Genomic DNA, 57671 nt, shown 5'->3' with positions numbered 1-57671 from the left:
ACTTTCCGAATAAACCTCCAGATGGTCCAGAACCATCACCGAAGATTGTTTCCATTTCGATGTAATCTTCCATCATCATCATTGCGCCAGCTTCTGCAATAACGCTTTCTTCTGGGTCTAACTCAATTTCAACAAACTGCATATCATCGCCGTATAATTTATACTCGATTTCATGTGCTCTCATTTTTTTCACCTCGTATGTAATAGATATTTATATTGTACAGAATTTAATAGGATTAGAATACTTTAGTTTTGTTAATTTTCAAATAAAGTGGGAGTACCCAAAATTGGTTGTCAGCTCTCACCAATCGAGCAGTCCGCAAATAGCGAGATAAAATATGAATATGGAAGTTCAACATTATATTAAAATTATAAAAAAATAATGGAATGAAAGTGTTCTCATTTGACGTTTTGGATATAGCGTGATATAGTGAAGTCACTATTGAGCTACATAATGTGGTACGGAAATAAAGCACGTTGAATTAAAGGCTGTAAGCTTGTTATACATTCATGTCCTTTATATCCACCTTTTCATGTGGATTCATAGTTTCATTTTTATTTAGGAGGTACATGACATGCAAACAGGTAAAGTTAAATGGTTCAACAGCGAAAAAGGTTTCGGTTTCATCGAAGTTGAAGGTGGAGACGATGTATTCGTTCACTTCTCAGCTATCCAAGGTGACGGATTCAAAACTTTAGAAGAAGGTCAAGAAGTTTCTTTCGAAATCGTTGAAGGTAACCGTGGACCACAAGCTGCTAACGTTACAAAAAACTAATTAGCTAGCGATAAAAAGCATTCCGATTTTCGGAATGCTTTTTTTTTATTCTTTGGAACTCGACTCATTTGAAGATAATTCGCCCTTAAAGGTACGCTCTTCAAAGTCATCAAGCATTTGCTCATATTCTTCATGTTCTTCCGTAGCGAAAACTTGCGGATTTTTTCCATACATATCTGTACCGATAAAGTTTTCAAAATCCTCTACGTAGCCTACGTTTTCTTCACTATTTACGTACATGCCGTTATAGTTTTTCGAATCTTGTCTTTCTAAATCAGATGGTGTTTCAGATGTTCCGTAATTGGCAACATCTTGCCATGCATCTTCTGCATCATATTCAACAGAACGATCTTCATCATGTTTGTGAAAAGAAGGAGACAGCACTTCTTCTTCGACTGGTCGTGTATTCATATTTAACTTATTTGTCGCGTGCTGGATGCATGTTGTAGCAGTCGGCATTGCTTCTAATCTTTCAAATGGAATTTCTTCGCCAGACACTTCGCAAATGCCGTACGTACCCGCTTCTATTTTTTGTAAGGCGTGTTTCGTGTCCTCAAGCTGTTTATGCCAAAGTTCAATAAGCCCGAAGTCTTTTTCACGTTCATATAGCTCTGTTGCCATATCAGCCGGATGGTTATCGTAGCTAGATAATTCTCCAACAGATTCACGTTCAGATGCACGATCTTCATTTTCGTGTGTTTGTATCGTTTGCTCTAGTTCTTGTTTTTGTTTTTCTAAAACGGATTTAAATTGATTTATTTGTTGTGGAGTTAACATAGTCGTCCACCTTCCTACAATTCAGTTTCTTTACATAGTATGAGCGTTGCGAGTAGGAATTATGAGCTGAAATTGGTATATGAAAAAGGAGCCGCATTAGCAGCTCCTTTTAAAGGAAATATCCAAGTAATAATCCGATTCCCATGAGGAGACCGAAGATTGTATTTGTTTTTGCTGTTGCTATCATCGCAGGTACCATTTCCATTGGAATGCTTTTGCCGATAAAGCCTTTCGTCGCTTTAAATGCTTTCGGTGCACTTAAAAATACGATAAGCATCCATGGTGATACAATGCCCACGATAATTAAAGCAATTGTCCAAATGTAGGAAACGATGAACATAGAAGCAAGTACACCGACCGCTCGCTCGCGTCCAACGAGAATGGCTAACGTTTTACGACCGTTTTCTTTATCGCCATCTAAGTCACGGATGTTATTAGCTAGTAAAATGGCACCAATTAAAATGGAGCTTGGAATAGATAGTAAAACGACTTCTGATGTTACAGTTCCAGTTTGAATAAAGAATGAAATCCCGATAATAATGACACCCATAAATAATCCGGCTGTTAACTCTCCAAATGGTGTATAGGCAATTGGAAGTGGACCGCCTGTATAAAGGTAAGCAACGGCCATACAAACAAGACCGATTGCAGCAAGCCACCAGCTAGAATTCATACAAATATAAACACCTAATAGTATTGCGATGCCGAAAAATCCAAATGCTAAGTTAAGCACTGTTTTTGGCTGAATGCCATCGCGAACGATAGCGCCGCCGATACCAACTGAACCTTCGTGATCAAGTCCTCTTTTATAATCAAAGTATTCATTAAACATGTTTGTTGCTGCCTGAATGAGAAGACAAGCAAGAAGCATTATAAGGAAAAGAGGGAGATGTATTTGATTTATACCTCCGACCTGCATTGCATAGGCTGTTCCGATGAAAACAGGAACGAAAGCTGCTGTTAATGTATGGGGACGTAGTAAACTCCACCAAATGCGCCAGCCTGTTTGCTTGCTTGGCTTTGGCGCCGTAGGAGAGGAATTCGTTTCGACGTTCATTTCCATGTTGAATCCTCCTTTGGTCACATATTGTACACAACTAAGTGTAGAAAAAGCATCATTTAGTGTCAACGTTTATTTTCTAGGAAGAGAAGGTGAATTTCTCAGAAATGCTAAACGTTGACAGGCCTTTCGTTTGAGGTGTATCTTAAAATCAAGCGTAATTATGACTATTTTTCGCCCATAGGGGGGAGACAATTGTGATTCAAACGAAACAAAAAGGCTTGCAGGAAGTTCTAAGTGCAGCCATTAAGCATGCAACTGATGAAAAAATATTGGTTAGTTTTGTAAAAAAAATAGACTGGATGGATCCACTTCTGTTTTATGCAGCAGGAAAAAGGATCTCATTCGAAAATAGATGTTATTTTGCAGACCCAGCTCAGCATGTAATATTTGCTGGAATTGGTTCTGTTTTCACTATAGCAACTGCTTCTCACAAACGCTTTCAAACTGCTCGTGACGAGTGGGATAAAGTAAAAGAGAAAGCATTTGTACAAAGAGAAAGATACGAATTTGGAACAGGTCCTCTTTTATTTGGTGGATTTTCATTTGACCAAGAAAAAGAGAAAACAGATTTATGGAAAGAATTTGATGATACGACATTTTCACTACCGGCATTTTTATTAACTGTAAAAAATGAAAAAGCATGGTTAACAATGAATACATTCGTTTCAGCAACAGATTGTGCAGAAACTCTTTATAACGAAATTGTTTCTTTAGAAGAGAAAATTTTTGAGGAGAGTAAATGTGCACTAGAAGGATCGAAATTAACAGTTACTTCTAAAGTAGAAGTGGATCCGAAAGGCTGGATGAAGTCCATTGAGAAAGTGCAAGATGAGATGAAGCAGGGGAACGTGCAGAAGGTTGTATTAGCGAGGGAGCTAAAAGTAGAGATGGATCATCATATTGATTCTGCGCTTGTTTTAGAAGCACTTCGCATTGGGCAACCAGATTGTTACGTATTTTCTTTTGATTATAAAGGAGCATGCTTCTTAGGAGCGACGCCAGAGAGATTAATTCGCAAAGAAGATGAGAAGTTTACTTCAATGTGTCTTGCTGGTTCAACTGGTCATGGTCAATCTATAGAAGAAAGTAAGCGAAATAGTGATGCGCTTCTTCATGATGAAAAGAATTTAGCTGAACACGGTTATGTTGTGAACATGATTCGAGGAGTATTAAATGAGCACTGCGAATCCGTTAATATTCCGGAAAGTCCAGGTCTATTAACAACGAAAAACTTAATTCATTTATATACGCCTGTAGAGGCAAAAGGCGACGCGAGTCTTTTAACGATGGTAGAAGAATTACATCCAACACCAGCTCTTGGCGGGACACCTCGTTTAGAAGCGATGAAACTAATTCGTGATGTTGAATTGTTAGACAGAGGATTATATGGTGCACCGATTGGCTGGATAGATGATGAAGGAAATGGTGAATTTGCGGTTGCACTTCGCTGCGGATTATTAAATGGAGAGAAAGCATCCTTATTTGCCGGTTGCGGGATTGTAATTGATTCAGTACCACAACTTGAATATGAAGAAACAAGTTTGAAGTTTAGACCGATGCTTGGTGCTTTGGAGGAATTAATGAAATGAACAATCATATAGAAGCATTATCATATTATTTAGGCGCGTTCGTGGATGAACTGACGCGTCTAAATGTATGTGATGTTGTCATTAGTCCAGGCTCACGGTCAACGCCGATTGCTCTACTAATGGAACAACATGAAGGAATGAACACATATTTACATGTAGATGAAAGATCTGCAGGATTTTTTGCGCTCGGTATTGCAAAAGCGAAAAAACGTCCTGTTGCATTATTATGTACGTCAGGAACGGCTGCAGCGAACTACTATCCAGCTGTATGTGAAGCTTTTCATTCGCGAGTGCCGCTTATCGTCTTAACGGCAGATAGACCGCATGAATTAAGAGATGTCGGTGCACCACAAGCGATGAATCAAATTAATTTATACGGCACGTTTGTGAAGCAATTTACAGAGATGGCACTTCCAGAAGCGAATGAGGCGATGTATCATTACGCTCGCATGACAACGCAGCGCACGATAGCAAGCGCGCTTTTAGCACCGCAAGGACCTGTTCATCTTAATTTTCCGGTTCGCGAACCGCTTATCCCGGACTTCTCATTAGAAAGTTTATGGGATAAAGGACGCGGAGAATATACAGGAGTAGTTCAGCAAGGGAACGCGGTGATGCCGAGTGAATATGTAGATTCTCTTGTAGGGCGCCTTTCACATATGGAAAAGGGGCTTATTATTTGTGGAGATGATAGTCATTCAGAAATCGCAACGTTTGCAACGCAACTAGCTGAAAAAACGGGATATCCAATATTAGCGGATCCACTTTCTAACATTCGTAGCGGGCACCACGACAAAACGATGGTAATTGACTGTTACGATACATTTTTACGAAATGAATTGTTAAAAGAAACGTGGAAGCCGGACGTTTTAATTCGCTTCGGTGGTATGCCTGTTTCGAAAGCATTAACGCAATTCATTAAAAAACAGACGAAAGCCGTTCATATCGTTGTTGACGAATCTGGCCAATGGAGAGATCCGGCTCTCGTTGCAACAGAAGTTGTCCAAGCGAGTGATATTGCATTTTGCAGTGCACTAATAGAAAAAATGCCAGTTATGAAAAAGAATGATTGGTCCCAAATGTGGCAACATATAAACGAAAAAACGAAGGAAACGCTTCGTGAAATGGAAACATATGATACGGCATTTGAAGGAAGAGTCATTACAGATATTGTCCGCGTATTACCAGAAGGGGCAACGTTATTTGCAAGTAATAGTATGCCAATTCGTGATACAGATTCTTTCTTCTTCACATCGGATAAAGACATTCAAGTAATGGCAAATCGCGGTGTAAATGGGATTGATGGGATCATTTCGACAGCTTTAGGAGCGAGCATGATTTGCGATCCGCTCGTATTAGTGATTGGTGATTTATCATTCTATCACGATTTAAATGGACTACTAGCCGCAAAATTACATGAATTAAACATAACGATTGTCGTTGTAAATAATGACGGTGGTGGTATTTTCTCATTCTTACCACAATATGAGAAAAAGGAACATTTCGAATCATTATTTGGAACTCCAATTGGGCTTGATTATGAGCATGTTGTTACAATGTACGGTGGTTCATTTAGCCGTGTAAATGGCTGGGAGCAGTTCCGAGAAGAAGTACAAAAGGGTGCAACGAAAGAAGGTTTACACGTTGTAGAAATTTGTACGAACCGTGATGAAAACTTAACATTGCACCGTACGTTATGGGCAAAAACACAGGACGTAATTACTACATCGTTGCAAGGTGAATCAAAATGAACGTAACACTGCAAGGTGTATCGTATGAATATGAAGTAGTCGGAAGCGGGGAACCACTTCTACTTCTTCATGGTTTTACGGGAAGCATGGAGACGTGGCGTTCTTTCGTTCCTTCTTGGAGTGAGCAATTTCAAGTCATTTTAGTAGATATTGTTGGGCACGGAAAAACGGAAAGCCCTGAAGATGTGACGCATTATGATATTCGAAATGCGGCATTGCAAATGAAAGAACTATTAGATTATCTTCATATTGAAAAGGCGCATATACTTGGCTATTCAATGGGCGGTAGACTGGCGATTACAATGGCGTGTCTATATCCAGAATATGTACGCTCTCTTTTATTAGAAAATTGTACAGCTGGGCTTGAAAGTGAAGATGAGCGAAAAGAACGCTGTGAAAAAGATGAGCGACTTGCTCAAAAAATTGAGCGAGAAGGCATCGAAAGTTTTGTATCGATGTGGGAAAATATTCCGTTATTTGAAACGCAAAAACGTTTAGCACAAAACGTACAAGAAGCAGTGCGAAAAGAACGACTTGCTAACAATTCAAAAGGGCTCGCAAATAGCTTGCGCGGCATGGGAACAGGGGCTCAGCCTTCATGGTGGAATGAGCTGAAAAACTTAAAAATGCCTGTTCTTTTAATGAACGGTGAGCATGATGAAAAGTTCTTTCGTATATTAAAAAATATCGAAAAATGCGTCTCTGACGCGAAATTTGTCAAAATTGATGGTGCTGGCCATGCAATTCATGTGGAACAACCGGAAAAGTTTGATACAATAGTAAAGGGATTTCTAAAAACTATGCAGTGATGCTTTTTTCAGTTAAGAATGAAGTTACACTTATAGAGGAGATCAGAAATATACAAGGAGGTAGTTGTAATGGCTATTGAATGGGTAAAAGAAGGCAATTACGAAGATATTATTTATTCAACATACAATGGTATCGCAAAGATTTCGATTAACCGCCCTGAAGTACATAACGCATTCCGTCCTAAAACGGTAATGGAGTTAATCGACGCTTTTGCACATGCTCGTGATGATGCAAATGTTGGCGTTATCATTTTAACAGGTGAAGGTGGACGTGCATTCTGTTCTGGCGGCGACCAAAAAGTTCGCGGTCATGGTGGATATGTAGGTGACGACCAAATCCCTCGTTTAAATGTATTAGACTTACAACGTCTAATTCGCGCAATTCCTAAACCAGTTATCGCAATGGTAGCAGGTTATGCAATCGGTGGTGGGCACGTACTTCATATCGTATGTGACTTAACAATCGCTGCAGACAACGCTGTATTCGGACAAACAGGTCCTAAAGTAGGAAGCTTTGACGGTGGATACGGAGCTGGTTACTTAGCTCGTATGGTAGGCCACAAGAAAGCTCGCGAAATTTGGTACCTATGCCGTCAATACAACGCGCAAGAAGCGCTTGATATGGGCTTAGTAAATACAGTAGTACCATTAGAACAACTTGAAGCAGAAACAGTACAATGGGCAGAAGAAATTTTAGCAAACAGCCCAATGGCACTTCGTTTCCTAAAAGCTGCATTCAACGCAGACACAGACGGTCTAGCTGGTATTCAACAACTAGCTGGAGATGCAACGTTATTGTACTACACAACTGACGAAGCAAAAGAAGGTCGCGACGCGTTCAAAGAAAAACGCCGTCCAGACTTCGGTCAATTCCCTCGTTTCCCGTGATCAAACCAAAAGCGGAAGCAGCTCGTTCAGAATGTGAGGGGAATGGAGCTTCTGACGTAGAGGCGCTTTTTGCCTCGTAGGAAGAAGTGAAGCCACCGAACATTCTAGCTGCTGTAGCTGGATGAGATCAAAAGCGAAAGCGGCTCACTTAGAACACGAGGGCGTTGGAACTCCTGACGTAGAGGCGCTTTTTGCCTCGTAGGAAGGCGTGAAACGACCGACTGTTCTAGCCGCTGTAGCTGGATGTTTTAAAAGCGGAGCCGACTGTTTAGCCCCGTTGGCTAAGGTTCTTTCGCACAGAAAGTGTTTTTTACTTTCTTGTGCGGAAGGTTCTTAGACGGAAGGGGCTAGGAGGCGCAGCTGGATAAGGTCAAACCGGAAACAAAACAACTAAGAGACTTGATGTCATATCAAGTCTCTTTCTTTCATGAAAGGAGAATGAATGATGGAGACGATGCCAAATTGGTTAATGCAACGTGCATTTTTAACACCAGATCGCACTGCAATTGAAATAGAGGAAGAGAAAGTTACTTTTATGCAGCTGCATGAAAAAGTAGTATCTGTTTGTGAACACCTCACACATATAAGAGTGAAGCGTGGGCAAAAGGTGGCTGTTCTGATGAAAAATGGTATGGAGATGATTACAGTTATTCACGCCCTATCGTACGTAGGTGCAGTAGCTGTGCTTTTAAATACGCGTCTTTCAAGAGAAGAGCTACTTTGGCAAATGGATGATGCTGAAGTTATTTGTTTAGTGACGGATCAAGATTTTGAGGCTAAAGATGTTCCTGTGTATTCATTCACCGACATAATGAATGGACCAAAAGAGGAAGCCCCTATACAAGAAGAATTCTCTTTAAAAGAAGCGATGACAATTATTTATACGTCAGGGACGACAGGCAAACCGAAAGGCGTTATTTTAACGTACGGCAATCATTGGGCAAGCGCGGTTGGTTCTTCGCTTAATTTAGGACTTCGTGATGATGATTGCTGGTTAGCTTGTATGCCGATGTTCCACGTTGGCGGGCTATCTCTTTTAATGAAAAATATTATGTACGGCATGCGCATTTTACTCGTTCCGAAATATGATGCTGATTTTATTCATAAAGCACTTCAAACGAGAGGTGTAACGATTATTTCTGTCGTTTCTAAAATGTTAACTGATTTATTAGAGCGACTTGGGGCAGAGACATATCCATCTTCTTTACGATGTATGTTACTTGGCGGAGGACCAGCGCCGAAACCGTTATTAGAAACGTGTGTTGATAAAGGGATTCCTGTATATCAAACGTACGGTATGACAGAAACGTCTTCGCAAATTTGTACGTTATCCGCAGATTATATGTTAACGAAAGTAGGGTCAGCTGGAAAACCACTATTTCAGTGCCAACTGCGTATTGAAAAAGATGGCGTAGTAGTGCCGGCGTTTACAGAAGGCGAAATCGTAGTAAAAGGACCGAACGTAACAGGTGGTTACTTTAACCGTGAAGATGCGACGCGTGAGACAATTCAAAACGGATGGCTTCATACTGGCGACCTCGGTTATTTAGACGAAGAAGGATTTTTATACGTATTAGATCGCCGCAGTGATTTAATTATTTCTGGCGGAGAGAATATATATCCAGCTCAAATTGAAGAAGTGTTACTTTCTCATCCGGCGGTAGCGGAAGCTGGTGTTGTCGGTATGACTGATGATAAATGGGGACAAGTACCCGCTGCTTTTGTTGTAAAAAGTGGAGAGGTAACAGAAGAAGAAATTCTTCACTTTTGCGAGGAGAAATTAGCGAAATATAAAGTGCCGAAAAAAGCGTGGTTCTTAGAGGAATTACCACGAAATGCTTCGAAAAAATTGTTAAGACGAGAGTTAAGACAATTAGTGGAGGAGATGTAAGTGGAGATAAAAAAAGCGACACTTCATATAACGGAAATGCCACTCGTCATCCCGTTTGCTGCAAGCTACGGAACGTATGAAAAGCGTGAGAGTATCGTCATTGAATTAGAAGATACGGACGGGTACATTGGATTTGGGGAAGTCGTTGCTTTTTCTGAACCGTGGTATACGGAAGAAACAGTGAAGACGGCGCTGCATGTACTGCAAGACTTTTTATTACCGGATTTATTAAAGGCTGAAATTTCTCATCCGAATGAAGTGCCAAGTTTGTTCCAGCATATAAAAAGAAACCGAATGGCAAAGGCCGGAATTGAAGGGGCTGTTTGGGATTTATATGCGAAGCGTCAAAAGAAATCATTAGCGACATTGCTTGGCGGAACGAAAGCTGAAATTGAAGTTGGTGTTGTAATTGGGCTTAATACGATTCCGGTTATGTTAAAACAAATCGAGAAGTACGCGGAAGAAGGATACGAGCGTTTTAAAGTGAAAATAAAGCCAGAGCATGATTATGAGTTATTGAAAGAAATTCGTAAAGAGTTTCCGCATATCCCGTTAATGGCTGATGCGAATTCAGCGTATACATTAGCGGATACGGAGAGTCTGAAACGACTAGATGAATTCCAATTGATGATGATTGAGCAACCGCTAGCGGATTACGATTTTCTTGATCATGCACAGTTGCAAAAGAAAATAGAAACGCCAATTTGTTTGGACGAAAGTATCCATAGTTTAGAAGATGCGCGTGTTGCGATTACACTTGGCAGTTGTCAAATCGTTAACATTAAACCAGGGCGAGTGGGCGGATTAACAGAATCAATCCAAATCCATAATTATTGTATGGAGCATAACATACCAGTTTGGTGCGGCGGTATGGTAGAGATGGGGATTTCAAGAGCACAAAATGTTGCCCTTGCCTCACTGCCTAACTTTACGATTCCAGGCGATATATCCGCTTCTAGTAGACATTGGGAGAAGGATATTATTTCACCGCAAGTGATGCTTGAGGGAGGGAAAGTGATGGTGCCGCAAAGCGTTGATACTGAGTATGAAGTAGATCGCGGAAGGCTGGCGGAAATCACGAAGCAGCGGATTGTGTTTGAGCGGTAGGTTGAGTCTTTAAAATAGTGGGCGAATTTCGTCGTTAATTGTCGGTAAGTCGATATTCCTTGTCGAAACGTCGATATATTAAAAAAATCGTCGATATAATTCAAGTTGTGTTCGATATATTTGGAAAATCGTCGATATAATTTCATTTACTAAGGTTACTCCCGCGAGTAGCCTTTTCTTATTGTACAAATTGGATAGACTAGTTTACAATCGAGCGTATAAAGGGGGAGTAAAATGAAGCGCATTTCCATTTTAATAGCGGATGATGAGGCAGAAATTGCTGATTTAATTGAGATACATTTAGAAAAAGAAGGGTACCACGTCGTGAAAGCAGCTGATGGAGAAGAGGCAATTCATATTATTGAAACGCAGCCAATCGATTTAGTGGTTTTAGATATTATGATGCCGAAAATGGATGGGTATGAAGTGACGCGCCAAATTCGTGCGAAGCATCATATGCCAATCATTTTCTTAAGTGCGAAAACGTCTGATTTTGATAAGGTGACAGGTCTTGTATTAGGTGCAGATGATTATATGACGAAACCTTTTACACCGATTGAATTAGTTGCACGTGTAAATGCACAATTACGTAGGTTTCTTACGTTAAATCAGCCGAAAGTAGCGGAGAATAAATCTGCTTTAGAGGTAGGCGGGGTCGTGATTGATCCTGAGCGAAGAACAGTAAATGTGTACGGAGAACAAGTTGAATTAACACCGAAAGAGTTTGATATTTTATATTTATTAGCGAGTCACCCGAAGAAAGTATACAATGTGGAAAATATTTTTCAGCAAGTATGGGCAGATGATTATTATGAAGGCGGAAATACAGTTATGGTACATATTCGTACGTTGCGGAAAAAACTTGGGGAAGATAAAAGAAAAGATAAGCTAATAAAAACAGTGTGGGGAGTAGGGTATACTTTCAATGGATAACATGATGAAAAGCTTTCGATTTAAAATGATTGCCTTATTTGCGTTAAGTATGGTGCTCGCTGCAACTGTAACTTATATAATTTATAAAGGATTGCAGTTGTATTATAAAACGATGGTTCGCTATGAAGAGCCTTTAGCACAATTTAGGTCAATCGTAAGGGAATTTGGAGACATTAACTTCTTTTTAATTTTCTTTATCCCGTTGTCTATTATCTTTTTCTTCTTTTTGACAAAACCGTATTTAAAGTATTTTAGTGAGATTTCTAACGGGATTCATCATCTTGCGAACGGTAACTTTACGAATAGAGTTCAAGTTTCATCAAATGATGAATTTGGAGACATCGCGCGTGAAATAAATGTTGCGAGTGAAAAGTTAAAAGAAGCGGTGGAAAGAGGAGACTTTGCTGAAAGTAGTAAAGACCAGCTCGTTGTGAACTTAGCTCATGATTTAAGGACACCATTAACATCCGTGTTAGGTTATTTAGATTTAATTCTTAAAGATGAAAATTTAACAAAAGAACAAATTAAACATTTTTCCACGATTGCATATACGAAATCGCAAAGGCTCGAAAGTTTAATTGATGAGTTATTTGAAATTACACGTATGAATTATGGCATGCTAAAGCTGGATAAAAAGCCGATTGATATAAGTGAGCTGCTTATACAGCTAGATGAGGAATTGTATCCGTTATTAGAAAAACATCATTTAGAAGCTAGATTGAATGTTGATCCTCATTTGCCGATTAACGGTGATGGGAAATTGTTAGCTAGAGTATTTGAAAACTTGTTAACAAATGCTGTTCGTTACGGATATGATGGGCAATTTGTTGATTTGAATGGGTATATCGATAATGAAGAAGTTGTCGTACAAGTTATGAATTACGGAGATAGCATTCCAGAAGAGGACCTACCGTATCTTTTTGATATGTTTTATACAGGTGATAAATCGAGGTCAGAAAACCGTGGCGGGACAGGCCTTGGGCTATTTATTGCGAAAAATATTGTTGAACAGCATAACGGGACGATTTCTGCTGAAAGTAATGTAGTTAGAACAATGTTTGAAGTGCGATTGCCAAAAGACGAGCACGTAACAATTTAATAAAAATTTAAACTTTACCCCACTTTTTATTTTAATAGTTTTTTCTATTCTATACGTAAGCTACGTTAAGGAGGAACTAGAAATGAAAAAGTGGGTATTTATTTCTCTTTTTATCGCATGCACAATCTGTGTAGGCTTATATATATCACCGTTATTTCAAAAAGAAATTGATGTGAAAATCGGCGACGAAAATAGCGCAATAAAGAATGCAAATATGGAAAAGGTAGAGATTACAAAAGAAGAAATTTATAAAGGGAATCTATTATTAGTTAACAAAGATTATCCACTAAAAAAAGATAGCATTAGGTCTGATATTATAAATGTAAATCATAATAGTGAATTAGTGAGAGGCTACGTAATATTTGATAGAAATCTTCGTTTATCAAAGGATGTTGTAAAAAAGTTTTTGAACGTTGTCGATGCGGCTGGAAAAGATGGCGTACAACATTTCTTAATGAATAGCGGCTATCGAGATTTCCAAGAGCAAAGACAGCTATATGAAAAAATGGGATCTGATTATGCACTCCCAGCAGGATATAGTGAACATAATTTAGGGTTATCACTGGACGTTGGTTCAACGCAAAAGAAAATGGAAAAAGCGCCTGAAGGAAAATGGATTGAAGAGAACGTATGGAAGCACGGATTTGTTTTACGCTATCCGAAAAATAAAAGTAACATTACAGGCATTCAATATGAGCCATGGCACATCCGTTATGTCGGCCTACCTCATAGTGCAATTATGCAAAAAAAGAAAATTACATTAGAGGAATACTTAGACTTCTTAAAAGAGCAAAAAGAAATCACAACCGATGTGGAAGGTAAGCAATATACGGTTTCTTATTATAAAGTTTCCGGAAACATGAAAGTGAATGTTCCGGTGAATAAGCAGTATGAAATTTCGGGAAACAATATGGACGGGGTTATTGTGACGGTTCAGGAATAGAAAAAGAGGTTGTTCCGTTTTGGAGCAGCATCTTTTTATTTAAATTTAAACATTATAACGTTATATTTACTTCTCCCTTTTTTTGTGTTACGCTAAACGTGTGAAAGAGATATATAAAATGAAATTTTAATGTAAGCGTATTCTTATGGCTTCTTATAGAAAAGGGTGAAGTACAATGACAGAACGATTCGTACTACGTAATGTGAAACGTGTGAACGGGGAAGAGATTGACATTGTAATTGAAAATAATAAAATCGCACAGGTGACGAAAGCAGGTGCTGGCGAGGGTGGAAAGGTTCGTGATTACTCGGGTACTTACGTATCGAGTGGCTGGATTGATTTGCACGTTCATGCTTTTCCAGAGTTTGATCCGTATGGCGATGAGGTGGATGAAATTGGCGTTAAACAAGGGGTAACGACAATTGTTGATGCGGGTAGCTGCGGAGCTGATCGTATTGCAGATTTAGTAAAAAGTAGAGAGCAGGCGAAAACGAATTTATTTGCCTTTTTAAATATTTCTCGCATCGGTTTGAAACGAATTGATGAATTATCCAATATGGAATGGATCGATAAAGAGAAAGTAATAGAAGCAGTAGAAAAGTATAAAGATGTAATCGTTGGGTTAAAGGCGAGAATGAGTAAAAGCGTCGTTTGTGATAGTGGAATTGAACCGCTGCATGTAGCGCGCTCTTTATCACGTGAAACATCATTACCGATTATGGTACATATCGGTTCAGCGCCTCCTCGCATTGAGGAAGTTGTACCTCTTTTAGAAAAAGATGATGTTATTACACATTACTTAAACGGGAAAGAAAATAATTTGTTTGATGAAGAAGGTAAACCGCTACCTGTGTTACTAGAAGCAGTGAATCGCGGCGTTCATTTAGATGTTGGGCATGGTAATGCTAGTTTTTCTTTTAAAGTAGCAGAGGCAGCAAAGCGTCACGATATTGCCTTTAATACAATTAGTACAGATATTTACCGGAAGAATCGCGTGCACGGTCCAGTGTATAGTATGGCTCATGTTCTTTCAAAATTCCTTTACTTAGGTTATCCGCTAGAAGAAGTGATTGATGCGGTGACGAAACATGCGGCAGAATGGCTTAAGAAACCTGAGCTTGGCCGTATTCAAGAAGGAGATATTGCAAATTTAACTTTATTTACGGTGAAAGATGAGAAGATTACGTTAATAGATTCAGAAGGGGATCAGCGCATTGCTGAAAGAAGAATTGATACGAAAGGGGTTGTAGTCAATGGGTTATTCATTGAATGCTAAGTACGGATTAAAAAGAGTAATAAATGCGAGCGGTAGAATGAGTATTTTAGGTGTATCCGCTCCGACAGATACAGTTATGGATGCAATGAAACATGGGGGACAAAATTATGTGGAAATTGCTGATTTAGTAGATAAAGCAGGAGATCATATTGCGAGAATTCTAGATGCAGAGGCAGCGGTTGTTGTGAATTCAGCATCGAGCGGAATTGCGCTTTCTATCGCAGCAATTGTGACAGAAGGAAATCGCCGTAAAAGTGAAAGACTTCATCAAGAGGTCATCGCGAAAAACGAAGTGATTATGTTAAAAGGTCATAACGTTCAATACGGTGCTCCTGTTGAAACGATGATTTACTTAGGCGGAGGAAAACTTGTAGAAGTTGGCTACGCAAATGAAGGGAAAGCAGAGCATATTGAAGATGCAATTGGTGAAAATACAGCAGCAATTCTTTATGTAAAATCACATCATGCCGTGCAAAAAAATATGATTTCTGTTGAAGAAGCATGGGAAGTTGCGCAGCGAAATAATGTACCACTTATCGTCGATGCGGCAGCTGAAGAAGATATTCAAAAATATGTGAAGTATTCAGACCTTGCCATTTATAGCGGTTCAAAAGCAATTGAAGGGCCTACTTCTGGTATTGTTGGCGGGAAACGAAAATATATTGAGTGGCTGAAAGTGCAATTACATTGCATCGGAAGAAGTATGAAAGTTGGGAAAGAAACAACATTTGGCTTACTTCAAGCGCTTGATGAGTACGGAGTAAAAGAAGATAAGAGTGAGCAAGAAAAAGAGTTGTTACAAGTACTTATGCCGCTAAAAGAATTAAACGGTGTAAATGTAACGATCGTTCAAGATGAAGCGGGAAGAGCAATCTTTAGAGCCCGTATTCATATTAACGAAAAAGAGTTAAATAAATCGGCAAAAGACGTTGTGACAGCATTACGCGAAGGGGAAATCGCGATTTATACACGTGATTACGGAGTAAGACAAGGATTCTTTGATATTGATCCACGTCCACTTCAAGGTGATGACATACATGTGATTGAAGAAAAATTGAGAGAAATTGTAGGGGGAAACTAAAATGACAAACATTCAAAAACGTTTTTATAAAGGCCGCGTAGCATTAAATGTATTAGCGAACAATATCGAAAATGCGAAAGATATTTTTGAAGCAGCAGAAGGTTATGTAGTAGTGGGAGTGTTATCAAAAGACTATCCAACAGTAGAAGAAGCAGTTACAGCGATGAAAGCATACGGAAAAGAAATTGATGATGCTGTATCGATTGGACTAGGAGCAGGAGATAATCGCCAAGCAGCAGTTGTAGCTGAAATTGCGAAGCATTATCCTGGTAGCCATATTAACCAAGTGTTCCCTTCAGTTGGAGCGACACGTGCAAATCTTGGCGGAAAAGATAGCTGGATTAATAGTTTAGTATCGCCAACAGGAAAAGTAGGGTACGTAAATATTTCTACTGGTCCAATTAGTGCAGCTGGAGAAGAAAAAGCAATCGTTCCAATTAAAACAGCGATCGCACTTGTACGTGATATGGGCGGAAATTCATTGAAATACTTCCCGATGAAAGGGCTAGCTCATGAAGAAGAATATCGCGCAGTTGCGAAAGTTTGTGCGGAAGAAGGATTCGCATTAGAGCCAACGGGCGGAATCGATAAAGAAAACTTTGAAACAATTTTACGTATTGCGCTTGAAGCAAATGTAGAGCAAGTGATCCCGCATGTGTACTCTTCTATTATTGATAAAGAAACTGGCAATACGAAAGTAGAAGATGTTCGTGAATTATTAGCAGTCGTGAAGAAGTTAGTTGATCAATATGCGTAAGAAAATTGCAGCATTCGGTGAAGTAATGATGCGCCTGCAAGTACCAGGATATGAATTGTTATCGCAAGCTAATACATTAAAATACTCATTTTCTGGTACAGGTGTGAACGTTGCTGCAGCACTTTCTCATTTCGGGCATGAAGGGCTTCTTATTTCTACTTTACCGGAAAACTCGGTTGGAGATGCTGCATTATCTTACATTCAAAAATTAGGCGTGCAAACCTCGCTTGTTTCAAGAGGCGGTAAATATGTCGGCATGTACTTTTTAGAAAATGGATTTGGCGCACGTGCAAGCCGCGTTACATATTCGAATCGATTAGAAAGTAGCTTTAATACGGCATGTGAAGAAATGTATCAATTTGAAGAAATCGCGAAGGAAATTGATATCGTTCATTTTTGCGGGATTACACTTGCGATGAATGATACTGTGCGCCATCATATGAAATCTTTAGCGAAAGCAGTTAAACAAAACGGAGGCACTGTCGTTTTTGATTGCAATTATCGTCCATCACTTTGGGGAAAAGATGGGTACGAGCAGGCGAAACCACATTATGAAGAAATGTTAGGGCTAGCTGATATTGTAATGATGAACGAAAAAGATGCAATGTTTGTTTTAGGAATGAAAACAGAAGAAACGGAGCGAGAGGCGCAACTTGTTGATCTTATTCCAAAGGTAGCTGAAACGTATAGTATCACTACAATCGCTGGTACACATCGCTCTATTAATAGCGATAATACACACTCCCTTCGCGGATTTATATGTAAAGATGGTGCGTTCACTTTTGCAAAAACACTTACGTTTTCTGTATATGATAGAATAGGTGCTGGAGATGCTTATACGAGCGGGATTATTCATGGCGAGATAGAAGAGTTTGCACCAGAGAAAGCTGTTTCATTTGCGTCAGCAGCTGGAATGCTTGCACATACAATCGTCGGTGATACGCCAATGTCATCAGAGAAGGATATACTTCGGGCAATGACGGCATCAGTAGGTGATGTAGAAAGGTAGTGGGTGTAACGGTGAACGTAACGAGAAAAAAAGGACCATTATATTTACAAATAAAAAACATTATTCGTGATCGAATATTGCATGGTGTATATGCAATTCATACAAATATTCCTTCCGAACCGCAGTTAGAAGAAGAGTTCAAGGTGAGTAAAATTACAGTACGAAATGCGATTAAAGAACTCGCTCAAGAAGGGTATTTAGAAAAGAAAAGCGGTAAAGGAACGAAAGTCATCCGTAACACTTCTGCGACAAAACTGTCAAAGGGTAAGAAATTTACTGAAGTGTTAGTGGAAGAAGGATATAAAGTACAGAAAAAATTGCTAAAAGCAGAAATTGTTCAGAATGAAGAAGGAACAGTGCCATTTCGATTATTCGGTAAAGAGAGTTTTCGTATTGAACGTTTATATACGTTAAATGATGCACCGTACATTCATTATACGCACTATTTCTCAGCGAAAATGGCAAGTACAGATTTATCGGATTTTGATTTGCAATCGCTTTATGATTTAGTCGAGGACCGAGGCATTCATTTAGAAAACTTTAGAGATGAATTCGCTGTTGGACTTGCGCCTAGTTTCGTTGCAGAAGCATTAGGTGAAAAAGAGGGCACAGCGTTATTAAAACGAATGCGCTATTCTTACGATGAAGTTGGCGAAGTAATTGAATATAGCGAAGGCTACTACAATACAGAAATGCAGCATTATGTAGTGAATTATGACGTATAAAAAGAGGGTATTCGCCCTCTTTTTTTATAAAGTAAGGGGAATGAAAAATGGATATATACTTATTAATCGTCACGTTACTTGCAATTGCGATTGTTATTTTAGGGGTATCATGGTGGAAATGGCATGCATTTATTAGTTTAACAGTTGCGAGTTTATTTTTAGCGATTATGTCTGGACTGAACTTAACGAAGATAGTGACTGCCTATGAAACTGGTGTTGGTAGTGTACTAGGGCATTTAGTTGGTATTTTAGCTCTCGGAACAATTTTAGGGAAAATGATGTCCGATTCAGGGGCCGGCATGCAAGTGGCAGATTTCTTTATTCGATTTTTCGGTGTAAAGAAACTACCGTGGGCTATGTTATTTGCAGGGTTTGTTATAGGGATTCCCGTCTTTTTTGAAGTAGGGATTGTCATTTTATTACCACTTGTTATTTCAATTCGAAAAACAACGAAGCAAAACATATTATTAATTGCTTTACCTGTTATTGCTGGGTTATCTATTGTTCACGGGCTCGTGCCACCACATCCAGGGGCGATGACAGCAATCGGTATTTATAACGCGAACTTAGGAAAGGTACTTTTATATTCATTACTTATCGCGTTACCAACAGCCATTATCGCAGGACCGATATTTGCAAAGTGGGTACATAAAAGGGTTATACCTGAAAATGAACCAGAGCTTATTCGAGTTACGACTGTCTCAACTGACTTACCGAGTCGTAAAGTTTCATTCTTTATTATTTTATTACCAGTTGTATTGATGATTTTATCGGTCGTTGCACCATATATTTCATTACCGAAAAAGATGACTGAATTTTTTGTATTTATTGGAAGTCCAGTAATCGCTTTACTTATTTCATGTTTCGCAGCATTTTATTTACTTGGAATAAGACAAGGAATTAATAAAAAGATGATTAAAAAATTAACAGACGAAAGTTTATTACCGGTCGGTTCCATTATTTTAATAATCGGTGCAGGCGGTGGATTTAAACAAATATTAATTGAAAGCGGCGTTGGAACGGCGATCGCGCAAATGGCAGAACATATATCGTTATCACCAATCGTATTAGCTTTTATGGTAGCTGGATTAATTCGAATTGCAACAGGTTCAGCGACAGTAGCATTAACGACAGCAGCAGGGATTGTTTCACCAGTTATTCAGCACATGTCTGGTGTGAATTTAGAATTGCTCGTTATAGCAACCGGAGCAGGCTCGTTAATGTTTTCTCACGTAAATGATGCAGGGTTCTGGCTTGTAAAAGAGTATTTAGGTTTGACGGTGAAGGAAACGTTTAAAACGTGGACGGTACTCGAGACATTGTTATCATTTATTGCATTTGGTTTTGCGCTTTTATTGAATATGTTTATTTAGAAGAGCCGATTTAAACAAATAGAGCACACAGAGAAAATGTAATTTCTCTGCGTGCTTTATTCGTTTTTTTGTGCTTTCTATCGCTCTATTACTTAATGGAACGGACATACTGATCTTCTCCATCGTCTTTGACAAAGACTCCTAGCTCATTCAAATCTTTGCGTAAATGCTTCTTTTTTTTCGAGTTTCCTTCTCGAAGGGCATTTCGTCTTTTATATAAAATTGTATTTACACTTTTACTAAATCGCCCATCCTCTAATTTCCATAGACTATAGTCCTGTTTATAAGGATCTTGTTCCACCCATGGAAAACCGTGCAGCAAGAAAATATCTTTAATTTTACGTGGATTTATATCAGATGTTTCACGTAGCCATTCTCGGTCTTCTTGATCAATGACCACCACTTGACGATTCTCTACAAAAACGACTTTTACATTCGTCTTTGTAATTTGTTTTTCTTGCTCATCTTTACTCATATGAATACCTTCTGAATTGATTTTCATCTTTAAAGCTTCACTATAAATAATTAAAGAAAATAAAATCCCTGCAATAGCGCCAATTGACATGAGGATAATTGGAAGCCAGAAAGGGTTAATAGAATGTAAAAGTTCTATAATTTTTGAATCAGAAAAGAGAGGAATCTTTTTTATAATCTCTATTAATTTAGGTGAAAAATATCCAATAACGCCTAAAAGGATTGGACTTACTATAGCAAGTAATTTTTCTAAAAAACCTAATCCAATAACAGATACCTTTTTCATTTGTAGTTCATCCTTTCTAAATATATATTTTTTCAAAATCAGGGCATTTAAATAGTGAGTTTCTTCACCATTTTTATGAGCTCATCTGAGTAATTTTCTATAGATATAGATGAATTCGCCTTTAGCATCCTTTCTTCGATTGCTCCTAAAATAAATGAAGCCAATGTGTCAATTTGGAAAGAGTTAGAAAAGACTCCATTTTGTTGACCAGTCTTCAAAATATCTAATAACATCGTTCTAATAACATCGTCTTCTTCGTCGTCTTCGATTCTGTAATAAGGAATATTCTCTTCATTTCTTGCATTAAAGACAATCTCAATTAAGGCAATATTATTGTTGTAATGAGTTTCTTGATAAGCCAAATGTGCTTCAATAAAAGCCTCTAGTTTGTTTATTTCAGATTGGGCTAATAGTACTCGATTGCTAATAAATTCATGTTGTTTATCAACTAAAAATTGTAATGTCCGATTCATAAGATAAAGCTTATCGTTAAAATGATAAGAAATAAGTCCAGTGCTAATCTTAGCTTTTTTTGCTACCTTCGTTAAGCTTAAGTTGTTATATCCAACTTCTTCTAATGTATCAATACATGCAAGAATAATTTGTTCACGTCTAGCCTCTGCAATAAAAGAATCAGTCACGCTATTCAACTCCTGATTTGTATAATTTGAATGTATAATCAAAAAATTGATTGGTCGTTCAATTAAATTTTAGTAAGAAATTAGAAGTATGTCAAATGCTTTATGCTTACATCTTGATAAGGGTAATTCGCCTATTGATCAAGCCCAATTCCTAAAACAAGCCCGTTTTTAAGCAAGCCAAGCTTCCTATTCGCCCTGAAAACATAATATAAATGGAATCCCCTCATTTAGAGCAAGGTGAACTTGTTATGAATGATACTAAAGGAGGAATAGAGTAATGAGCGAAAAGTGTGAACACAGACATGATGATTGTAACCGCAGACATGGGTGCGGAGGCGGTTTTGCGCTTCTAATCGTATTGTTTATTTTATTAATTATCATCGGTGCTAGCTGCTTCGGTGGCGGAGGCGGTTGTGGTTATGGCGGTTACGGCGGCTACGGATATGGTGGCTACGGCGGATATTGCTGCTAATTAAAAACTATTGAAAATGGCCTTGTGCAATACGCACAAGGCCATTTTATTCATATTTTTATGTGTTGTGATAATTTATTAATGTACAGAGATCGGATTAAGAAGAAGAAAATAATCTCGATAATCCCAAAGAAAGTGAGTACAATTAATAGCTCTTTTAGTAAAGAAAAAGCGAGCATGCTTTGTAAAAACTTAACCGCAAATAATGTATGAACACCAGCAACAATGTAAGGGACGAAAAATAAAATTCCTAATTGAATCGTTGCGGAGCGAAACATTTCTGACTCAGTTAATCCAAGCTTTGTAATCGTAATATATTTTTGTTTTTCATTCGTTAAGTCGTTATACATACGGAAGTATAAAACACTAGCTGCACCGATAAAGAAAATAAAGCCGAGAAATGCCCAAATAAAGAATTGAGCAACTGCATTTCCTTTACTATGAACCAGTTCATCCGTAGCTGTATAAATATGAAATGGTTTAATGAAATCTTCTTCACCCTTATGTGCTTCATACAAAGTTTCTTCATCATGATTTAAGCTTTTTAATATATTTTTTGTTGGGACAATTGCATTTTCCCAATTCTCCACGAAGTAGTTATAAACTGTAATTGTTTCAATATGAGGAACCATATTTTCAATTACTTCATCTCGAATCACTATTAAGTGAGGTAATGCAAAGGGGGGCTCAATTCCTCTATTAATAAAACCTTTAATTTGAAATTCCTTTTTATTAGAGCCAAGTGTAATCGTGCCCTGCTTCGCAAATGGGTTAGATACGAGATTTAATAACGCTGGTGAATAGCGAGAAATATTATAAACTTGTGAAGATTCGAGAGTGATTTCTGGCCTGTTTAATTGCTTTGCTATTGCGTTATAATCACTCATTTTCATAATGGCAATTGATTCTTTTGAAGCTGTATCTTTTAAAACGGTAAATTTATATTTGTCATATTGAAAATTAGCATTTGTAAGTTCAGTTTCAATCGTAGTAATATGCTTTTGTTCAAATACATTAATACCTTCTGATGTATAGGTGAATGGTATAGGATATCGTTCTAGTATGGGTGCTTTCGTATGATTGTTTGCAGCAAATAACCCGATAATAATCGTAAATGCAAGTGCAGATAGCATAGAAACGATAAAGAGTACATTAATATTACTGCGGGTACGAGAAACTAAATCTGAAATCCATAACATATTTATTTGTTTCAAATAAAACTTTCTTCGTTTCTTTAAAATATAGATAAAGAGAAGAAATGTTTGTGAAAAAAATAAATACGTCCCAATTACTACAAGCGGTAAAATAGATAACATAATTAAGAATACAGATCCATTTTGGGCATTTTTTTCTGTTATGTAGCCTTGCGGATAACCGGCAATATAATAACATAGTCCTAGACAAGTTAAAGCAAATAGTGAAATGAGTATAGATGGTCTTTTTTCGCTCTTCTCTTTGTTAACTCCCTTAATAAGCTGCGTTGTTTTTCGAGTACGAATAAACATTGGTGTAAACGTAGATACGATGAAAAATAAAATAATAAAAGTTACGGTTGTAACGATAATAGCTTCTGTTGGCCAATATAAATAGAGGCCTTTTGCACTTGTTAATTTAGAAGTAACGAGTAAGAAAAAGTTAGAGAAAACAAGACCGCCTTGAATACCTGCAAAGATAGCAAGCATTCCAATGATCATATTTTCAGTAAACAAAAGACGTTTTAATTGTTTTTGAGATATACCGAGAACAGTTAAAACGCCAAATTGCTGCTTCCGTACATTTAAAAATGTTCCAATTGAATATAAGAGAAAGAAGAACGAGAACATAACGATAACCAACTGCGCTGTACTAGCTAAGTTCATTAGAGGATCACGTTCTTGGAAACTTTGTACACTTTGTAACCGCGGATGATACGCGTATACAGTAAATGAAAAGAAAACCATGATAGAAAACGCACTACTTACAAAGTAGGCGAAATATGCTTTTGAATTACGGGAGACATTTTTAAATGCGAATTGCCAAAATGTCATCCACGTCTTCCTCCTAGTAATGCTAAAACATCTAATATTTCTTGATAAAATTTCTCACGGTACAATCCGCGGTGTAGTTCATTGTAAAGTTCGCCATCTTTAATGAAAATGACGCGGTTACAATAACTTGCTGCGAATGGATCGTGCGTAACCATTAAAATTGTTGCATCTTCTTCTTTGTTCAATTTCGTAAATAGTTCCATCACGTCAATTGCCGCTTTTGAATCTAAATTTCCTGTCGGTTCATCGGCAAGTAAAAGTGAAGGATGATGAATAACAGCACGTGCTACTGCGGTACGCTGTGCTTGTCCTCCTGACACTTCAAAGATACGCTTGTCTAAAATATGATCAATTCCAAGTTTCTTTGAAATGTTATCAAGCTTTTCATCCATTTCTTTTAAAGGAACATTATCTAATGTTAAAGGTAGTACGATATTTTCACCGATTGTTAGTGTATCTAGTAGGTTAAAGTTTTGGAAAACAAATCCTAGCTCTTGGCGGCGGAAAATAGCTAACTTCTCTCTACGAAATGTGTGCGGTTTTTTTCCATTAATCACGACATCACCAGCAGTCGGAGAATCAATGGTAGAAATAACGTTTAAAAATGTAGATTTACCGCTACCAGATGGTCCCATAATCGCAACGAATTCACCTTTATCTACATGTAAATTTATATTTTTTAAAGCAGTATGAGGGACCTTTCCTTCATACACTTTTGAGACATTTTTAATGTGTAACACTTCTTCCATAATAATCACCTTTCTATCCTTTAAAACTTAATATGGTGTGATAATTTTTGCATATAGAAGGAACGAATTAAAAGGAAAAATAAAATTTCAACTGTTCCAAAAATCATCAGTACGACTGTAATCTCAGCGAAGAACGAGAGATGTAAAACTTCTTGCAGCATCTTTGTCGCAAACATCGTATGAATTGATGCCATAATGTACGGGACAAAGAATAGAATCGCAAGTTGAATTGTAGCAGATCGTTTCATTTCGGCTTCTGTTAAACCAATTTTTGTAATCGTTACATACTTTTCTTGTTCATTTGTTAAATCTGTATGCATCCTGAAGTAAAGAACACTGCCAGCACCAATAAAGAAAATAACACCTAAGAAAGTACCAATTAAGAAGAACGAAGCGACATTTTGTTTTGTTGTGTATAGAGAATCGCTCGCTTCACTTGCATGGAAAGGCGGGTGTTCTGCTTGAATGTTGTTCCCGTCGGTATTAATTTTGTCTATGAATACCGCGCCGATGTTATTAGCTTTTTCCCAGTCCTTAACTTTAAAGCTATATACACTCATCTGTTTTGAAACAGTGGATAATGCTTCTACATTTTCATCAGATAGTATGAGCAATTGGTATATTAAGCGATTTGGGAATGGATTATAACTTTTATATTCTTTCACTTGTAGTTGTAAATTGTTTTGCGTAAGTGTAAGAGTATTTTTCTTGTCTTTATTGTGAAGCGTTCCAATAACTTGATCATCTAAGTCTTTCATAAGAATATAAGATTCATTCTTATTTACCGTGAGTGTCTCCCAATTTAAAGCTTTAGCAAGTACATTATAGTCACTTTGCTTAATGGCATAATAGAGCTGCGTGTTATTTTCAGCTGAAGATACTTCATATATATCCGTTTTAAATTTTGTATAAGTAAAGTGCTCTTCATTAAATTTTTGTTCTAACCAGTTTAAATGTTCATCCGCCAACGTATTTTCAGTATGTGATAAATATGTAAAAGGAAAAGGGTTTTCTCTTACTTTATCGAACTTCATAAATTTACCAAATCCATATAAGAATGTAATCATAGTAAAAGCAAGTGTTGATAGCATCGCTACAATAAAGAGCATGTTAATGTTTGTCCGAATGCGCGCTGCCAAATCAGAAATCCAAAGCATATTAATTCGCTTCATATAAAATGTTCTTCGCGTTTTTAATATACGAATGAGTAAAAAACTAATTTGTGAAAAGAAAAAGTATGTTCCAGCTGTAACAAGTGACGGAATGAGAAATATACTGGTGACGGCGTACAAAAGCCCAACTACGTCGCCGAGCGACATGAAATATAGCGGATTGGCTGCTAGCACGTATCCAGATATTAAACATATCGCACCAAATAGAGAGATGAGCACAGATGCTTTTCTTTCTTTTTGTTTTGTTCCTTCTTTTAAAAGACGTACAGCCTTTCTCGTCCGAATGAGCATCGGCGTAAACGATGAGACGAGAATGAAGAGTCCTAGAAAAATGATCATAGTTAAAATAATGGCAGCTGTTGGCCAATATAAATATAAACCAGGAACATGTGTAATCTTGGCGGTAACTAATAAAAAGAACTGCGAGAAAACAAGTCCAAGTTGAATGCCGAAAAAGATGGAAAGAACACCAATTAGCATGTTTTCTAGAAATACGAGTCTCTTTAATTGTTTTTGGGATATGCCAAGTACTGTTAAAATCCCAAATTGCTTTTTTCGCACTTTTAAGAAAGTACCGATTGAATATAGTAAAAAGAAAAATGAAAAGAATACGATGACAATTTCTGAAATTGTCATTAATATGTTCAGAGCAACATTTACATCTGTCATATGCAATTTAGGATGAAATAAGTAAACTGCAAATGAGAAAAAAATTGCAATAGAAAACGCGCTGCTTACAAAATAGGCGAAATAAGCTCTGGCGTTCCTTGTGACGTTTTTAAATGCAAACTGCCAAAATGTCATTCACCTAAACCTCCTAATATAATGGGCATGAAAAAGGAGGGAAGAGATCCCACCTTTTTCATGTAATAACCTTTTTAATGTGTATTAGTATATTGTGATAACTTCTGCATATAAAGTGAGCGAATGAATAAGAAAAATACAATTTCAACGAATCCAAAAATAATAAGAACGGCTGAAACTTCTTTGAACAAAGATAAGCCAATTACATCTTGTAGCATTTTCGTTGCGAACATTGTATGAATGGATGCCATAATGTACGGAACGAAAAATAAAATACTAAGTTGTATGGTTGCAGATCGTTTCATCTCTGCACCTGTTACACCGATTTTAGAAATCGTTATATATTTCTCTTGTTCGTTCGTCAAATCTGTATACATTCTAAAGTAAAGAACGCTACCGGCTCCAATGAAGAAAATAACTCCTAAAAATGTTCCAATTAGGAAGTATGCAGCACTACCAGATGTTATTCTGTATAACGATCCTGCTGATTCAAATAGTCGAATAAGAGTCCCTTCATATTGGGAGTTGTTGCGATCTTTTTGCACTTTTTCTATAAAAGTATCAGCAATTTCATATGTCTGTTCCCAATTTTGAATTTTATAATTATATGCCGATATATGCTTTACCGAGTTAGGTAAGTTGTTCACAACAATATCAGGCAAAACGATCGTTTGATATGAAAAGTCAGATGGAATTGCATGGATCTGTTCATAGCCTTTTACTTTTAATTTCGTATTTGTACTAGAGAGTGTAATGTAATCTCTTTTATAGCTTTGCTCAAATTCATTGAATATAGTGATATAAGACGTCCCCGTTAAAACATATGCCTCGTTATCATTTATAAATAGTTGTTTCATTCGTAAAGAATTCGCAAGTTTGTTATAGTCACTTTGCTTAATTGCGTATACGTCATTATAAATAGCTATACCTTTATCTTCTTCTAGCGGTGTTTCATACATATCAGCTGTTATTTTCTCATAAGGAAAATGCTCTTTTTTTAATTGTTGCTCAAGCCAATTTAAATGCTCTGTAACAAAAGGATTCGCATCATAAGAAAAATAAGAAATTGGGAAAGGCGAAGTTCGATTAACGTCTAGCTTAATAAATTTTCCGAACCCATATAGGAACGTAATCATTGTGAAAGCGATAGTAGATAGCATTGCTACAATAAAAAGCATATTAATATTCGTTCGAATACGGTTTGCTAAATCAGAAATCCAAAGCATATTAATACGTTTCATATAAAATTTTCTTCTTTTCTTTAAAATATGAATAAGTAAGAAACTAATTTGTGAAAAGAAGAAATATGTTCCGATTGTAACGAGCGTTGGAATGACGAAAATACTTGAAACCATATATATAACACCTATTTGTGGGCTTACTGATACGAAATATTTAGGATTTCCAGCTAACGCATAGCCACCAAATAAACAAATCACACCAAATAAAGAAATAAGTATGGACGGTTTTCTTTCTTTTCGTTTTTTACTATTTATTTTTAAAAGGTGTACCGCTTTTTTTGTACGAATGAGCATCGGTGTCAACGTAGATACAACGATAAAAAGACTAAGGAAGACGATTGTCGTTAAAATAAAAGCGTTAATAGGTAAGTATAAATATATGCCTGGTACGTGCGTAATTTTTGCTGTCACTAATAAGAAAAATTGTGAAAATACAAGTCCAAACTGCATGCCGAAAAAGATAGATAAAATACCGATTAACATATTTTCCATGAAGACGAGACGGTGTAATTGTTTTCTCGATATTCCTAAAACGGTCAAAACGCCGAATTGTTTTTTTCTAACTTTTAAAAAAGTGCCAATGGAATATAGTAAAAAGAAGAAAGAGAAAAATACAATTACTACTTCTGAAAATATCATTAATCCTGAAATTTCAGAGACCGTGCCAAAGTTTTGTAATTTCGGATGGAATAAGTAAACAGCAAATGAAAAGAAAACGGCAATCGAAAAAGAACTACTTACAAAGTAAGCAAAATAAGCTCTCGAGTTGCGCGTGACGTTTTTAAATGCAAATTGCCAAAATGTCATAAATTATACCTCCGATTAGAAGATATAGAAGTAGTTTTATTGCAAAAAATGTATGAGAGTGAGTTCTCATACATTTTGCTTGCATATGTCACGATCATGCTTCGGTCACCTTCTCCGTATGTTCTGATTGATTATTTGCAGCGTTGTGGAAGATGATTTTAATCGTCGTTCCTTTCCCAACTTCAGAATCTAGTTTGACAGAGTGACCTAAATAATCACAAATTTTACTTACGATATAAAGTCCCATACCAGTAGATTCTCCGAATGTACGACCATTTTTCCCAGTGTAAAACGGTTCGAATACTCGTCGAATATCTTCTTGCGGAATACCAACACCTTCATCACGAACTTCTAAAATAATATCTTTTCCGTTTCGATAAGCGGATAAGAATACTTTCTTTCCGCGCTCACCAGAGTAACGAACGGCATTTGTCATTAACTGATAGATGATAAATTTTAGCCATTTCGCATCAGAAGCAACCTGTAAATCAGAATGAACTTCTAAAACAGGGAAGACTCCGTTTCGGATAAATAGTTCTTTTAATCCATTAATATTTTTTGTTACCGTATCTTTTAATGAAATCGTCTCAACATGGAAGTCTTCATGGAAGTTATTTAACCTTGCCATGTATAAAGCCATATCAAGCCCTTGGTTTAGACGTTCTAATTCTTTTTTGAATTTCGGAATTAAATGTTCATCTTCCATTTCGAGTACCATAAGTTGCATAACAGAAACGGGCGTTTTCATTTGATGCACCCAGTGGTTAATGAATAATTGATGTTCTTGTTGTTTTACTTCGTACGATTGTAGTTCTTTTTGGAATAGACGATACTGCGTGCGCACGAGTTCATTTACACCGTGAGGCATCGGAGCAGTTGCTCTTTCAATAAATGCATCTTCCATTTTTTCTGGTTGTTCACTTAATCTATGGTACATTCTACGATTACGAACGTAACGGTAAGCGAGGAAACAAATAAATAAGTATAAGCTTAAAACGACGAAGTAAAATTTATTATTTTGAAATCCATCTACTGCATCATACAGAACGAAAATGATACCGAAGTTTAATACGTACAGTAGAAAAAATGCAAAATGATCACGTAAAAATAGCTTCATGCTTATTCACTCCAAGTTGCGTTAAAACGATACCCAAGTCCGCGCACTGTTTCAATAGCATTTTCAATACCAAGCTCATTGAACTTTTTACGAAGACGCGTAATGTTTACGTTTAATGTATTTTCTTCAACGAAGCTCTCGTCATCCCAAAGCGCAGCTAATAAATCTTCACGGCTCGCTGTACGAGGGAATTTAGATAATAACATTTCTGCTAAAATGGCTTCTTTCTTCGTTAAAAGAACTTGCTCAGATCCGAAGTGAATTTCAGGACGTTCTGGGAATAGTTTTAATCCTTCTACTTCAACGATACGTTCAGAAATATTTGGTGCATAATCACCGTAAATACGGCGTAATTGACCTTTAATTTTCGCCATTACAACGTCGTAGTGGAACGGTTTTGTAATATAATCATCCGCACCGCTTTCAATCGCCATAATTTGTTCCATCTCACCAGCACGAGCTGAAATGAAAATAATTGGACAAGTAGATTCATGACGAATTTGGCGGCACCAGTAGAACCCATCGAATTTTGGTAAGTTTACATCAAGTAAAACAAGATGTGGTTTCACAGCGTTAAACGATTCCATAATATCATCGAAATTCTCTGCAACAACAGCTTCATAGCCATATTTTTGAATGTGAGATTGTAGTAATGATGAAATATTTGGATCGTCTTCAACGATTAAAATTTTATACATATGTATATTCCTCCTAAAAAAACAATTGTAGATATAGTGTATCATGTGTTTCAAGTCTTTTCATTATGTTGAAAGATAAGCTAATAAACAGTATAGGGAAAAAGCGTAAAAAGTAAAAAGGACGCTGGATATAATTGATAAATGATAGTAATTGTTTTAACATTTAGATAAATATCTAAATGTCTAATTAGTGAAAGGAAGAAAGACATTGAATCAAGCATTCAAAGCATTAGCAGATCCAACAAGGCGAAAAATTTTAGACTTATTAAAAGAAGGTGATCTAACCGCTGGTGAGATCGCTGAACATTTCAATATGACAAAACCAAGTATTTCACACCACTTAAACGCACTTAAAAATGCTGAACTTATTCAAGATGAAAAGAAAGGGCAATTCGTTATGTACTCTTTAAACACAACGGTCTTTCAAGATTTATTGACTTGGGTGTTTACATTTACGAATAAGGGGGAAGAGGGGAAATGAGGAAGCATATATTTCCGTTATTGTTAATTGCTTTAACGATTATTGCATGGTGCGTCGCGTGGCCTTATTTACCAGGAGAGGTTCCGAGCCATATAAATGTCTCGGGTGAAGTAGATGGACATATGTCGAAGATGGGCATGATGATTTTGGATGTTGCAGTTATGTTATTTATATATATTTTAGCAATTGTTTTACCTAAATTAGATACGAGATATGCGAATTACGGCAAGTTTTCGAAAGCATATATGATGATGAATGGAGCTATTTTATTATTCTTATTTGCTAATAATATCATGGCACTCGCAAATGCTTTAGGATACAACATTCCTATTGCAATTGTTGTGAACATAATGCTCGGTATACTCTTTATTGTACTCGGCAATTATATGCAGCAATGTAAACCAAATTTCTTCATAGGTATTAAAACGCCGTGGACGTTAAGTAATGAGGAAGTATGGAGAAAAACACATAGGTTAGGGGCAAAGATTATGATGATTGGCGGTATTGTAATCATATTTTCCGCGTTTCTTCCGGGAATGTGGAAAGTGATTAGTTTGTTAAGTGTTGTTGCTGTATTGGTTGTTGGTACGATGGTGTATTCCTATGTCGCTTATAAAAAAGAACTAAAAATGTAAAATAAAGCTGCTTTTCCTTAAAAGGAAAAGCAGCTTTATTTTTTATTTCCTCAAAACCGGTATCCAGATTTCACTTTTAAAGTTTGGAGAAGATATATCTTTCTGTTCATTCCATAATATTTCCGGTCCTTCCGCTAGTTCATAGTTTGAGGAAGGAAACCATTCGGAATAAATGCGTCCCCATACATTTTGTAGTGCATCCGGAAATGGACCAACAGCTTCAAATATAGCCCACGTTGAAGCTGCAACTTCAAGTTGCGCAAATTGCTCTGGGCAATCTTTCATTGTGGCTACGCCAATATAGTGATCAAGTTCTCCTTTTTCCTCCATTCTTCCTTCAGAAAAGTTAGTAGAAGTACTAATAATTCCAGTAGGTTCCATATTTGAAAGTGACTTTAAAGTTTGAATGACATCTGGATTTAAACTTTTCCACATAGAAGCAATTTCTTCATTTACACCGTTAAATACAATCGGTACGCGTTTTGTAATACCTATAATTCGAAATGGTTCTTTTTCTTCAATTCGATAATTCATTTCATTTCCTCCTTGGATGGATAATTGGAAGGTCATTGGTGAATAGGCTTTTAGGGAATGACTACTATTTCGGGCCTCTGAAGGTGTTATGCCGTGCAAATTCTGAAAGGCACGCGCAAAAGAATCTGGTGAGTTGTACCCATATTTGATAGCTACATCAATGACTTTTGCATCGCTATTTTTTAGTTCAAAAGCAGCGAGAGTCAGACGTCTACAACGAATATATTCTGATAGTGATATGCCAGCTAGAAAAGAAAACATTCTTTTGAAATGATATTCCGAGCAGTAAGCTAGCTTCGCAACTTCTTTAAAATTAATTTCATTTGTTAGGTTGTTTTCAATATAGTGCATTGCAGCATTCATATTTTTAAGTGAATCCATATGATGACCTCCTCTGTACATAGAATAGCAGGAACGAAATAGCTCCATCCGACATTTCGTGCACAACTTTGTAGGGTACATTTTGTACCTTACAAAATTGTAATGTTCCTGTAAGGAGAATGAATGGATGGCATGATACCCCAATGTTATAGTAACAAAGTACTTTGATTCATTAGGTTAAATTTTGATTTCTTTGCTTACTGGTCTTACATAACTGTCATGTTTGTGTAAGAAACATCGATAGTGGAAAAAGTAGAGAATGTATATAGTGAAAATAGAGAATAGATGAAATGAGGGATGTCGAGATGAAAACAGTGTTAGAAGCAAAAAATATTGAAAAAGTATATGACACGGGTGGTAATAAATTTGCAGCGTTAAAAGGTATTAACTTACAAGTAAAAGAAGGTGAGTTCGTTGGAATTATGGGACCTTCTGGTTCTGGTAAGACGACTTTACTAAACGTTCTTTCTACAATTGATAATGCGACGAACGGTGAAATTTTAATTGATGGAAAAGATATTGTGAAAATGAATGATGATAAATTAGCGTTATTCCGCCGCGATCATTTAGGTTTCATTTTCCAAGATTATAACTTATTAGATACGTTAACTGTAAAAGAGAACATTGCGTTACCTCTTGCGTTATCAAAGGTGAAAGCGAGTGAGATTGATCGCCGCGTTCTTGAAATCTCAAAGAAATTCGGTATTGATCATATTTTAAGTCAGTTCCCATATCAAGTATCTGGTGGACAGAAGCAAAGATGTGCGGCATCACGTGCAATCGTTACAAATCCAAGTATGATTTTCGGGGACGAGCCAACGGGAGCACTTGATTCGAAATCAGCGACAGATTTACTTGAAAGTATGAAGTCGCTAAATGAATATGATAATTCTACAATTTTAATGGTAACGCACGATGCGTTTGCGGCAAGTTACTGTAAACGAGTTATTTTCATTAAAGATGGTGAGTTATATAAAGAATTGCACCGCGGCGAGTTAACGCGTAAACAGTTCTTCCAACAAGTCGTTGATGTAATGTCTTCTATTTCCGGAGGTATGGCTGATGACCTTATCTAGCATTGCCCTCCGCAACATACAGCGGAACTTTAAAGACTACTTTGTATATTTTGCATCAATGATTTTTAGTATCGTTATTTACTTTACATTTAAAGCACTGCAATATAATTCACAAATGGAAAAAGCAGCGGAAGCTTCTAAAAAAATTAGCGGGGCATTCCAAGTTTCCAGTGTGATGCTTATTATTTTCGTAGCGGTGTTTATTATATATTCGAACGGTTTCTTTACAAGAAAACGTAAAAAAGAAGTTGGACTCTATTCCTTATTAGGTATTCGTAAAAGACAAATTGGTAAAATGCTCTTTTATGAAAATATGTTAATGGGGTTAATGTCTTTAATTATCGGGATTGCGATTGGTAGTGTCCTTTCAAAATTATTCCTTGAGTTATTAGTAAATATGATGGGATTAAATTTAAATGTTCATTTTGAAGTACCGATGGCTGCCATTATTGATACAGCAATTATTTTCTTTGTGATTATTTTATATACATCACTTCAAGGATATCGTTTAATTTATCGATTCAAGCTAATTGAACTTTTCCGTGCAGAACGTGAAGGAGAAGCACTGCCAAAAGGATCTGTTATTATGGCATTCATTTCAGTTTTCTTAATCGGTTCAGGTTATTTCTTAGCGCTAATGTACATGAAAGCAGTTATGTATGCAGACTTTATGGTCGTTGCATTATACATTTTATTAGCGACAGTAGCAGGAACTTATTTATTGTTCATGTTCTTCACAGTATTTATATTGAAACGTGCGAGAAATAATAAATCAGCGTTTTATAACGGTATGAATATGGTAACGACATCACAGTTACTCTATCGCATTAAAGGAAATGCGAAATCACTGGCGACAATCGCTATTTTAAGTGCAGTAACATTAACGGCGGTTGGTACGTCAGTTACGATGTATTACAACACATTTACGCAATCAAAAGTTGCTGCGCCGTATAGTTATTCCTATGAGAAAAAAGATGCAGCATTAGATAAAAAAGTAAATGAAATACTTGCTGGAGAAAAGAATAATCATCCAGTCACATATGAATCAGAAGTTGAAATGATTCCTGTGAAAGGAACATTTAAAGGTGAAAGAGCGGATCAAGTTCTGAACACACACTATAATGTGACGAAGCAGTACCAGCTTATTTCTCAATCAAACTTTAATACAATCGCGAAACATTTAGATATAGAACCTGTAAATTTAAGTGCGAATGAAGCTTTTGTATATGATAGCTTATATATTGAAACACTTGATTTTGGTCCTCTTTACACAGGAAATACAGCTGTATTCCCTGTTGGAAATGAATCGAAAGAGTTAAAGATTAAAGGTGTAAATAGTAGAAGTGTTACAAACTTAAATGAATTATTTGTAATCGTTCCAGATCAAACATATGAGCAGGCGAAACAAGTAAACGAAACGCGCACTGTAAAAAATATTGATGTAAAAGGTGAGCGAAATAGTAAAGAGTTAACCGCGAAATTAGCAAGCGTTATGCCAGCTGGTGAATCAGAAGTTTTAAAACCATTTAACGATTTCTATACAGGATTCCAAATGGGGCTTGAAACGACAGGCTTAATGATGTTTATTGGGTTATTCTTAGGATTAGTCTTCCTATTAGCGACAGGCTCAATCATTTACTTTAAACAATTAACAGAAGCAAGTGCTGACCGTGATCGTTACATTGTCCTTCATAAAGTTGGTGTAACGAAGCAAGAAATGAAGAAAGCTATCGCAAAACAAGTAAGCTTTATCTTCGCTATTCCGTTAGTAATCGGAATTTTGCACAGCTTGTTTGCACTAAAAGGTTTAGGGAACATATTACCGTATGAAATCATGATCCCACTCCTAATTAGTATTGGAGTATACGGCGCTATTTATATCGGATATTACTTCTTAACAGTTCGTTCTTATTATAAGATTGTGAGTGCGAAATAATAAGTGAAGCTGTGAGGAAGGAAAAAGCCATTTACCTAATTTTTATAGGTGAGTGGCTTTTTTGTATAGAAATAATTAACGTGCATCAATTATGTCGATGAAACTAAAGGTATGTTTACGGCCAAAGGTATCTATACATATTAAAGAACGTTTCAAAGGGTTTAATTCAATTACAGTCATATACATTGTAGGGAAATAATTATCTTTATAATAAGTGACCAATATTTGTTTTTCTGAAATGAATGAGCGTAATAAAGTGTCTTCAATTCTTTCTCTATCATCGTATGATGATACTTTTCCCGATTCTTTCATGTGAGCAGATTGTTTAGACATACTAGTCAATTGAACCGATTTTGATATATTTGTACTACTCATGCTTTCTATTCTCCTAACAATATATTTTCTATATAGGAAGGTTAATCACTATGGAAGTAACTACTGCTGATCATTCCGAAGTACCTTGTGTTAGTTTTATTATGTCTGATTGGGAACCGAATTTGCTTAGTACTAAAAAATTATCAAATTCATTCACTTATTTATAGTAATTTATTTGTCATTTTTGTACTTTTTTGAAGAGGATTAAAACTTTATTTTGGATGAAGGAGAGGAAATCAAATGGAGGGAGGTGAGCAAGTATGACAACTATCTCACCCTCTATTAAGAAAGCGTTTTTATATAACGGTATGATTTTCACGATATTGTCTAGGAGTCATGTTAGTAATTTTTTTGAAGACTCTCGTAAAATAGCTTTGATCATTAAAGTTGAGCCAGGCACAAATATCTGATAGTGGGTAGGTCGTTAATGTTAATAACTTTTTGGCTTCTTCTACTCGTTCCCTCTGGATGTATTCACTTAAAGGAATTCCCACTTCTTTTTTAAATAGCTTTGATAAATAAGTAGGGGAAATATGTAAAAGGTTAGCAAGGTCATTAAGAGTTATTTCATCGTAAATATGTTTGTGAATATGATTTAAGCATGTAGTAATGGCATTAGAATATGCTTGATTATTATATTCTTTTACACGTTCTGCAAAAGTACATAATGCATCTTCAATTAATCTATTTACGGAATACATGTTGTCTAGTTTTTCAATGGTTTGAATATATAAAGTACCGAGTGAAAAAGCAATATGTGATGGAAGATTACCATCTATCGCATATCGAATAGCTAGCGTAATGGCGATAATGCCATTATTTTTTTGGTTTCTTAGTTGATCTCCTTTAGATGAAATTGCTGAATCTTCTTGCGGGAAGGAATATGCATATTGTATGACTTTTTCTTTATTGCCTTCTTTAATTGCAGAAAAAAATTTACGTTCCAATGATATGTCATAATGTTGCGGATCATGCCGAAGACGTTTTGAAATGTATAGATCAGGATTTACGATTTTATAAGAAACATCTTCGAGCAATTTATTTTTTTTCCAAACAATATCGCGATCTAATTTTTCATTAAAAATGACGTAATGTAACCAAATACTTATATCAATTAGCGTACTTTTTTTAATCTCAGGTAGAAATTGATAGTAGTCTACTCCTTGTTGCATGTTATTCGTACAGTTAAAATATTTCATAAGTTTAATCGCCATTTCATCTGATACTTTTGGATAAGTAGTAGGGCCGATTATAATTGTTCCTTTTATATGTTCATGATCAGTTATATGAAGGCTAATGAAATTCTCAAGGTACTTATTCCCTTTGAAAATTGGAAAATTACAAGGAGCATTTTCTTGATAAATTTCATTCAGATGTTCCTCTTTAGAAGAATAAAACGGACTAACAATCGTATGAGAAGTAGATTCATATACAATTTTTTTATTAGTAGATAAAAATTGAACGGGTACATGAAAAGTGCTATGTACAAGGTCGCATAAGTGCTGTATGTTGATATAATTATTCATAATCTTCTCCTTTTAAATCGTTTTGAAATATATTTGAACCTATATTCGTTTCTACAAAATATAAATTTCTTATTATTTAAATTTCTTTGCTCATACAAAATAATTACATATGTTGGATAATAATGAAAGATAATTGACAGATTTATTTCTACAGATGTTGTATGAAAATAGACGTAGTGATGGTAACTTCCATAAAGTTCATTTTTTATATCCATTATACCAAATTAATAAATATAAGAGAGATGTTTATATATAAGAACAAATGATATATTCTTCATAAAATCTTAAGAAATCTCCTCAATTTTTGTTAAGAAACGATAGTTATACTTAAAAACAAGTTAAAAACTATTGAACAAATGGGGAGAGGTTTACATGCAGCTCATAACATTCTTACATGAATTTATTAAACATCCGAAACATACTGGTGCAGTTGCGCCAAGTTCAAAAATATTAGCAAAGAAAATGGTAGATGTAATTGATTTTAATAAAGCAAAATGCATCGTAGAGTTAGGGCCTGGTACAGGGGTTTTTACGAAGGAGATTATGAAGAGAAAAAAGAAGGGAACAATATTTCTTCTTATTGAAATTAATGAAGTGTTCTGCAATGAGTTAAAGAGAAAATATAAAGATGAGCAGAACGTTATTGTTGTACACGGTTCAGCTGAAAATATAAAGAAGTATATGGAAGAGTTCCATATAGAATGCGTGGATTATGTCTTATCGGGATTACCTTTTACCTCTTTACCAGAAGAAGTTTCAAAACGCATTTTAAATAATGCAATGGAAGCAATACATGAGAATGGGGAATTCATAACATTTCAATATTCACTTGTGAAAAAAGGATTTATACAGCATTTCTTTCCTCAAATTACATTAGAAAAAGTGTGGCTCAATTTCCCGCCAGCGTACGTCTTTAGCTGTAAAAAAGAGCTAAGGAGAGTATATGCATAATGGAATTGCATGAATTATTATCCTATATTGAGCAGTATGGTTATTGGGCGTTATTTTTCTGTTTATGGTTGGGTATTATCGGTATGCCAATTCCAGACGAAATGATTGTAATGAGTGGCGGATTTGTCTCTTCACTAGGGATATTAAGTATCATTCCTGCATTTTTATTAACATATTTAGGAGTTGTATCCGGACTTTCTTTAGGTTATATACTAGGGAAAATATTTGGTACAAAAGTACTTCATAAACTAATGAAAAAGAAAAAGGCAAAATATCTTTTGAAATCTCAACAAATGGTAGAGAAATATGGTCATTATGCGTTAGTTACAAGTTACTTCATACCAGTTGTAAGACATATTGTACCGTATGTAGTTGGAATGAATAACATGTCATTTCGGGTATATGCTTTGTATTCCTATACGACAGGATTTGTTTGGACGCTCATTTATTTTGTGCTCGGTTCTTTATTCGGACAACATATTGAAAGAATTGTAGCAGTTGCGATAGAGTATGGTGTGTATTTTGGCGTAATTGTCGTTTTAATTGGTAGTTTGTTTTATGTAAAAAGAAGTGCAGTAGTGAGTAAGTAGCGGAGGCTGTTCCAAAATACATTTTGGACAGCCTTTTTTGTTGTTTCTACTATCAGTTTTTGTCGGTAAGTCGATATTCCTTGTCGAAACGTCGATATATTCGAAAAATCGTTGATATATTTTGAGTTGTGTTCGATATATTTGAAAAATCGCCGATATAATTTCATGTACCTAGATGTAACGCCACATTTCTTCTACATTAAGAAAAAGTTAAGAAACAGTACGAGTTTTTATTAAGAAATGCGCACTATACTTAGAAATGTTCTCAAGAAAACTTAATAAAAGGCGGAATATAAATGAAAAGATTTATTTTTGGAGCAGTACTTGTTATTGTCGCAGGAGCGGCATATTTATTAAATGGGAGTGCTACAGTAGATTCCATGAACCCATTTCTTAAATTAGAATATCGTTATGCGGTAATTGATAATGATGGAAAAGATTTAGGTGGAAATAAAGGCCGTGCATACACAGTGAACACATATGACAAGGATGGAAATAAAAAAGAGATAACAATTGATGGAGTGGATACATTGCAAAAAGGTTCATACTGGCATGTAATTACGAGAGGAAAGTCTGTACACGATAAAGTGCAAATAGAAGAAGAAATAATTCCTGACGGCGCAAAGGTAAAGTTAGGATTATAAGTATAAAACCGATTCTTAATTTAGAGAATCGGTTTTATTTTATGGTAAAATTTAGGTGTGGAGGGGGCGGAAGTTATGCTACTCATTGTTAGCCTTATTTTAATTGGAATCATGTGTAGTATGAGAATAGTATCATTACATATGATAGAACGAGAAAAGATAGAAGAACGATATGTATATTGTCCAAAATGTGATGCGAAAATTAGAAGAGGGAATGCTGCTCCTTTTTGTTCAAAATGTAATGTAATCTTTTAAAGAAGATAAAAAGGCCAAAACGAACATATTTCAGTTCGTTTTGGCCTTTTTTGAATGAAGAGTAATAACAACTTTCTATGTTCCACTCATAATTTCTACGGTTATCTCCGCAAAAATAGGTTTTTTTTATAAAATCATTTTATTTTGGAGCTACAGACGTTGAAACATAAAATTGTTACTTATTAGTATCTATAACACTTTAAAGTGCGTACTTTTTATTGTGTTGTAGATAAGACATAATTACATACGTGAGAGGGAAATGAGTAGTGTAGAACTAAAAAGCATATACGTTATTTTTCATAACTATCGTGCTTTAATCGGTCAGCCCTTGTCACATTAATTGATATTCATTCATCATTTTTAAATAGATTTTAGGAGGAGATTTTAAATGAAAGATTTATTAAAAGGTACACTTGGTTTTGGTACGGCACCACTAGGTAATATGTACCGTAATATTCCAGAGGAAGAAGCAATCGCAACAGTGGATGCTGCTTGGGATAATGGTGTTCGTTACTTTGATACAGCTCCACTGTATGGATCTGGTTTAGCAGAGATTCGTCTTGGTGAAGCACTATCGAAAAGAAATCGTGATGAGTACTTCTTAAGTACAAAAGTAGGTCGAATTATTTCAGATGAATTGGAAGATCCATCTACACGTGATTTAGGTGAAAAAGGCGGACTTTTCGAATTTGGTCGTAAAAATAAAATCATCAACGACTACAGTGCGGATGCAACTCTTCGTTCTATTGAAGATAGTTTAAAACGTTTAAAAACAGATCGTCTAGATTTTGTTTATATTCATGACGTAGCACAAGATTTTTATGGAGATGAGTGGATTTCACAATTTGAGATTGCTCGAACAGGAGCATTCCGTGCACTTACTCAATTGCGTGATGAAGGTGTAATTAAAGGCTGGGGCCTTGGAGTAAATAAAGTAGAAGCTATTGAACTTATGCTGGACTTAGAAGAAGCAAAACCAAATGTATCTTTATTAGCTGGTCGCTATTCATTATTAGACCACGAGCGTGCGTTAGAACGCGTAATGCCTGCGGCTGTAAAAAACAATATGGACATTGTTGTTGGTGGACCATATAGCTCAGGTGTTCTTGCTGGAGGTACTCACTTTGAATACCAAAAAGCGTCACCAGAAATCATTGAAAAAGTTAATAAAATGAAAAACCTTGCCAATCGTCATGGAATCAGTATTAAAGCTGCTGCTTTACAGTTTTCACTGGCTAACCCAGCGGTTGCTGCTGTTATTCCAGGTGCAAGTAAACCGGAACGAATTGCAGAAGACCAAGCTGCATTGAAAACAGTGATTCCAGCAGCGTTCTGGGAAGAAATGCGTGAACAAAAATTAGTTGCAGTTAATGCACCACTACCAATTAACGTTAAATAAAAAGGAGAGTAATGAAAATGGCAAATACTATTACATCTATTGAAATTCCAGCTTCACCTGCCCAAGTATGGCAATTAATCGGAGGTTTTGATGCACTTCCAGATTGGTTACCATATATCCCTAGCAGTAAAGTAACGGAAGGTGGACGTGTACGTCATTTAGCTAATCCTGATGGCGATGCAATCGTAGAGCGCTTAGAAGCATTTAATGAGAAAGAACGTTACTACACATATTCAATTATGCAAGCACCATTCCCTGTGACGAATTATTTATCTACAATCCGTGTTAAAGAAGGTAAAGATGCTAACACATCATTAGTTGAATGGTCTGGTAGCTTCACTCCTGTAGCGGTTACTGATGAAGAGGCAATTAATCTATTCCATGGCATTTATAAAGATGGTTTAGAGGCGTTACAACAAACATATTTAGCTTAATCAATTTATTAAACATTTGAAAGTCTGCAGTGTAACAACTGCAGACTTTTTTGATTATGGAATTTCTTTTTAAGAAAATATTAAGAAACCCTAGCACTATTTGTTAAGAAAATGTATCTATACTGAATTCTGTTGCTTAAAGAGAACATCACGAATTATAACAGGAGGTACAAATAGATGAAAACAATGTTAGAAGCGAAAGGGATTTCGAAAATATATGATACGGGCGGTAATACGTTTGAAGCGTTGAAGGATATTCATTTACAGGTGAAAGAGGGAGAATTTGTTGGCATTATGGGACCGTCTGGTTCTGGTAAGACGACACTTTTGAATGTCCTTTCTACTATTGATACAGTTTCGAAGGGTGAGATTTTAATTGATGGAAAAAATATTGTGAAGATGAATGATGATGAATTGGCGTTATTCCGACGTAATCATTTAGGGTTTATTTTTCAAGATTATAACTTATTAGATACGTTAACGGTACGAGAAAATATTGCATTGCCACTTGCTTTGTCAAAAGTGAAGGCGAAAGAAGTAGAATCTCGCGTTGAGAAGATTGCGAAGAAGTTTGGAATAGATCATATTTTAAATCAGTATCCGTATGAAGTATCCGGTGGACAAAAACAACGCTGCGCAGCATCAAGGGCAATTGTAACAAGTCCAAGTATGATTTTTGGAGATGAGCCAACTGGTGCGCTTGATTCAAAGTCAGCGACGGATTTATTAGAAAGTATGAAGACATTAAATGAAAAAGATCTTGTAACGATTTTAATGGTAACGCATGATGCGTTTGCGGCAAGTTATTGTAAACGTGTTGTATTTATTAAAGATGGAAAGTTATATAAAGAATTACATCGTAAAGGGATGACACGAAAACAGTTCTTCCAGCAAATTATTGATATGATGTCTTCCATATCTGGAGGTGCGACAAATGAGCTTATCTAGCATTGCACTTCGTAATATAAAACGAAATTTTAAAGATTATTTTATATACTTTGCCTCTATGATTTTTAGCATCGTCATTTATTTTACGTTTAAGGCGTTGCAATACAATTCACAAATAAGTGAAGCTGGAGATAACATCGGACGAGGATTCCAGCTTGCGAGTGTTATGCTCATTATTTTCGTTGCGGTATTTATTATATATTCGAATGGTTTCTTTACACGAAAGCGTAAGAAGGAAATAGGTCTTTATTCTTTACTCGGTATTCGAAAGAAAGAAATAGGTAAAATGCTTTTTTATGAAAATATGTTAATGGGTTTATTATCGTTAGTAATAGGAATTGTAATTGGTAGCTTACTTTCAAAAGGATTCCTAAAGCTACTTGTAAATATGTTAGAGCTACATGTAAATGTTCATTTTGAAGTACCAATTGGAGCTATTATAGATACAGCAGTTATTTTTTGTTTCATTATTTTATATACGTCATTTAAAGGATACCGCGTTATTTATCAATTTAAGTTAATCGAGCTATTTCGTGCAGATAACGAAGGCGAAGTTATGCCAAAAGATTCTAAAATAATGGCTATCATTTCTTTATTATTAATTGGATCAGGTTATTTCTTTTCAGTAACGGCTATTAAAAATGCAAGCAGCGATAAATTTATGCCACTTGCGCTTTATATTGTATTAGCAACAGTACTTGGAACGTATTTATTATTTAAGTTCTTTACTGTTTTTGCATTAAAAAGAGCGCGAGATAAAAAATCTTCATTTTATAATGGAATGAAAATGGTGACGACATCTCAATTACTATACCGCATTAAAGGAAATGCAAAATCGTTAGCGACAATTGCTGTATTAAGCGCAGTAACGTTAACAGCGGTTGGAATGTCTGTTACGATATATTACAACACATATATGCAGGCGAAGAAATATCACCCAGTTAGTTATTCATATGAAAAGAAAGATATAGAATTGGATCGTAAGGTGAGTGGGATTTTAAAAGAAGGAAAGAATGAAGTCATTCATCAATATGAATTAGAGACAGTAAAAGTAGTAGGAGAATACGGTGATGGAACTTCATTACAATCAAGAACAACAGAACTTATCGCACAATCATCATTTAATAAAATTGCAAAATATTTAAATGAAGAAACTTTAGATTTAAAGAAGAACGAATTGTATGCATTTGATGGTATGTACAGTGAAGGTAAGAGAGATAGTGGGGTATATAAAAATCGAAAAGCTACATTCCAAATTGAAGAAGTAGCACCAGTACAAGTGAAAGATGTACAAGCAAAAAACATTACAAACTTATATGAACTTCTAGTTGTTGTTCCAGACGAAGTATATGAGCAAGCAAAGAAGACAATTGGCTCTCATACTGTAAAAAATATTGATGTGAAAGATGAAAGAAATAGTAAAGTATTAACGGAGAATTTAAAGAAAGTAATACCGGAAGAAGATGCAGAAGGTAAAGAACAATTCAGTGATTTCTATACTATTTTCCGTGATGGTATTGAGGTATCAGGTTTAATGATGTTTAGTGGTATGTTCTTAGGACTTGTATTTTTACTCGCAACAGGGTCTATCATTTACTTCAAGCAATTAACAGAAGCACATGCAGATCGTGAGCGTTACATCGTTCTTCGAAAACTAGGTGTCACGAAAAAAGAAATGAAAAGGGCAATCGCAAAACAAATGAGATTTATTTTCTTCATTCCTTTAGTAGTTGGCATATTACACACTTTATTTGCATTAACAGGATTAGCGACAGTACTTCCGTATGAAATTGCAGTTCCGTTGTTAATTAGCATCGGCGTGTATAGTGTTATTTATATTGGTTATTATTTGTTGACGGTTCGTGCTTATTTTGGGATCGTTAGTAAATAGAAAAGAGAGAAAGAGAGCATAGTGAAAATTATGTTCTCTTTCGCTTTTTATCATTATTTATTTTCTAAAATTCGTTCAACATCATGTACACTTAATTTACTTGCCTTAGCAATCGTCTCAAGTGGTATACCAAGATCATACATACTTTTAATCATTTGGATTTTTCCCTGTTGAACTCCTTCTTTTCGACCTTTTTCTATACCTTGTTCTATACCTTGCTCTATACCTTGTTCTATACCTTTTTCTAAGCCCTTTTCCATGCCTCTTTTCATACCTTCTGTCTCTGCGTGGGCGAATTTTGCTGCTTCATCCATTAAAACTTTCTCCCTTGCGTCATAGGCTTGTCGGAAAGAGGAATCTTGACTCATACGTTCCCATTTGTTTATTGCTTTTTGTAAAATAGGGTCTTGGTTCATAGCAATATCCTCCAATAGTTTAGTTAAGTGCTCATCCTCATTTGCTGAAAGCAATAAAAGCCAACGAGCAAATGGGCCTTTCCACGGATTTACTTTTTCTTCATGCCACTGTTCTGTTAACTTTGGAATTTCTACAATGTGAATTTCTATGTCATCACTCAAGAGTTTCTGTTGTTGTGTATTCCACAATGTGCCCTTTGTATGAAATTCTTTGTGATCTAAAAACATTATGAAGTTTAATAAATTAATGGTGATGGTTTTACGAAGTGCACTGTAGGGCATACCTTTTTGTAACTGGGATGTGTATAATTTTCCCCAATAATATAAACTGCGTTTCATCATATCGTGATTATTATTAAGCTGTATTTCTACATTTACTTTTGTCCCTGTGTCTAATGTTGCTGAAATGTCTAGAATTGATAATTTATCATTTGCGTGTTCTCGGTGTAAATGTGGATCTTCTAATTGTAGAGAAGCAATAGGTGACTCTAAAGACTCTTGTAACATCGCGTTTAAAAAGGCAATGAGAATATCTTCACTACCATTCGTACCAAACAATTGTTTAAATGCAAAATCAATGCGTAAATTCACTAATTGTTGGTTGAACAAAGGTTGTCCTCTCCCTTATATGAAGGTGCTTCTTTTCTTAATTGTATCTAAAAATAACTAGAGGATGCAAATAGACCATTCTGCTATTTTTAAGTAGGATTATTATAATGTCAGAGGTAAGTATGGTTATGTTATACTCTAGTGAAATTGGGAAGTAGCGTATGAAACGGAAGAATGGAAACATGTTGAAGATGAAAAAGTAAGTGAAAATGAATTCTTCCAATCAGTAGCCGCTGCAATAGAGAAGAAAGATCCAAGTATTATTGTGAAGAAGGATGCTAATACGCACTGGAAAAATTGGGTGGAGTTTGATTACGAAAATTCATATTGAAATATCTTTGTAATAAAAAAGACGCGCTAAAATGTTAAAACTTTAGCTCGTCTTTTTGTATTACACAACCGCAGGATTATAAATCATCGTAAAGTGCCCTTGTAACAATTCAATATGACAAGGTGTATGAAGCGAACTTTCTCCATCTGTATCTACTTCTTTTTCTTCTTCTGTTTCGATATGAATGGATTTCGCTTTTACATGGAAGATGTCATTTGCATTTGAGTCTTCAAATAGTTTCTTTCCGATATAATCTTTAAATGCTTGAATACCTGTTGATTTGACTACGAAAATATCAAGTGTTCCGTCGTCGCATTTTACGTTCGGAATAAAGGACGGGATGCCGCCAAGATATTCACCGTTTCCAACCATAACAAGGACAGCTTCATCTTCATATACTTGTCCGTCATAAGTGATTTTAACTGGGAATGTTTCAGCATTTTTGACAGTTCGAATTGTGCTTAAGTAGTAACCAATTTTACCAAGCTTTGCTTTCTCCTCTGCATCAATATTGTTTGATACTTCAGATACGAGTCCAATACCCCAGAAGTTTAAGAAATGTTGTCCATTTGCTTTTGCAACGTCAACTGGTTTTACGTGTTCTTTTGTGATAAGTTTTGCTGCTTCTGCAATGTTTTGCGGAACGCCTAGTGTGCGAGAGAAGTCATTGCAAGTTCCGCCTGGAATGATCGCAAGTGTAGGTCTAGTTTCAAGAGGTGCTAAGCCGTTTGTGCATTCAAATACAGTGCCGTCACCACCAAAGACGATAATTAAATCTACTTTACTAGCAAACTCTTGGCAATATTTTGTTGCATCACCTTGTTTTTTCGTGTGAAGGATATGTAAGTCAGGAAAAGCTGCGGCAAGAGGTGGTACGATTTTCGTTAAATTTGTATGTAAGTCGCCTTGTCCAGCTTTTGGATTTACGATGAGGAGTACTTTTTCAAATTTTGTCTTTGTCATTTTTCATCTCTCCCTGTTTTTTTGTAATGGAAAGAAGGAGCTGTTCCGATGTATTTCAGAACAGCTTCTTCCTATTAATAGGGTGCTAAGATTGTCGGTTATTGTCGGTAAGTCGATATATTGAAAAAATCGCCGATATAATTTGAGTTGCAGTCGATATATTTGAAAAATCGCCGATATAATTTAAGATACGGTCGATATATTTTGAAAATCGCCGATATAAATTTCATGTACTATCGATTTTTTAAGTTATATGATTATTCCGTTACAACCGAAGCAATAAATGGTAAGTTACGATATTTTTCTGCGCAGTCGATGCCGTAGCCAACGATAAATTCGTCTGGAATTTGGAAGCCAACATATTCAGCTTTTAAGTCCACTTTACGACGCTCAGGTTTATCAAGTAGCGTACAGAATTTTAACGCTTTTGGTTTATGCATAAAGAAGTGGTCTTTTAAGAAGTGAAGTGTTAAGCCAGAATCGATAATGTCTTCTACGACAATTACGTTTTTGCCAGTAATGTTTACATCGATATCTTTTAATAGTTTTACTTTGCCAGTTGTTTCTGTTTGATTTCCGTAGCTAGATGCAGAAATAAAGTCGATTGTTACATCGTTTTTAATGTGACGAATTAAATCAGCAGCAAATACGAAAGATCCTTTTAATACAGCGATTACTACAATTTCTTCTCCTTCAAAATCACGTTCGATTTGAAGTGCTAGTTCTTTTACTTTTTCTTGTAATTGTTCTTCAGAAATTAAAGTGTCTTTTATTTCAATATTCATTGGAGTCCTCCTACAGTGTAAAACTTGTGAACATTTCGACTGTAAAGGATAGAAAGGAAAAAGTCAAAGGAGATAGTAATTTTTTACAAAATACGAACAAAATCGTCTGATGATATGATATACTAATTATATTAAGAAAACGCTTCCATAAAGGGTGATGATAATGAAGAAGAAACAGTACACAACTGTAACATTTATAAAAGCATTACTATTAACAATTGTTCTTGGATTGTTGGCTTATATAATTGATGTACCAGCGATTCGGATTTCACTAATTGGAATGACTTTAGTATTAGGCGCAATTTCTCATGGTATGATGTCGCAGCTACAAGAAGCTGGACTTGATGATATGAAAGATCATATAGATAAGAAATAAGAGACCTTCACATAGGCATAGTGAAGGTTTTTTTGTTTCTTACAAAAATGTAAGGTAGTTGTAAGGGAAATCGATAGTTGCATAGTAGTGTTTTGGATAAACTATGGGTGTAAGGTAAAAGGCAAGCATATTTTAGGTAAATTAAGTTTTAGGCACTCTATATGTGAAAAAGGAGTAGGAGGGCATGGAGAAACGTTGGACGACCTTTTCTTTTTTAGCAACTAGCAACACCGTAATGCTAGCTGGCGAGATGGATTTTTTGCACTTGTTTGATCGAGAAGACGATCATTCTTCTTCTAAATTTACAATGAAATGGAATAAATGGAGCGAGAGTTGTAGGTTGGAAGAAGAGGCCCCTAACGAAGAGCAAAAAATTATTTTGACAAACCCTATTAAAGCGTGGGTTGTTCAACGTCGTAAGTGTAACGTCAAAAATCACTTAAAGAAAACTGAGCCGAGACAATTAGTTATCGCTCCGGCCCATTCTACTTCTAAATCACGCGAAAGTAACATGTAAATAATTGAGACACACACCCGAAAAGAGCATTGTATCATACAGTGCTCTTTTTCTTTTTTGCAAAAAAGTATTTTGTTTGAGGAAAAATTTGCTATGATTATGGAGGAATCTTACATTTTACATTTAGTATGAAAGTATGATCGTAATAAAATTCGAAAAGGTGTGTGTATGATGAAAAAATATAGTGTAATTGCAGTAGCGAGTTTGTTAGCGACAAATCTATTAACCTTTCCTTCTAGTTCGCTAGCGGAAATTGAAAATAAAACGAGAAATAGTATAGAAGCTTTTTCCTATATACAGAGCAATGAGAAAAGCGAACTGCAACAACAATTAGAAGCTGTAAAAGAACGACAAATAGAATTAGAAAAAAGAGAAGAAATTTTAAAACAGCAGAAAGAATTATTTGTTAAGGTAGATGAATTAAAACAGAAAAAAGACGAGTTACTGAAACAAGATGGTGAACATAAAGTACAACTGGAAGAAGTACAGCAGGAATTAGATGAGTTGAAAAAGCAGCAAGCAGAACTTGAAGGGAAGAACCCGTTACAAGTGAAGGATAATAATGAAGAGAAAAAAGCTGCTGAATTAAAAAAACAAGAAGAACTTGAAGAGAAGAATGCATTAGAAATAAAAGAAAATAATAGCCAAGAAGAAAAAAAACTTGAAGAATTAGAAGAACAAAAAAAGAAAGAAGAGCTAAAGAAGCAACAAGAGGAATTACGAAAACAGCAGGAAGAATTGAAGAAGCAACAGCTAGAATTGGAGCAGAAAACGAAACAAGAGCTTGAGTTAACACAGAAAGAAGAGCAGGCAAAACAAGAACTTGAATTAAAACAAAAAGAGGAACAAGCAAAACAAGAACTTGAATTAAAACAAAAAGAGGAACAAGCAAAACAAGAACTTGAATTAAAACAAAAAGAAGAACAGGCAAAACAAGAACTTGAGCTAAAACAAAAAGAGGAACAAACAAAACAAGAATTTGAATGGAAGCAAAAAGAAGAACAAGAAAAGAGAGAGACAGAATTAAAACAAGCTACCATTACAATGCAAGTAGCGCCGCAATCATTTCCTGACGTTCCAGGATGGGCACAAGAGTCTGTTTATTATTTAGTTCATAAAAAAGTTATTTCTGGGATGCCAGATGGAACATTTTCACCAAGTAAAGTATTAAGCAGAGCTGAAGCAGCAACAATTATGGCGAAAATTTTAGAATTAGAAGTTAAAGAGGGGGAGAAACCAACTTTTACAGACTCTCAAGATCATTGGGCAACTCCTTATATTGCTGCTGTGGAAAAGGCAGGAGTCATTAAAGGGGAAGGAAATGGGAAATTTAATCCGAATGGTCAAATGACAAGAGCTGCTATGGCAACGATGTTAGTACAAGCCTATCAACTAGAGAAAAAGGTTCATGAAGAATTATCAACATTATTTCCTGATGTAAAAGATCATTGGGGTGAGAAATTCATTAATATTTTAGTAAGCATGGGTATATCAAGTGGTGTTGATGGAGGACGTTGGCAACCAGATAGATCCATTACACGTGCAGAGGCAGCACAGCTCGTCGCAGTTACAGATAAGTCTAAAGACAATGAATTGAAGATGAAGAAGATAAGCATTTCGAAAAAATTCTTTACGTATAATGGACCATCTTTATCATCTGGAATTTCAAAGGAATATGGCCCTAGGGAAGTAACAGTGTATGAAGAGCGAGATGGTGGCTGGATTAGAATTCATACGGATACTGGTTTTAAGTGGGTTTGTTTAGTTGAAAAGAAAGTGAATATGAATAAAAACTTTTTGACATATAATGAGGCATCCTTATCTTCAGGGATTTCAGGTGAGTATGCTCCGCAAAGTGTAACGGTTATTGAAGAAAGAGAAGGAAATTGGATTAAAGTTTATACGGCCTTAGGCTATAAGTGGGTCTGCTTAATAGACAAAAAAGTTCAGATTGATAGAGACTTTACTACTTATGATGCTCCTTTCAGGTCTGCGAATATACTAGATTATTATGGGCCTCAAGCAGTAACGGTTGTAGAGGAAAGAGGAACTTGGCTTCGTATACGTACATATGCAGGCTATCAATGGTTGGATACGAAAAAAGAAGCGAAGTATTTATCTAAAGTGTTCTTTGCTTATGATAGTCCAAGTTTTGTATCTCGTGTATCAGGAAGGTATGCACCACAGACAGTCGAGGTTTATGGTGAGAGAGACGGTGGTTGGATTCAAATTCAAACTAGTAATGGGTTAAAGTGGGTTAATGAAGGGAATATTAATCGTAGTCAAGTTATATTGAACGTACCGTCACTGTATCAATTCCCAGAATTGCATAATGGCTGTGAAGTCGTTTCTTTACAAATGCTTGTAGAACATCAAATTGGTCGCTCGTTAAATAAAGTAGCATTTGCTTTTGAAATGCCTTTTGATCAAACGAAATTAAAGAACTATAAAACATCATCACAAATTTGGGGAGATCCAGATGTAGGGTTTGTAGGTGATGTGACAGGAAATACGCCAGGATATTCTATTAATCCCGAACCACTAAAACGTTTGTTAGATAAATATGCAAGAGGAACGAATTTAACTGGAAATGATCTTTCTGTTTTAGAAGACTATGTGAGAAATGGAAAACCAGTAGTAACGTGGGTGACTGTCGCTTTAAATAATCCAAGACCAATTACAACGTGGAAAACACCAGGTGGAAAGACAATTTCTGCAAGAATGAATACGCATGCGGTTGTTTTAACAGGAGTGGATGATAATTACGTATACTATAATGATCCTTTCTATGGAACGAAAAATGTAAAAGTGAGTAAGAGCCGGTTTGCAAGTATTTATAATCAAATGGGCAAGAAGGCCTTAAGTGTAGATTAATTTTAAAAGGTTATCCGAAGATGATTTCGGATAACCTTTTTTACAATGAAATCTTTAAATGAAATATATTTTATCTGCATCTTATATTTATATCTCTTGTTTATTCTAGTGATACATCCGATGCGAAGTGATGTAAAACGTATAAAAGGAGAGAAATACAATGAAAAAGAAACTATTACCAATCTGTGCAATGGCACTTTTAGCAGTAGGATATTCTTCAGTAGCAAGTGCCGATACTGGAACAGTAACAAAGGAAGATGCAGCGCAAGTACAACAAGATAAGGCTAAAAAAGAAGAAGCGATTAAGATACAGCAAAAAGGTGAGGAAGAGAAAAAGAGAATAGCACAAGAACAGCAAAAAGGCGAAGAGGAGAAAAAGAGAATAGCACAAGAACAGTTGAAAAATGATAAAGCAAAAAAAGAGGCAGCACAAGTGCAACAAAAAAATACTGCAACTAAAAAAGAAGTAGCAAAGCCAGTTGTACAAGGTGAAAAATTACCAAACACAGCTTCTAATAATGTAGCAATGATGGCACTAAGCGCATGCTTTGTAGGGGTAGGGACATTATTTGGTTTGAAACGTCGCAATAAAGTTAAGGCGTAATTACAATATTGCCCTATAAAGAATGGGATAATTTCATATATTAAAAATGGTAGGTTATTCCTACCATTTTTGGCATGGAGGAATGAAGAATGAAGTTACTCAATTATATCGGTATCATATTGATGGCTATAGGACTATTTATGGGATCATATTATGCTGTGGAATGGTATAAAGGAAAAAGCTCTGCCGGGCAACTAACGAAGGAAGAAATAAAGAGCCTTAACAATATACAACATAATCAACTTTCACATGAAACCCCCGTAACTTCTCAAGTCCCTTCTTCTCAAACAGAGCATAAAGAAGGAGAAAAGGTAGCGATGTTACATATACCGAAAATAAAGAAGAAGTTTTCTGTATATTGGGGAGCGGATGATGCAACGCTGAAAAAAGGGGTTGGAATGTTCGTTAGTGATGTAACGACAACGCCATCTGGAGGGGGCCATACTGTACTAAGTGGGCACCGGGATACGGTCTTTACAGATTTAGGAGAGTTAAAAGAAAAAGATACTCTTGTTTTAGAGTATGATAATAAAACGTACACATATGAAATTCAAAAGAAGTGGATTACCCATGCGGATGATCGTACTGTTATTATAAAAAAAGAAGAACAGATATTAACACTGACGACTTGCTATCCATTTAATTATATAGGGGATGCACCGGATAGATATATTATCGAGGCGAAGTTAACTGCTAGTTATTCAAAATGAAATTATAGTTTCTGAAAGCGAGAGGGGGATATAAGTTATGGCAAAAAACATTTTAATTGTAGAAGATGAAGATATTTTGCGTGAAATATTAAAAGATTATTTTTTAAGTGAGCAATATGTAGTGTTTGAAGCAAGGGACGGGAAAGAAGCTTTAGTTGTATTTGAGGAAGAAGAGGTTGATTTAGTTATTCTTGATATTATGTTGCCGGAACTTGATGGGTGGTCCGTTTGCCGAAGAATCCGTAAAACATCTGAGGTTCCTATCATTATGCTGACGGCACGTGTTGATGAAGATGATACGTTACTTGGCTTTGAACTTGGAGCAGATGACTATGTGACGAAGCCGTATAGTCCGCCAATTTTATTAGCAAGAGCGAAAAGGTTATTAGAAAGTAGAAAAGTGACGAAGCGACTTTTAGAGAATGAAGATGATACATTATCAATTCATGGTATTCATGTCCATTTTCCATCGCGTACTGTTACGGTAGATAAAACAGACATTAATTTAACTCATACAGAATTTGAAATATTAGCGTACTTGATGAAAAATCAGGGGATTGTTTTAACACGAGAGCAACTCATTTCAAAAATTTGGGGATATGAATTTGCTGGTGACGATCGAACGGTTAATAGTCATATTCGTAATTTGCGAAATAAATTAGGAGAGAAAGCAAAGTACATTACAACTGTAGTACGAACAGGTTATAAATTTGAGGGGAATGTATGAGAAAAGGGGTTGTACTAAAATTATTTACCCTCACAACAGCATTATGTATGTTAATTTTAGCGACGATTTTTATTGGACAAACGATATTTTTTAAACAATATTACGCGAATCGAAAAGTAGAAGACATTAAAGTGAATTTAAATTCCTTCGAAAAGAATTATTTGAACTATGCAGGAAGTGCAGAAGGAATTCAGAAGCTAGAGCAAGACTTTTTAAGAGAAAATAATACGTGGATTACGACATTAGATCAAAATGGGAATTTAAAACATGCGGATGATTTTTATTTTGAGGTAACGATAGATCGTAGGCAACAAAAGAGCTTTGGACAACAAATATTCAAAATTCCCTTATACAATCTCGTCAATATAGAAGAGATTGATAATAAATCATCAGATCCATTTTTAGGACAAGAAATTTATTTTTCTGGAGTGAAAAAAGAAGAAAGTTTTATTCCATTCTCTTTTTCGCTAGGTAAGCAAAATTTGAATGGATTTAATAAACCGTTAGAAAAAGCATTTAATGAGAAAATGAGTAAATTAGATCAGGAGAAAAAGAAAGCAGCTGAGGAACAATTTGGTAAGGAAAAGAAGCCGGCAGTTCAGGAGCAAGCTGCCCAAGAACCAGATATTCACATAAGAGGGCGTGTTACGAAAGTTCAGCTTCCGGATGTAACAGGTCCTATAAATCCAATTTATAAAAATAGCATCTTTTTAGATAACATAAAAGAATTTCAAACGGATTTATTATTGAAAGAGAGCAAGCCCATACAATCTACTACACAAACAATGGACTATGAAAAAAATGATATTAAATATAAATTATTAATCAAACCAATAAAAGAAAAAGACGGATCCGTCACATATATATATGCGATGGCTTCTTTACAGCCTGTAGATGAAGCTGTACAAATGGTGCAAGATTACTACATTTACATCATTGCATTTGTAGTTGTTCTTATTTTTCTAGCTTCATTCTATTACTCTAAGCAAATCGCAAAGCCGTTATTAAAAATAAATGATACAACGAAGAAAATAGCGCATTTAGATTTCACAGAACAAATACCAATTACTTCAAAAGATGAAATTGGTGATTTATCGAAAAATATTAATGTGCTATCGAATAAACTCAATTCACATATTGGACAGCTAGAACAAGATATTGAAAAGGAAAGAAAGTTAGAAAAGACGCGGAAAGAATTCATTTCTGGTGTTTCGCATGAACTAAAAACACCGCTGAGTATTATGAAAAGCTGTATTTCTATTTTAAAAGATGGAGTAGCTGAGCATAAAAAAGAGTACTATTTTCAAGCGATGGAACGGGAAGTAGACAAAATGGATACTTTAATTTTGGATATGCTGGAGTTAGCTAAGTTTGAGTCAGGCACATATAAAATGAAAAAGGATTCATTTTATATTGATACAGTAATTGAAGATATATGTGAACACCTTTCTGTAGAAATAGAGAAAAAAGAACTTCGTGTTCATAAACATATAGGTCCATTTGAAGTAGTCGCAAATCAAGGCCGGATTGAACAAGTCATCGTAAATTTCATTACGAATGCGATACGTTATACACCAAATAAAGAAGATATTATTATTTCTACAATAGATGAGAAGGATTGTATAAAAGTATGTATTGAAAATAAAGGTACTCACATAGAAGAAGAACAATTAGATAAAATTTGGGATCGTTTTTATCGCGTGGATGCAGCTCGTCAGCGTTCGCAAGGTGGAACAGGTCTTGGGCTTGCCATTTCAAAGAATATTTTAGAACTGCATGATGCTGAATATGGAGTAAAGAATACAGAAGATGGTGTGTTATTTTATTTTTATTTACAGAAAAAAGCGTAGACAATATAATCTACGCTTTTTTAATTTATTTTCATATTATCTTTACTTAATCTTTATTTTTAAACGATATAATCTGGTTAGAAAATGAGGTTATGTAAGGAGTAGATTAGCCGTGAATAGCAATTTACTAGGTATGGTAGTATTTATTTTTCTTTGCGCATTTATTGTATTTTTAATTGATATTACGATATGAAAAAAAGAGCGCTTATTAAGCGCCCTTTTTGTTTGCATTTATTTGATAAGCATTGATGCTCTTGAATAAGCGTGGTGAAGTAAGGAATAAAAATATAAGTAAAACGGTACATAAAATATAGGAACCAATCATTGTACTACCATTTACGATTAATGAATAAAGCACAGCTGATTGACCTTTTGGCGCATATTGTCCCCAGAAAATGATACCGGCAATAAAGTGACAGAAGTAGCGGGCAAAGCTACCGATAAATGTAGCAAGGATAATATAAGCAAGAACTTTCTTTCCTTCATTTTGTTTTGATGAAGGTTTGTCTTTACGGCTACCTAAACTGGATTGTTCTAAGTTATTTTCATTAGAAGTTAAAAGTGCTTTTTGAATTGGACGATAGAATAAGCCAGCAAATCCGATAAAAGCAAAGGCAATGAAGTACTCAATGAATGCTTGAACAGGTGTTAAAATGTAAGCATCTCCCACGACAATTTGTAATAGTCCCCAAACTAAACCACCTAAGAAAGCTGATTTAAAGCCCCAGCGATAAGCGATAATAAAAATAGGAATCATAGCAAATGAAATGGAACCGCCTGTTGGAAGTTTGATTGATAATGGTAAAATGTCGATGACCATGGCGAAGGCTGCAAGAATAGCAGATTCGATCATCGCTTGTAAATTGGTGTTACGCATGTTGTCTCCCCCTAAATCCAAGTTGTACAAAAAAGAATAGATATCATAGGAGGATACGAAATACGTAAATAAAAAGAGGTATGTATTTCGGACGTTTGCACAATCCCTGCGTTAGCATTAACTAACAGGTTCGAAGGGTCGGAACGAAGTGTTCCCTCTCAGCGGCATGGCTCCCCCTGTGATAACGAGATTCTTTATTTGCTACTGTTTATTGTAAGCGAAATGGATGAGAATGGCAAACGAATACAGTATGACAATAATTGAAATAGAATTGTAGCGAAATGTTAATAAATATGAAGCAAAAGGGTATAGTACAAGAGAAATAGAGTGTGCTATAATTTTTTTGAAAATAATTATCATTCTCTTCTGAGGGGGAAGGTTATGAGCTTAGTAGATATTAAAATTGGTGAGAAAGTGTTAGTAAAAAGCGTTCAGTCGTTAGATCAATTATTAAAGAGAAGACTGGCTGCTTTTGGTCTTTCTGAAGGAAGCGAACTTCGTATGAAGCAGAAAGCGATGTTCAAAGGTCCTTGTACATTGGAGTGTCGTGGACAGTTAATTAGCATTCGTCATTGTGACGCGAAAATGATAAAGGTGGAATTAGCGTGAATAAGGTAGCTTTGCTAGGGAATCCGAATACAGGAAAGACATCATTATTTAATGCGCTTACTGGTTCTTATGAATACGTAGGAAACTGGAGCGGTGTAACAGTAGAAAAGAAGGTTGGTAAATTAAAAGATAAGCAAGGAACATTAATTGATTTACCAGGTGTGTATGATTTAAATCCAGTTTCGCGTGATGAAGGTGTTGTAACAAACTTTCTATTAACAGAAGAATTTCAGCATATGTTAAATATTGTGGATTCTTCGCAGTTCGAACGAAATATGCATTTAACGTTGCAATTACTTGAATTTGGTAAGCCGGTCTCAATTGGTTTAAATATGATTGATGTGGCGAAGCAAAGAGGAATTGTCATTGATGTAAAACGATTATCAGAACTATTAGGTGTAACAGTCGTTCCTGTCGTTGCAAGAAGTGGAAAAGGCTGTGAAGAATTACTTGCGACTCTTAAAGAAAATGATAAAAACGAGAAAAAGCCATTCATTATTTCATATGGTGTACGAATGGATGAAGGAATTGGAGAAGTAATTTCTCTTTTAGAGAAAGCGAATTATGAGCATCCGAGATGGTTAGCTCTTCAATTTTTAAGTAATAACGAAGTAGTAGAAAAAGAAATGAAAGCATTACCAATCTATAAGGAACTCATAGCCATTCGATCTCGCTTAGAAGAAAAACTTGATTGTACGTTGGAAGAGCACATTTACAAAACTCGTGAAGCGTATATTGAAAAGTTAAAAACAAATGTTATGAAGCATAAGAAAGAAGGAGAAATTCCTTTTTCAGAAAAAATTGATAGATTAATTACACATAAAATTTTAGGACTTCCAATCTTTTTAGCAGTTATGTTTTTTATTTTTCAGGTTACGTTTACGTGGATTGGGACACCGTTATCTGATATGTTAGATGAGTTTTTTGCTGGACAGCTTACGGATTGGGTGATAGCTGGGCTTACAAGTGTTGGAGCTTCTGATTTTATTCAAGCACTCGTTACGGAAGGTATTATTGCTGGTGTTGGTGCCG

General features: G+C 35.8%; 56 protein-coding genes, 1 pseudogene and 1 riboswitch (2 of these 58 cut by a window edge). Of the genes and pseudogenes, 39 read left to right on the top strand and 18 right to left on the bottom strand.

Annotated features, from left to right (window positions below):
- Positions 1 to 184, bottom strand: partial view of a TIGR00266 family protein gene (locus ACTFR9_RS23410; protein ID WP_001201256.1) — the beginning only. The gene continues 599 nt to the left of window position 1, outside the view; 184 of the gene's 783 nt are visible here — the first part of the coding sequence; its start codon is at positions 182 to 184; its stop codon lies off the left edge, out of view.
- 391 nt (positions 185 to 575) lie between these two features.
- Here ACTFR9_RS23410 and cspD point away from each other — a divergent pair, with 391 nt between their 5' ends.
- Positions 576 to 776, top strand: coding sequence for a cold-shock protein CspD (cspD, locus tag ACTFR9_RS23405; RefSeq protein WP_001193054.1), 201 nt, complete (start codon positions 576 to 578; stop codon positions 774 to 776).
- Positions 777 to 821: 45 nt separating this feature from the next.
- On the opposite strand, the gene ACTFR9_RS23400 is transcribed toward cspD, so the two are convergent.
- Entirely contained in the window at positions 822 to 1553 is a 732-nt protein-coding gene (locus tag ACTFR9_RS23400) for a yteA family sporulation protein (RefSeq protein ID WP_000957376.1), read from the bottom strand.
- 109 nt (positions 1554 to 1662) lie between these two features.
- Positions 1663 to 2616 (bottom strand): 1,4-dihydroxy-2-naphthoate polyprenyltransferase, encoded by a 954-nt coding sequence (locus ACTFR9_RS23395; protein ID WP_000425747.1) that lies wholly within the window; start codon positions 2614 to 2616, stop codon positions 1663 to 1665.
- A 194-nt stretch (positions 2617 to 2810) separates the two neighbouring features.
- Between ACTFR9_RS23395 and ACTFR9_RS23390 the strand changes: the two genes are divergently transcribed.
- The 15 genes from ACTFR9_RS23390 (at position 2811) to gntP (ending at position 19847) form a co-directional block, all read left to right on the top strand.
- On the top strand, positions 2811 to 4205 hold the full coding sequence (locus ACTFR9_RS23390; RefSeq protein ID WP_000616745.1) for an isochorismate synthase: 1395 nt from the start codon (positions 2811 to 2813) through the stop codon (positions 4203 to 4205).
- The gene (gene menD / locus ACTFR9_RS23385; protein ID WP_103141899.1) at positions 4202 to 5956 is read left to right on the top strand and encodes a 2-succinyl-5-enolpyruvyl-6-hydroxy-3-cyclohexene-1-carboxylic-acid synthase; all 1755 of its coding nucleotides are present in this window, start codon (positions 4202 to 4204) and stop codon (positions 5954 to 5956) included. The genes ACTFR9_RS23390 and menD overlap by 4 nt, the downstream gene beginning before the upstream one ends.
- Entirely contained in the window at positions 5953 to 6765 is an 813-nt protein-coding gene (gene menH, locus ACTFR9_RS23380) for a 2-succinyl-6-hydroxy-2,4-cyclohexadiene-1-carboxylate synthase (protein ID WP_229136286.1), read from the top strand. Before menD ends, menH begins: the two co-directional genes overlap by 4 nt.
- 69 nt (positions 6766 to 6834) lie before the next feature.
- Positions 6835 to 7653, top strand: a complete 819-nt coding sequence (menB, locus tag ACTFR9_RS23375) for a 1,4-dihydroxy-2-naphthoyl-CoA synthase (protein ID WP_000963874.1) — start codon at positions 6835 to 6837, stop codon at positions 7651 to 7653.
- 445 nt (positions 7654 to 8098) lie between these two features.
- The gene (locus tag ACTFR9_RS23370) at positions 8099 to 9544 is read left to right on the top strand and encodes an o-succinylbenzoate--CoA ligase (protein ID WP_214328389.1); all 1446 of its coding nucleotides are present in this window, start codon (positions 8099 to 8101) and stop codon (positions 9542 to 9544) included.
- Positions 9545 to 10651, top strand: a complete 1107-nt coding sequence (menC, locus tag ACTFR9_RS23365; protein WP_000403291.1) for an o-succinylbenzoate synthase — start codon at positions 9545 to 9547, stop codon at positions 10649 to 10651.
- A 234-nt stretch (positions 10652 to 10885) separates the two neighbouring features.
- Complete coding sequence (locus ACTFR9_RS23360; RefSeq protein ID WP_000822491.1) at positions 10886 to 11584, top strand: response regulator transcription factor; 699 nt, start codon at positions 10886 to 10888, stop codon at positions 11582 to 11584.
- Positions 11577 to 12683, top strand: a complete 1107-nt coding sequence (locus ACTFR9_RS23355) for a HAMP domain-containing sensor histidine kinase (RefSeq protein WP_229136285.1) — start codon at positions 11577 to 11579, stop codon at positions 12681 to 12683. Before ACTFR9_RS23360 ends, ACTFR9_RS23355 begins: the two co-directional genes overlap by 8 nt.
- An 82-nt stretch (positions 12684 to 12765) precedes the next feature.
- Complete coding sequence (locus ACTFR9_RS23350; protein WP_061536583.1) at positions 12766 to 13626, top strand: M15 family metallopeptidase; 861 nt, start codon at positions 12766 to 12768, stop codon at positions 13624 to 13626.
- Between the two features lie 175 nt (positions 13627 to 13801).
- Positions 13802 to 14902: an amidohydrolase/deacetylase family metallohydrolase gene (locus ACTFR9_RS23345; RefSeq protein WP_061131975.1), complete on the top strand. Its 1101-nt coding sequence runs from the start codon at positions 13802 to 13804 to the stop codon at positions 14900 to 14902.
- Complete coding sequence (locus ACTFR9_RS23340) at positions 14880 to 15983, top strand: DgaE family pyridoxal phosphate-dependent ammonia lyase (protein ID WP_000542376.1); 1104 nt, start codon at positions 14880 to 14882, stop codon at positions 15981 to 15983. Before ACTFR9_RS23345 ends, ACTFR9_RS23340 begins: the two co-directional genes overlap by 23 nt.
- A gap of 1 nt (position 15984) precedes the next feature.
- Positions 15985 to 16740, top strand: coding sequence for a 2-dehydro-3-deoxy-phosphogluconate aldolase (gene dagF / locus ACTFR9_RS23335; RefSeq protein WP_229136284.1), 756 nt, complete (start codon positions 15985 to 15987; stop codon positions 16738 to 16740).
- Positions 16733 to 17749: a sugar kinase gene (locus ACTFR9_RS23330; RefSeq protein WP_229136283.1), complete on the top strand. Its 1017-nt coding sequence runs from the start codon at positions 16733 to 16735 to the stop codon at positions 17747 to 17749. Before dagF ends, ACTFR9_RS23330 begins: the two co-directional genes overlap by 8 nt.
- Positions 17749 to 18474, top strand: a complete 726-nt coding sequence (locus ACTFR9_RS23325; protein WP_000539282.1) for a GntR family transcriptional regulator — start codon at positions 17749 to 17751, stop codon at positions 18472 to 18474. The genes ACTFR9_RS23330 and ACTFR9_RS23325 overlap by 1 nt, the downstream gene beginning before the upstream one ends.
- A gap of 47 nt (positions 18475 to 18521) precedes the next feature.
- A complete protein-coding gene (gene gntP, locus ACTFR9_RS23320) occupies positions 18522 to 19847 on the top strand; it encodes a gluconate permease GntP (RefSeq protein ID WP_000356177.1) in 1326 nt (441 codons plus the stop codon).
- 88 nt (positions 19848 to 19935) lie between these two features.
- On the opposite strand, the gene ACTFR9_RS23315 is transcribed toward gntP, so the two are convergent.
- Together ACTFR9_RS23315 and ACTFR9_RS23310 are read right to left on the bottom strand one after the other, a co-directional pair.
- A complete protein-coding gene (locus ACTFR9_RS23315) occupies positions 19936 to 20607 on the bottom strand; it encodes a YqeB family protein (protein ID WP_229136282.1) in 672 nt (223 codons plus the stop codon).
- Between the two features lie 47 nt (positions 20608 to 20654).
- Positions 20655 to 21248: a TetR/AcrR family transcriptional regulator gene (locus tag ACTFR9_RS23310; protein ID WP_000132252.1), complete on the bottom strand. Its 594-nt coding sequence runs from the start codon at positions 21246 to 21248 to the stop codon at positions 20655 to 20657.
- 277 nt (positions 21249 to 21525) lie between these two features.
- Here ACTFR9_RS23310 and ACTFR9_RS23305 point away from each other — a divergent pair, with 277 nt between their 5' ends.
- Positions 21526 to 21720 carry a YjcZ family sporulation protein gene (locus ACTFR9_RS23305; RefSeq protein WP_001290395.1) on the top strand — a complete coding sequence of 65 codons (195 nt, stop codon included), beginning with the start codon at positions 21526 to 21528 and terminating at the stop codon, positions 21718 to 21720.
- Between the two features lie 50 nt (positions 21721 to 21770).
- On the opposite strand, the gene ACTFR9_RS23300 is transcribed toward ACTFR9_RS23305, so the two are convergent.
- From ACTFR9_RS23300 to ACTFR9_RS23275, 6 genes are all read right to left on the bottom strand, one after another.
- The gene (locus tag ACTFR9_RS23300; RefSeq protein ID WP_000144964.1) at positions 21771 to 23747 is read right to left on the bottom strand and encodes an FtsX-like permease family protein; all 1977 of its coding nucleotides are present in this window, start codon (positions 23745 to 23747) and stop codon (positions 21771 to 21773) included.
- On the bottom strand, positions 23744 to 24496 hold the full coding sequence (locus ACTFR9_RS23295; protein WP_000393244.1) for an ABC transporter ATP-binding protein: 753 nt from the start codon (positions 24494 to 24496) through the stop codon (positions 23744 to 23746). The genes ACTFR9_RS23300 and ACTFR9_RS23295 overlap by 4 nt, the downstream gene beginning before the upstream one ends.
- 20 nt (positions 24497 to 24516) lie before the next feature.
- Positions 24517 to 26472, bottom strand: a complete 1956-nt coding sequence (locus tag ACTFR9_RS23290; protein ID WP_229136281.1) for an ABC transporter permease — start codon at positions 26470 to 26472, stop codon at positions 24517 to 24519.
- 74 nt (positions 26473 to 26546) lie between these two features.
- The gene (locus ACTFR9_RS23285; RefSeq protein WP_000145071.1) at positions 26547 to 28520 is read right to left on the bottom strand and encodes an FtsX-like permease family protein; all 1974 of its coding nucleotides are present in this window, start codon (positions 28518 to 28520) and stop codon (positions 26547 to 26549) included.
- A 94-nt stretch (positions 28521 to 28614) separates the two neighbouring features.
- Positions 28615 to 29637, bottom strand: coding sequence for a sensor histidine kinase (locus ACTFR9_RS23280; RefSeq protein ID WP_000765352.1), 1023 nt, complete (start codon positions 29635 to 29637; stop codon positions 28615 to 28617).
- 2 nt (positions 29638 to 29639) lie between these two features.
- Complete coding sequence (locus ACTFR9_RS23275) at positions 29640 to 30335, bottom strand: response regulator transcription factor (RefSeq protein WP_000276737.1); 696 nt, start codon at positions 30333 to 30335, stop codon at positions 29640 to 29642.
- A gap of 208 nt (positions 30336 to 30543) precedes the next feature.
- On the opposite strand from ACTFR9_RS23275, the gene ACTFR9_RS23270 reads away from it, so the two are divergent.
- Together ACTFR9_RS23270 and ACTFR9_RS23265 are read left to right on the top strand one after the other, a co-directional pair.
- Positions 30544 to 30816, top strand: coding sequence for an autorepressor SdpR family transcription factor (locus ACTFR9_RS23270; protein WP_001070523.1), 273 nt, complete (start codon positions 30544 to 30546; stop codon positions 30814 to 30816).
- Positions 30813 to 31451, top strand: coding sequence for an SdpI family protein (locus ACTFR9_RS23265; protein ID WP_001225511.1), 639 nt, complete (start codon positions 30813 to 30815; stop codon positions 31449 to 31451). The genes ACTFR9_RS23270 and ACTFR9_RS23265 overlap by 4 nt, the downstream gene beginning before the upstream one ends.
- Positions 31452 to 31493: 42 nt before the next feature.
- Here the strand turns inward: ACTFR9_RS23265 and ACTFR9_RS23260 are convergent, their stop codons facing one another.
- Entirely contained in the window at positions 31494 to 32366 is an 873-nt protein-coding gene (locus ACTFR9_RS23260; RefSeq protein ID WP_000377686.1) for an AraC family transcriptional regulator, read from the bottom strand.
- Positions 32367 to 32671: 305 nt separating this feature from the next.
- On the opposite strand from ACTFR9_RS23260, the gene ACTFR9_RS23255 reads away from it, so the two are divergent.
- Together ACTFR9_RS23255 and ACTFR9_RS23250 are read left to right on the top strand one after the other, a co-directional pair.
- Complete coding sequence (locus ACTFR9_RS23255) at positions 32672 to 33442, top strand: ABC transporter ATP-binding protein (protein WP_000859654.1); 771 nt, start codon at positions 32672 to 32674, stop codon at positions 33440 to 33442.
- Positions 33429 to 35378, top strand: a complete 1950-nt coding sequence (locus tag ACTFR9_RS23250) for an ABC transporter permease (RefSeq protein WP_229136280.1) — start codon at positions 33429 to 33431, stop codon at positions 35376 to 35378. The genes ACTFR9_RS23255 and ACTFR9_RS23250 overlap by 14 nt, the downstream gene beginning before the upstream one ends.
- 75 nt (positions 35379 to 35453) lie before the next feature.
- Here the strand turns inward: ACTFR9_RS23250 and ACTFR9_RS23245 are convergent, their stop codons facing one another.
- Positions 35454 to 35753 carry a YolD-like family protein gene (locus ACTFR9_RS23245; RefSeq protein WP_000099615.1) on the bottom strand — a complete coding sequence of 100 codons (300 nt, stop codon included), beginning with the start codon at positions 35751 to 35753 and terminating at the stop codon, positions 35454 to 35456.
- A gap of 296 nt (positions 35754 to 36049) precedes the next feature.
- Positions 36050 to 37279 (bottom strand): helix-turn-helix domain-containing protein, encoded by a 1230-nt coding sequence (locus ACTFR9_RS23240; RefSeq protein ID WP_229136279.1) that lies wholly within the window; start codon positions 37277 to 37279, stop codon positions 36050 to 36052.
- Positions 37280 to 37651: 372 nt separating this feature from the next.
- Between ACTFR9_RS23240 and ACTFR9_RS23235 the strand changes: the two genes are divergently transcribed.
- The 8 genes from ACTFR9_RS23235 (at position 37652) to ACTFR9_RS23200 (ending at position 44391) form a co-directional block, all read left to right on the top strand.
- Complete coding sequence (locus tag ACTFR9_RS23235; RefSeq protein WP_071743380.1) at positions 37652 to 38230, top strand: class I SAM-dependent methyltransferase; 579 nt, start codon at positions 37652 to 37654, stop codon at positions 38228 to 38230.
- Entirely contained in the window at positions 38230 to 38820 is a 591-nt protein-coding gene (locus ACTFR9_RS23230; RefSeq protein WP_061131988.1) for a DedA family protein, read from the top strand. The genes ACTFR9_RS23235 and ACTFR9_RS23230 overlap by 1 nt, the downstream gene beginning before the upstream one ends.
- 296 nt (positions 38821 to 39116) lie before the next feature.
- Positions 39117 to 39464, top strand: a complete 348-nt coding sequence (locus tag ACTFR9_RS23225; protein ID WP_048551156.1) for a YxeA family protein — start codon at positions 39117 to 39119, stop codon at positions 39462 to 39464.
- Positions 39465 to 39539: 75 nt separating this feature from the next.
- Positions 39540 to 39719: a hypothetical protein gene (locus tag ACTFR9_RS23220; protein WP_000924672.1), complete on the top strand. Its 180-nt coding sequence runs from the start codon at positions 39540 to 39542 to the stop codon at positions 39717 to 39719.
- 388 nt (positions 39720 to 40107) lie between these two features.
- Complete coding sequence (locus ACTFR9_RS23215; RefSeq protein ID WP_073541048.1) at positions 40108 to 41118, top strand: aldo/keto reductase; 1011 nt, start codon at positions 40108 to 40110, stop codon at positions 41116 to 41118.
- 17 nt (positions 41119 to 41135) lie between these two features.
- Positions 41136 to 41552 (top strand): SRPBCC family protein, encoded by a 417-nt coding sequence (locus tag ACTFR9_RS23210; RefSeq protein ID WP_000024113.1) that lies wholly within the window; start codon positions 41136 to 41138, stop codon positions 41550 to 41552.
- A gap of 177 nt (positions 41553 to 41729) precedes the next feature.
- Entirely contained in the window at positions 41730 to 42500 is a 771-nt protein-coding gene (locus ACTFR9_RS23205; protein WP_000855632.1) for an ABC transporter ATP-binding protein, read from the top strand.
- Positions 42487 to 44391, top strand: coding sequence for an ABC transporter permease (locus ACTFR9_RS23200; protein WP_000059446.1), 1905 nt, complete (start codon positions 42487 to 42489; stop codon positions 44389 to 44391). The genes ACTFR9_RS23205 and ACTFR9_RS23200 overlap by 14 nt, the downstream gene beginning before the upstream one ends.
- Before the next feature lie 53 nt (positions 44392 to 44444).
- On the opposite strand, the gene ACTFR9_RS23195 is transcribed toward ACTFR9_RS23200, so the two are convergent.
- Positions 44445 to 45416, bottom strand: coding sequence for an Rpn family recombination-promoting nuclease/putative transposase (locus ACTFR9_RS23195; protein ID WP_229136278.1), 972 nt, complete (start codon positions 45414 to 45416; stop codon positions 44445 to 44447).
- 145 nt (positions 45417 to 45561) lie between these two features.
- On the opposite strand from ACTFR9_RS23195, the pseudogene ACTFR9_RS23190 reads away from it, so the two are divergent.
- Positions 45562 to 45747: pseudogene (locus ACTFR9_RS23190) on the top strand (DUF7003 family protein); the annotation flags it as partial.
- A gap of 60 nt (positions 45748 to 45807) precedes the next feature.
- Here ACTFR9_RS23190 and ACTFR9_RS23185 read toward each other — a convergent pair.
- Positions 45808 to 46710, bottom strand: coding sequence for a diacylglycerol/lipid kinase family protein (locus ACTFR9_RS23185; protein ID WP_000167903.1), 903 nt, complete (start codon positions 46708 to 46710; stop codon positions 45808 to 45810).
- Between the two features lie 257 nt (positions 46711 to 46967).
- Positions 46968 to 47495: a hypoxanthine phosphoribosyltransferase gene (gene hpt, locus ACTFR9_RS23180; RefSeq protein ID WP_001019304.1), complete on the bottom strand. Its 528-nt coding sequence runs from the start codon at positions 47493 to 47495 to the stop codon at positions 46968 to 46970.
- A gap of 160 nt (positions 47496 to 47655) precedes the next feature.
- Between hpt and ACTFR9_RS23175 the strand changes: the two genes are divergently transcribed.
- From ACTFR9_RS23175 to ACTFR9_RS23145, 7 genes are all read left to right on the top strand, one after another.
- A complete protein-coding gene (locus tag ACTFR9_RS23175; protein ID WP_002156638.1) occupies positions 47656 to 47871 on the top strand; it encodes a hypothetical protein in 216 nt (71 codons plus the stop codon).
- Positions 47872 to 48055: 184 nt separating this feature from the next.
- Complete coding sequence (locus ACTFR9_RS23170; RefSeq protein ID WP_000415598.1) at positions 48056 to 48388, top strand: hypothetical protein; 333 nt, start codon at positions 48056 to 48058, stop codon at positions 48386 to 48388.
- Between the two features lie 168 nt (positions 48389 to 48556).
- Positions 48557 to 51262 carry an S-layer homology domain-containing protein gene (locus ACTFR9_RS23165; RefSeq protein ID WP_025991606.1) on the top strand — a complete coding sequence of 902 codons (2706 nt, stop codon included), beginning with the start codon at positions 48557 to 48559 and terminating at the stop codon, positions 51260 to 51262.
- Between the two features lie 160 nt (positions 51263 to 51422).
- A complete protein-coding gene (locus ACTFR9_RS23160) occupies positions 51423 to 51866 on the top strand; it encodes an LPXTG cell wall anchor domain-containing protein (protein WP_000728008.1) in 444 nt (147 codons plus the stop codon).
- A gap of 89 nt (positions 51867 to 51955) precedes the next feature.
- Positions 51956 to 52576: a class D sortase gene (locus ACTFR9_RS23155; protein WP_000771577.1), complete on the top strand. Its 621-nt coding sequence runs from the start codon at positions 51956 to 51958 to the stop codon at positions 52574 to 52576.
- 37 nt (positions 52577 to 52613) lie between these two features.
- Positions 52614 to 53303 (top strand): response regulator transcription factor, encoded by a 690-nt coding sequence (locus ACTFR9_RS23150; RefSeq protein WP_001097107.1) that lies wholly within the window; start codon positions 52614 to 52616, stop codon positions 53301 to 53303.
- Positions 53300 to 55153, top strand: coding sequence for a sensor histidine kinase (locus tag ACTFR9_RS23145; RefSeq protein ID WP_001225472.1), 1854 nt, complete (start codon positions 53300 to 53302; stop codon positions 55151 to 55153). The genes ACTFR9_RS23150 and ACTFR9_RS23145 overlap by 4 nt, the downstream gene beginning before the upstream one ends.
- Positions 55154 to 55361: 208 nt before the next feature.
- Here the strand turns inward: ACTFR9_RS23145 and thiT are convergent, their stop codons facing one another.
- The gene (thiT, locus tag ACTFR9_RS23140) at positions 55362 to 56030 is read right to left on the bottom strand and encodes an energy-coupled thiamine transporter ThiT (RefSeq protein WP_001246599.1); all 669 of its coding nucleotides are present in this window, start codon (positions 56028 to 56030) and stop codon (positions 55362 to 55364) included.
- An 85-nt stretch (positions 56031 to 56115) separates the two neighbouring features.
- Positions 56116 to 56217, bottom strand: a riboswitch (TPP riboswitch).
- 194 nt (positions 56218 to 56411) lie between these two features.
- On the opposite strand from thiT, the gene ACTFR9_RS23135 reads away from it, so the two are divergent.
- On the top strand, positions 56412 to 56639 hold the full coding sequence (locus tag ACTFR9_RS23135; RefSeq protein ID WP_000060519.1) for a FeoA family protein: 228 nt from the start codon (positions 56412 to 56414) through the stop codon (positions 56637 to 56639).
- A protein-coding gene (gene feoB, locus ACTFR9_RS23130; RefSeq protein WP_440049026.1) for a ferrous iron transport protein B crosses the window boundary here: on the top strand, positions 56636 to 57671 show its 5' portion. The gene runs 953 nt beyond the window's last position; the window shows 1036 of its 1989 coding nt (coding positions 1-1036); the start codon lies at positions 56636 to 56638; its stop codon lies off the right edge, out of view. Before ACTFR9_RS23135 ends, feoB begins: the two co-directional genes overlap by 4 nt.

Source organism: Bacillus cereus group sp. MYBK222-1, assembly GCF_051916425.1.
Lineage (GTDB): Bacteria > Bacillota > Bacilli > Bacillales > Bacillaceae_G > Bacillus_A > Bacillus_A paranthracis.
This window is presented reverse-complemented; position numbering and strand designations above follow the sequence as displayed.

Excerpts from the sequence above, each read along its gene's own strand:
- cspD (WP_001193054.1), top strand. The coding sequence starts at position 576 with ATGCAAACAGGTAAAGTTAAATGGTTCAACAGCGAAAAAGGTTTCGGT.
- ACTFR9_RS23400 (WP_000957376.1), bottom strand. The coding sequence starts at position 1,553 with ATGTTAACTCCACAACAAATAAATCAATTTAAATCCGTTTTAGAAAAA.
- ACTFR9_RS23395 (WP_000425747.1), bottom strand. The coding sequence starts at position 2,616 with ATGGAAATGAACGTCGAAACGAATTCCTCTCCTACGGCGCCAAAGCCA.
- menD (WP_103141899.1), top strand. The coding sequence starts at position 4,202 with ATGAACAATCATATAGAAGCATTATCATATTATTTAGGCGCGTTCGTG.
- menH (WP_229136286.1), top strand. The coding sequence starts at position 5,953 with ATGAACGTAACACTGCAAGGTGTATCGTATGAATATGAAGTAGTCGGA.
- menB (WP_000963874.1), top strand. The coding sequence starts at position 6,835 with ATGGCTATTGAATGGGTAAAAGAAGGCAATTACGAAGATATTATTTAT.
- ACTFR9_RS23370 (WP_214328389.1), top strand. The coding sequence starts at position 8,099 with ATGGAGACGATGCCAAATTGGTTAATGCAACGTGCATTTTTAACACCA.
- ACTFR9_RS23360 (WP_000822491.1), top strand. The coding sequence starts at position 10,886 with ATGAAGCGCATTTCCATTTTAATAGCGGATGATGAGGCAGAAATTGCT.
- ACTFR9_RS23355 (WP_229136285.1), top strand. The coding sequence starts at position 11,577 with ATGGATAACATGATGAAAAGCTTTCGATTTAAAATGATTGCCTTATTT.
- ACTFR9_RS23350 (WP_061536583.1), top strand. The coding sequence starts at position 12,766 with ATGAAAAAGTGGGTATTTATTTCTCTTTTTATCGCATGCACAATCTGT.
- ACTFR9_RS23345 (WP_061131975.1), top strand. The coding sequence starts at position 13,802 with ATGACAGAACGATTCGTACTACGTAATGTGAAACGTGTGAACGGGGAA.
- ACTFR9_RS23340 (WP_000542376.1), top strand. The coding sequence starts at position 14,880 with ATGGGTTATTCATTGAATGCTAAGTACGGATTAAAAAGAGTAATAAAT.
- dagF (WP_229136284.1), top strand. The coding sequence starts at position 15,985 with ATGACAAACATTCAAAAACGTTTTTATAAAGGCCGCGTAGCATTAAAT.
- ACTFR9_RS23330 (WP_229136283.1), top strand. The coding sequence starts at position 16,733 with ATGCGTAAGAAAATTGCAGCATTCGGTGAAGTAATGATGCGCCTGCAA.
- gntP (WP_000356177.1), top strand. The coding sequence starts at position 18,522 with ATGGATATATACTTATTAATCGTCACGTTACTTGCAATTGCGATTGTT.
- ACTFR9_RS23315 (WP_229136282.1), bottom strand. The coding sequence starts at position 20,607 with ATGAAAAAGGTATCTGTTATTGGATTAGGTTTTTTAGAAAAATTACTT.
- ACTFR9_RS23305 (WP_001290395.1), top strand. The coding sequence starts at position 21,526 with ATGAGCGAAAAGTGTGAACACAGACATGATGATTGTAACCGCAGACAT.
- ACTFR9_RS23300 (WP_000144964.1), bottom strand. The coding sequence starts at position 23,747 with ATGACATTTTGGCAATTCGCATTTAAAAATGTCTCCCGTAATTCAAAA.
- ACTFR9_RS23295 (WP_000393244.1), bottom strand. The coding sequence starts at position 24,496 with ATGGAAGAAGTGTTACACATTAAAAATGTCTCAAAAGTGTATGAAGGA.
- ACTFR9_RS23290 (WP_229136281.1), bottom strand. The coding sequence starts at position 26,472 with ATGACATTTTGGCAGTTTGCATTTAAAAACGTCACAAGGAACGCCAGA.
- ACTFR9_RS23285 (WP_000145071.1), bottom strand. The coding sequence starts at position 28,520 with ATGACATTTTGGCAATTTGCATTTAAAAACGTCACGCGCAACTCGAGA.
- ACTFR9_RS23280 (WP_000765352.1), bottom strand. The coding sequence starts at position 29,637 with ATGAAGCTATTTTTACGTGATCATTTTGCATTTTTTCTACTGTACGTA.
- ACTFR9_RS23275 (WP_000276737.1), bottom strand. The coding sequence starts at position 30,335 with ATGTATAAAATTTTAATCGTTGAAGACGATCCAAATATTTCATCATTA.
- ACTFR9_RS23265 (WP_001225511.1), top strand. The coding sequence starts at position 30,813 with ATGAGGAAGCATATATTTCCGTTATTGTTAATTGCTTTAACGATTATT.
- ACTFR9_RS23260 (WP_000377686.1), bottom strand. The coding sequence starts at position 32,366 with ATGGATTCACTTAAAAATATGAATGCTGCAATGCACTATATTGAAAAC.
- ACTFR9_RS23255 (WP_000859654.1), top strand. The coding sequence starts at position 32,672 with ATGAAAACAGTGTTAGAAGCAAAAAATATTGAAAAAGTATATGACACG.
- ACTFR9_RS23250 (WP_229136280.1), top strand. The coding sequence starts at position 33,429 with ATGACCTTATCTAGCATTGCCCTCCGCAACATACAGCGGAACTTTAAA.
- ACTFR9_RS23245 (WP_000099615.1), bottom strand. The coding sequence starts at position 35,753 with ATGAGTAGTACAAATATATCAAAATCGGTTCAATTGACTAGTATGTCT.
- ACTFR9_RS23240 (WP_229136279.1), bottom strand. The coding sequence starts at position 37,279 with ATGAATAATTATATCAACATACAGCACTTATGCGACCTTGTACATAGC.
- ACTFR9_RS23235 (WP_071743380.1), top strand. The coding sequence starts at position 37,652 with ATGCAGCTCATAACATTCTTACATGAATTTATTAAACATCCGAAACAT.
- ACTFR9_RS23230 (WP_061131988.1), top strand. The coding sequence starts at position 38,230 with ATGGAATTGCATGAATTATTATCCTATATTGAGCAGTATGGTTATTGG.
- ACTFR9_RS23225 (WP_048551156.1), top strand. The coding sequence starts at position 39,117 with ATGAAAAGATTTATTTTTGGAGCAGTACTTGTTATTGTCGCAGGAGCG.
- ACTFR9_RS23220 (WP_000924672.1), top strand. The coding sequence starts at position 39,540 with ATGCTACTCATTGTTAGCCTTATTTTAATTGGAATCATGTGTAGTATG.
- ACTFR9_RS23215 (WP_073541048.1), top strand. The coding sequence starts at position 40,108 with ATGAAAGATTTATTAAAAGGTACACTTGGTTTTGGTACGGCACCACTA.
- ACTFR9_RS23210 (WP_000024113.1), top strand. The coding sequence starts at position 41,136 with ATGGCAAATACTATTACATCTATTGAAATTCCAGCTTCACCTGCCCAA.
- ACTFR9_RS23205 (WP_000855632.1), top strand. The coding sequence starts at position 41,730 with ATGAAAACAATGTTAGAAGCGAAAGGGATTTCGAAAATATATGATACG.
- ACTFR9_RS23200 (WP_000059446.1), top strand. The coding sequence starts at position 42,487 with ATGAGCTTATCTAGCATTGCACTTCGTAATATAAAACGAAATTTTAAA.
- ACTFR9_RS23185 (WP_000167903.1), bottom strand. The coding sequence starts at position 46,710 with ATGACAAAGACAAAATTTGAAAAAGTACTCCTCATCGTAAATCCAAAA.
- hpt (WP_001019304.1), bottom strand. The coding sequence starts at position 47,495 with ATGAATATTGAAATAAAAGACACTTTAATTTCTGAAGAACAATTACAA.
- ACTFR9_RS23170 (WP_000415598.1), top strand. The coding sequence starts at position 48,056 with ATGGAGAAACGTTGGACGACCTTTTCTTTTTTAGCAACTAGCAACACC.
- ACTFR9_RS23165 (WP_025991606.1), top strand. The coding sequence starts at position 48,557 with ATGATGAAAAAATATAGTGTAATTGCAGTAGCGAGTTTGTTAGCGACA.
- ACTFR9_RS23160 (WP_000728008.1), top strand. The coding sequence starts at position 51,423 with ATGAAAAAGAAACTATTACCAATCTGTGCAATGGCACTTTTAGCAGTA.
- ACTFR9_RS23155 (WP_000771577.1), top strand. The coding sequence starts at position 51,956 with ATGAAGTTACTCAATTATATCGGTATCATATTGATGGCTATAGGACTA.
- ACTFR9_RS23150 (WP_001097107.1), top strand. The coding sequence starts at position 52,614 with ATGGCAAAAAACATTTTAATTGTAGAAGATGAAGATATTTTGCGTGAA.
- ACTFR9_RS23145 (WP_001225472.1), top strand. The coding sequence starts at position 53,300 with ATGAGAAAAGGGGTTGTACTAAAATTATTTACCCTCACAACAGCATTA.
- thiT (WP_001246599.1), bottom strand. The coding sequence starts at position 56,030 with ATGCGTAACACCAATTTACAAGCGATGATCGAATCTGCTATTCTTGCA.
- ACTFR9_RS23135 (WP_000060519.1), top strand. The coding sequence starts at position 56,412 with ATGAGCTTAGTAGATATTAAAATTGGTGAGAAAGTGTTAGTAAAAAGC.